This window comes from Chryseobacterium luteum (genome assembly GCF_000737785.1).
GTDB lineage: Bacteria > Bacteroidota > Bacteroidia > Flavobacteriales > Weeksellaceae > Chryseobacterium > Chryseobacterium luteum.
Map to the genome: position 1 here is coordinate 1 of NZ_JPRO01000025.1, position 44,296 is coordinate 44,296.

The 44,296-nt window shown below is 38.1% G+C and carries 43 protein-coding genes and 1 pseudogene; 23 read left to right on the forward strand and 21 right to left on the reverse strand.

The window, feature by feature from the left end; all coding sequences use genetic code 11:
• Positions 1-373: hypothetical protein (locus IX38_RS23275; RefSeq protein ID WP_034707631.1), on the forward strand; the 373-nt coding region annotated here is incomplete at its 5' end.
• A gap of 295 nt (positions 374-668) precedes the next feature.
• On the opposite strand, the pseudogene IX38_RS19475 reads toward IX38_RS23275, so the two are convergent.
• The 3 genes and pseudogenes from IX38_RS19475 to IX38_RS19485 form a co-directional block, all read right to left on the reverse strand.
• Positions 669-1,061 (reverse strand): annotated as a pseudogene (locus IX38_RS19475) (DUF6705 family protein); the annotation flags it as partial.
• Positions 1,062-1,200: 139 nt separating this feature from the next.
• A complete protein-coding gene (locus tag IX38_RS19480; protein WP_131368724.1) occupies positions 1,201-1,506 on the reverse strand; it encodes a hypothetical protein in 306 nt (101 codons plus the stop codon).
• Positions 1,506-2,555 (reverse strand): hypothetical protein, encoded by a 1,050-nt coding sequence (locus tag IX38_RS19485; RefSeq protein WP_034707634.1) that lies wholly within the window; start codon positions 2,553-2,555, stop codon positions 1,506-1,508. Before IX38_RS19485 ends, IX38_RS19480 begins: the two co-directional genes overlap by 1 nt.
• Before the next feature lie 164 nt (positions 2,556-2,719).
• On the opposite strand from IX38_RS19485, the gene IX38_RS19490 reads away from it, so the two are divergent.
• Both IX38_RS19490 and IX38_RS19495 read left to right on the forward strand, forming a co-directional pair.
• Entirely contained in the window at positions 2,720-3,100 is a 381-nt protein-coding gene (locus IX38_RS19490; RefSeq protein WP_034707635.1) for a helix-turn-helix domain-containing protein, read from the forward strand.
• A 161-nt stretch (positions 3,101-3,261) separates the two neighbouring features.
• Entirely contained in the window at positions 3,262-4,002 is a 741-nt protein-coding gene (locus tag IX38_RS19495; RefSeq protein ID WP_034707636.1) for a DUF6261 family protein, read from the forward strand.
• 196 nt (positions 4,003-4,198) lie between these two features.
• On the opposite strand, the gene IX38_RS19500 is transcribed toward IX38_RS19495, so the two are convergent.
• Positions 4,199-5,812, reverse strand: a complete 1,614-nt coding sequence (locus IX38_RS19500) for a pyruvate dehydrogenase complex dihydrolipoamide acetyltransferase (RefSeq protein ID WP_034707637.1) — start codon at positions 5,810-5,812, stop codon at positions 4,199-4,201.
• Positions 5,813-5,902: 90 nt separating this feature from the next.
• Complete coding sequence (pdhA, locus tag IX38_RS19505; protein ID WP_034707638.1) at positions 5,903-6,904, reverse strand: pyruvate dehydrogenase (acetyl-transferring) E1 component subunit alpha; 1,002 nt, start codon at positions 6,902-6,904, stop codon at positions 5,903-5,905.
• Positions 6,905-7,028: 124 nt separating this feature from the next.
• On the opposite strand from pdhA, the gene IX38_RS19510 reads away from it, so the two are divergent.
• Genes IX38_RS19510 through IX38_RS19520 form a run of 3 tightly spaced genes read left to right on the forward strand, consistent with a single transcriptional unit; the run spans position 7,029 to position 9,937 of the window.
• Positions 7,029-7,631: a phosphatase PAP2 family protein gene (locus tag IX38_RS19510; protein ID WP_034707639.1), complete on the forward strand. Its 603-nt coding sequence runs from the start codon at positions 7,029-7,031 to the stop codon at positions 7,629-7,631.
• Between the two features lie 8 nt (positions 7,632-7,639).
• Positions 7,640-8,125: a BlaI/MecI/CopY family transcriptional regulator gene (locus IX38_RS19515; RefSeq protein ID WP_034707640.1), complete on the forward strand. Its 486-nt coding sequence runs from the start codon at positions 7,640-7,642 to the stop codon at positions 8,123-8,125.
• A gap of 18 nt (positions 8,126-8,143) precedes the next feature.
• On the forward strand, positions 8,144-9,937 hold the full coding sequence (locus IX38_RS19520) for a DUF4153 domain-containing protein (protein WP_051884930.1): 1,794 nt from the start codon (positions 8,144-8,146) through the stop codon (positions 9,935-9,937).
• 282 nt (positions 9,938-10,219) lie between these two features.
• Here the strand turns inward: IX38_RS19520 and IX38_RS19525 are convergent, their stop codons facing one another.
• Positions 10,220-10,594: an RNA recognition motif domain-containing protein gene (locus IX38_RS19525; RefSeq protein ID WP_034707641.1), complete on the reverse strand. Its 375-nt coding sequence runs from the start codon at positions 10,592-10,594 to the stop codon at positions 10,220-10,222.
• Between the two features lie 313 nt (positions 10,595-10,907).
• On the opposite strand from IX38_RS19525, the gene IX38_RS19530 reads away from it, so the two are divergent.
• The 6 genes from IX38_RS19530 (at position 10,908) to IX38_RS19555 (ending at position 16,610) form a co-directional block, all read left to right on the forward strand.
• Positions 10,908-11,111: a helix-turn-helix domain-containing protein gene (locus IX38_RS19530; RefSeq protein WP_034707642.1), complete on the forward strand. Its 204-nt coding sequence runs from the start codon at positions 10,908-10,910 to the stop codon at positions 11,109-11,111.
• 63 nt (positions 11,112-11,174) lie between these two features.
• The gene (locus tag IX38_RS19535) at positions 11,175-11,585 is read left to right on the forward strand and encodes a DUF6157 family protein (protein ID WP_034707643.1); all 411 of its coding nucleotides are present in this window, start codon (positions 11,175-11,177) and stop codon (positions 11,583-11,585) included.
• Between the two features lie 95 nt (positions 11,586-11,680).
• Positions 11,681-12,073 carry an acyl-CoA thioesterase gene (locus IX38_RS19540; protein WP_034707644.1) on the forward strand — a complete coding sequence of 131 codons (393 nt, stop codon included), beginning with the start codon at positions 11,681-11,683 and terminating at the stop codon, positions 12,071-12,073.
• Positions 12,070-12,630 carry a helix-turn-helix domain-containing protein gene (locus IX38_RS19545; protein WP_034707645.1) on the forward strand — a complete coding sequence of 187 codons (561 nt, stop codon included), beginning with the start codon at positions 12,070-12,072 and terminating at the stop codon, positions 12,628-12,630. Before IX38_RS19540 ends, IX38_RS19545 begins: the two co-directional genes overlap by 4 nt.
• 354 nt (positions 12,631-12,984) lie before the next feature.
• Positions 12,985-15,843: a heavy metal translocating P-type ATPase gene (locus IX38_RS19550; protein WP_034707646.1), complete on the forward strand. Its 2,859-nt coding sequence runs from the start codon at positions 12,985-12,987 to the stop codon at positions 15,841-15,843.
• A 5-nt stretch (positions 15,844-15,848) separates the two neighbouring features.
• Positions 15,849-16,610, forward strand: coding sequence for a DUF72 domain-containing protein (locus tag IX38_RS19555; RefSeq protein ID WP_034707647.1), 762 nt, complete (start codon positions 15,849-15,851; stop codon positions 16,608-16,610).
• Here the strand turns inward: IX38_RS19555 and IX38_RS19560 are convergent.
• Positions 16,582-17,406 carry a carboxypeptidase-like regulatory domain-containing protein gene (locus IX38_RS19560; RefSeq protein ID WP_131368725.1) on the reverse strand — a complete coding sequence of 275 codons (825 nt, stop codon included), beginning with the start codon at positions 17,404-17,406 and terminating at the stop codon, positions 16,582-16,584. The two genes, IX38_RS19555 and IX38_RS19560, sit on opposite strands and share 29 nt — an antisense overlap.
• A gap of 266 nt (positions 17,407-17,672) precedes the next feature.
• Here IX38_RS19560 and IX38_RS19565 point away from each other — a divergent pair, with 266 nt between their 5' ends.
• From IX38_RS19565 to IX38_RS19580, 4 genes are all read left to right on the forward strand, one after another.
• Positions 17,673-18,539, forward strand: coding sequence for a polysaccharide deacetylase family protein (locus tag IX38_RS19565; protein ID WP_034707648.1), 867 nt, complete (start codon positions 17,673-17,675; stop codon positions 18,537-18,539).
• Between the two features lie 149 nt (positions 18,540-18,688).
• Positions 18,689-19,348 (forward strand): YggS family pyridoxal phosphate-dependent enzyme, encoded by a 660-nt coding sequence (locus tag IX38_RS19570; RefSeq protein WP_034707649.1) that lies wholly within the window; start codon positions 18,689-18,691, stop codon positions 19,346-19,348.
• Positions 19,349-19,404: 56 nt separating this feature from the next.
• Positions 19,405-20,589: a sigma-54-dependent transcriptional regulator gene (locus IX38_RS19575; protein WP_034707650.1), complete on the forward strand. Its 1,185-nt coding sequence runs from the start codon at positions 19,405-19,407 to the stop codon at positions 20,587-20,589.
• 95 nt (positions 20,590-20,684) lie between these two features.
• A complete protein-coding gene (locus IX38_RS19580) occupies positions 20,685-22,055 on the forward strand; it encodes an MATE family efflux transporter (RefSeq protein ID WP_034707651.1) in 1,371 nt (456 codons plus the stop codon).
• A 265-nt stretch (positions 22,056-22,320) separates the two neighbouring features.
• On the opposite strand, the gene IX38_RS19585 is transcribed toward IX38_RS19580, so the two are convergent.
• The 3 genes from IX38_RS19585 to IX38_RS19595 form a co-directional block, all read right to left on the reverse strand.
• The gene (locus IX38_RS19585; protein ID WP_034707674.1) at positions 22,321-22,824 is read right to left on the reverse strand and encodes a GNAT family N-acetyltransferase; all 504 of its coding nucleotides are present in this window, start codon (positions 22,822-22,824) and stop codon (positions 22,321-22,323) included.
• 272 nt (positions 22,825-23,096) lie between these two features.
• Positions 23,097-23,822 (reverse strand): hypothetical protein, encoded by a 726-nt coding sequence (locus tag IX38_RS19590; RefSeq protein WP_034707652.1) that lies wholly within the window; start codon positions 23,820-23,822, stop codon positions 23,097-23,099.
• A gap of 62 nt (positions 23,823-23,884) precedes the next feature.
• Positions 23,885-26,287, reverse strand: coding sequence for a S9 family peptidase (locus tag IX38_RS19595; RefSeq protein ID WP_034707653.1), 2,403 nt, complete (start codon positions 26,285-26,287; stop codon positions 23,885-23,887).
• Positions 26,288-26,417: 130 nt separating this feature from the next.
• Here IX38_RS19595 and IX38_RS23065 point away from each other — a divergent pair, with 130 nt between their 5' ends.
• Positions 26,418-26,579 carry a bacteriocin-like protein gene (locus IX38_RS23065; RefSeq protein WP_165570753.1) on the forward strand — a complete coding sequence of 54 codons (162 nt, stop codon included), beginning with the start codon at positions 26,418-26,420 and terminating at the stop codon, positions 26,577-26,579.
• 55 nt (positions 26,580-26,634) lie between these two features.
• On the opposite strand, the gene IX38_RS19600 is transcribed toward IX38_RS23065, so the two are convergent.
• Together IX38_RS19600 and era are read right to left on the reverse strand one after the other, a co-directional pair.
• A complete protein-coding gene (locus tag IX38_RS19600) occupies positions 26,635-27,063 on the reverse strand; it encodes a DoxX family protein (RefSeq protein ID WP_034707654.1) in 429 nt (142 codons plus the stop codon).
• Positions 27,064-27,130: 67 nt separating this feature from the next.
• Positions 27,131-28,006 carry a GTPase Era gene (gene era / locus IX38_RS19605; protein ID WP_034707655.1) on the reverse strand — a complete coding sequence of 292 codons (876 nt, stop codon included), beginning with the start codon at positions 28,004-28,006 and terminating at the stop codon, positions 27,131-27,133.
• 375 nt (positions 28,007-28,381) lie between these two features.
• Between era and IX38_RS19610 the strand changes: the two genes are divergently transcribed.
• Both IX38_RS19610 and IX38_RS19615 read left to right on the forward strand, forming a co-directional pair.
• Positions 28,382-28,945, forward strand: a complete 564-nt coding sequence (locus IX38_RS19610; RefSeq protein WP_034707656.1) for a Crp/Fnr family transcriptional regulator — start codon at positions 28,382-28,384, stop codon at positions 28,943-28,945.
• Positions 28,946-29,177: 232 nt separating this feature from the next.
• Positions 29,178-29,504, forward strand: a complete 327-nt coding sequence (locus IX38_RS19615) for a DMT family transporter (protein ID WP_034707657.1) — start codon at positions 29,178-29,180, stop codon at positions 29,502-29,504.
• Between the two features lie 66 nt (positions 29,505-29,570).
• On the opposite strand, the gene IX38_RS19620 is transcribed toward IX38_RS19615, so the two are convergent.
• The 5 genes from IX38_RS19620 to gpmI all read right to left on the reverse strand — a co-directional run bounded on the left by IX38_RS19620 (position 29,571) and on the right by gpmI (position 34,436).
• Positions 29,571-30,338: a class I SAM-dependent methyltransferase gene (locus tag IX38_RS19620; RefSeq protein WP_034707658.1), complete on the reverse strand. Its 768-nt coding sequence runs from the start codon at positions 30,336-30,338 to the stop codon at positions 29,571-29,573.
• The gene (gene map / locus IX38_RS19625) at positions 30,338-31,147 is read right to left on the reverse strand and encodes a type I methionyl aminopeptidase (RefSeq protein WP_034707659.1); all 810 of its coding nucleotides are present in this window, start codon (positions 31,145-31,147) and stop codon (positions 30,338-30,340) included. Before map ends, IX38_RS19620 begins: the two co-directional genes overlap by 1 nt.
• Before the next feature lie 89 nt (positions 31,148-31,236).
• Positions 31,237-31,668, reverse strand: coding sequence for a BT0820 family HAD-type phosphatase (locus IX38_RS19630; RefSeq protein ID WP_034707660.1), 432 nt, complete (start codon positions 31,666-31,668; stop codon positions 31,237-31,239).
• Between the two features lie 93 nt (positions 31,669-31,761).
• The gene (locus tag IX38_RS19635) at positions 31,762-32,742 is read right to left on the reverse strand and encodes an acyl-ACP desaturase (protein ID WP_034707661.1); all 981 of its coding nucleotides are present in this window, start codon (positions 32,740-32,742) and stop codon (positions 31,762-31,764) included.
• Positions 32,743-32,894: 152 nt separating this feature from the next.
• Positions 32,895-34,436 (reverse strand): 2,3-bisphosphoglycerate-independent phosphoglycerate mutase, encoded by a 1,542-nt coding sequence (gene gpmI, locus IX38_RS19640; RefSeq protein WP_034707662.1) that lies wholly within the window; start codon positions 34,434-34,436, stop codon positions 32,895-32,897.
• A 348-nt stretch (positions 34,437-34,784) separates the two neighbouring features.
• On the opposite strand from gpmI, the gene IX38_RS19645 reads away from it, so the two are divergent.
• Positions 34,785-35,108 (forward strand): translation initiation factor, encoded by a 324-nt coding sequence (locus IX38_RS19645; RefSeq protein WP_034707663.1) that lies wholly within the window; start codon positions 34,785-34,787, stop codon positions 35,106-35,108.
• Positions 35,109-35,110: 2 nt separating this feature from the next.
• On the opposite strand, the gene IX38_RS19650 is transcribed toward IX38_RS19645, so the two are convergent.
• From IX38_RS19650 to IX38_RS19660, 3 genes are all read right to left on the reverse strand, one after another.
• Positions 35,111-36,010, reverse strand: a complete 900-nt coding sequence (locus IX38_RS19650) for a leucine-rich repeat domain-containing protein (protein WP_034707664.1) — start codon at positions 36,008-36,010, stop codon at positions 35,111-35,113.
• Between the two features lie 54 nt (positions 36,011-36,064).
• Entirely contained in the window at positions 36,065-38,218 is a 2,154-nt protein-coding gene (locus IX38_RS19655) for an alkaline phosphatase PhoX (RefSeq protein ID WP_034707665.1), read from the reverse strand.
• 383 nt (positions 38,219-38,601) lie between these two features.
• Complete coding sequence (locus IX38_RS19660) at positions 38,602-40,431, reverse strand: cytochrome-c peroxidase (protein WP_034707666.1); 1,830 nt, start codon at positions 40,429-40,431, stop codon at positions 38,602-38,604.
• A 226-nt stretch (positions 40,432-40,657) separates the two neighbouring features.
• On the opposite strand from IX38_RS19660, the gene IX38_RS19665 reads away from it, so the two are divergent.
• The 3 genes from IX38_RS19665 to IX38_RS19675 all read left to right on the forward strand — a co-directional run bounded on the left by IX38_RS19665 (position 40,658) and on the right by IX38_RS19675 (position 43,735).
• Complete coding sequence (locus tag IX38_RS19665) at positions 40,658-41,113, forward strand: hypothetical protein (protein WP_034707667.1); 456 nt, start codon at positions 40,658-40,660, stop codon at positions 41,111-41,113.
• A gap of 15 nt (positions 41,114-41,128) precedes the next feature.
• Positions 41,129-41,983, forward strand: coding sequence for a nucleoside phosphorylase (locus IX38_RS19670; protein WP_034707668.1), 855 nt, complete (start codon positions 41,129-41,131; stop codon positions 41,981-41,983).
• Positions 41,984-42,157: 174 nt separating this feature from the next.
• Positions 42,158-43,735 carry a Na+/H+ antiporter gene (locus IX38_RS19675; protein ID WP_034707669.1) on the forward strand — a complete coding sequence of 526 codons (1,578 nt, stop codon included), beginning with the start codon at positions 42,158-42,160 and terminating at the stop codon, positions 43,733-43,735.
• 22 nt (positions 43,736-43,757) lie between these two features.
• Here IX38_RS19675 and IX38_RS23070 read toward each other — a convergent pair.
• Positions 43,758-44,296: Rossmann-fold NAD(P)-binding domain-containing protein (locus tag IX38_RS23070; RefSeq protein ID WP_034707670.1), on the reverse strand; the 539-nt coding region annotated here is incomplete at its 5' end.

Genomic DNA, 44,296 nt, shown 5'->3' on the forward strand with positions numbered 1-44,296 from the left:
TCTTTCACAGCAGGATATAGGATCCACCGTTCACTATTGTTCTTCATCATCAGTTCCTGAGAGCGGATGCCGAATTCTATATATTCTGGTGAGACAGCTTTCCCTGCCTTTCTGCTTTTTATCAGGGCTTTCTTTGTATGTATGCTGCTGTAGAGGCTGTCATATTTTTCAAGCAGGTTTCTGTATCCCTGAGGATAATTTACTGGTCCACCATTTTGGATGTAAAGGTTTGAAACAAAGACGGAGTTTCTACAGGAGTCTGGATCAGCTCGTCTTCCGTCCTACAGGAGTGCAGGAGTGCAGGGAAAAGGTTGCGGCGGCCAGAAAGGCCAGCCGGAAGATAGAATTTTTCTTCATGCATTTTGTGTTTTAAAGTTGTTAAATATAGTAATTTTTTATAATCCCAAAGATGTGAAAAAAAATAAACCATTAATACCTTATTTTTAAGAACACTCTATAACAGCAGAGACTGTCTCACATTTGACAGTCTCTTATTGTTTAATTTTATAATTCTCTTAGTGGTGTTTCTTGCCACTTCAAATTGTTATCTTTGTTGCATACAAGATTTGCCGTATAAAAATTAATTAGCACTTAAAATTAATAGTAAAGATATTTCTTACGTTTTCATTGGTCATACTTGCATAAAAGTATCTTTCGAGGGCCTTCTCTTATTGTTTCGTTAATATAATATCTTGTGGTATATCTATAGACCAATCTGTTGGTTCTTGCCCAGGAAAGATAAATCTTGCTCCTTCTTGATTTTTCACCTCTGTTATCTTTATGTGTGTAGCATCTACATAAGTTATTTTCATTCTTATTCCCTTATTTTTATGACTCATAAATAAAACCAATAAATTAGTATCATCATTATCAGTATTTCCTACAGAAGATTGTTTTTCATCAATAAAACCAGTATTATTAAAAGGAGTTGAGTCTTCCATAATTTGTCCATTTTTATAAATTTTATGGAATCCTATTAAGGAATCTAAAAGAGTATGAGTATCATTTTTAAAAGGTTGTGTATTAATTTCTTTTTTCAGTATCAATATAAAACCATTATCAGTATTTCCCCACTTTCATGTACCTACAAATTTATCTATATAGGGATCCGAAATATGTGTTTGAGCTCTACAGTTATTCATACCAACAAACATTGATAAAAATAATATTAAATTAACTATATTTTTCATTTTATATTTTTTAATTACATGGTTTAGGGATTATATTTCCATCTTTTAATCCAAGTTCTTCCCAATTGTTTGATTTATTTGAACCTTTTAATATTTTTAATCCGGATTTTTGATCAGAAAGAAATTTTACAAAGCCTACTTCATTGTTTGCAGATAAGCCATTTTCTTTAATGTTATAGATTTTATAATTTGTATTCCCGTAAAGATCAGTATATTTTTGATCAATCTGTCCATTACTAAGAAAATGCTCTGTAAAAGCAGCAAATTTTATTGGATCATCTATCACCATCATATACTGTGTTCCAGAGGCTGTCACTAGTCCATAATAAATGTATTAATATCTTTTATCTTTCCTTTAGCGTAAATTACAGAAAGTGACGCCAGGTCTGCAGGTGAAAATATAGATAATAACCCGGAATAATGAGAATGAATAACACCATCAATTTGCTCTGAGATACTAAAATCTATTCCACCAGTACCGGATTCTCCTTCTACCGATGTACTATTAATCTGACCTCCTGATTCTTTAAGTATTTGTCCAAATTCTTTGGTAGAATTAACCTTTGTTTTCAATCCTTCAAAAAGATCTTTAGTCTTATCATTTTTACCAATTTTTTTGCTCTTTTCACATGGGTCAGCATCATTAGAGTTATTAGGGTTTTCCCCACTACCTCCGTCTCCACAGTTTCCATACACCCCGCAATCTCCACCTATTACTCCGGGGTCTGAACCACCACCACCTTGCCCTGGAAGATAAAGATTAGGATCACCTTTCGGACCATTGGGATGGGGAACGTGGATAATCACTTCACCGGTATCACATGGCTCTTCTCCTATAAATCCGCAGTTACCTCCTTTACTCATAGCCTGATCACTCAGTATCTTTTTGCTGTATGCCAGGCGGAATAGATCAATTATTTCTTTATAATAGGCACCCTGAGTATCCATTCTCCAAAATTCCAATTCGGATTCCTTATTTTTAAGGATACCCGCTTCTATTCCGATAACCTCTTTGCCTTTAGCTACCGGGTAAAGAATCCACCGTTCATTCCCATCTTTCATCATCAGCTCCTGAGAACGGATGGTAAGTTCTACATATTCTTCCGATACCGATTTTCCCAGGATATTGTTTTTCAGAAAGGCTTTCTTTGTGTAGGCACTACTATATATACTGTCGTATCTTTCCAGCAGAATTTTATATCCCCGGGGATAGTTTACAGGTTCCCCATTCCGGGAAGTAAAGACCTGAAACCTGTTCACCGTCTCCTGAGGAGTTTGAATCAGCTCGTCTTCCGTCCTACAGGAGTGCAGGGAAAAGGTTGCGGCGGCCAGAAGGACCAGCCGGAAGATAGAATTTTTCTTCATGCATTTTGTTTTTTAAAGTTGTTAAATATAATTATTTTTTATAACTCTACAAATATGTGAAATAGTCTACAATGCACAAAATCTGTTTTCGCATAATTTTACCCGAAATTCGGGTAAGTTTTTATGAGGAAATTATTTTTATATTTGTGTAAAATAAAAAAGACATGACCAACAACGTGGCAGAAAAAATAAAGAGACTACGAAAGTCTAAAGGATTTTCTCAGGAAGATATGGCTGAAAAACTACATATTTCCCAATCTGCTTATGCAAGGATAGAAACAGGAGAAAGCCATTCTTGGGCTGCACATATAGAAAAGCTAAGTGAAATTTTTGAAGTAAAACCTGAAAATTTTCTTACCGATGAAACTAATAATCTGGAACAAGAAAATACAGATCAAAAAGGCGGAATGGCTTTTCAGTTTGTAGGAACTATAAATACCATCAATTCCCTTTCAGAAAAGATAACAGAATTATACGATGAGCGCATCAAAGAACTGAAAGACCAGATAGAATACTGGAAAAGCCAGGCGCAGGACAAAAACTAATCCTCCATCTTCCCGGAAAGCCTGCGGTACCCCCGCAACAGATTTTCTGGGAACCGGGAAACCGTCTTTCAGCCCTGCAAAGAACTTTCCGGAAAGCGGGAAGCCCTCCCGCACCTTCTCAGCACAATTTCCTCAAATAAAACACAATAAACATTTTAAATATGAATGCAATTGAATTAAAATTACTTCGTAATGCAGAATACCTGCAATACATAAAAGATTTTGCCGGAATCATTAACCTGAACCATCCTGAATTGCTAGGGATTGAAAGTAAGTTATCTGTATTTACAACCAAAACCGGGGAACTGGAAGCCCTTTACAAAAAAGCGCTGGCCAGCGAAAAGACACGGGAACTGCTTGTGCTGGACGAAAAAAGAGATAATGCCATCAATGGGATCTTCTATTTCCTCCTCTCCCACAGCTACCATTATGAAAGCATCCAACAGCAGAATGCACAGATCCTGCTTGACAATATGGCTCTCTACGGAAGCGGGATTGCCCGTATGAACTACCAGGCAGAAACAGCCACTCTCAACAATCTCCTGCGCGACTGGGAAAGCAAGCCGGAACTGGCCAACGCCGTGAATGCCTTCGGCCTCTCTGCATGGGTAGATGAGCTGAGAAATACCAACACGGAATTCAGCTCGAAATACCTCTCCCGTACCCAGGAATACGGCGATGCCACCCCGGAAACCATTAAAACTAAAAGAGAGGAAACCAATACGGCTTACTATGCCCTGAGAGACAGGATAGATGCCCTCCACCTGCTGGTAGAAACTCCTCCTTCACCATACACAACCGTAATTAATCAGCTGAATGCCCTCACGGACCAGTATAATGTGCTGCTTGTGAACAGAAAGGAAACACCGGATAACGGAACGGGACAGGATCCTGTTGTTTAACAGATCAAAAGTTGGGTGTTTTTTTAACGCAAAGTTTTTATAAAAAGCCTTTTAGTTTTAAGGGAAGCAAAGGGTTAGTGGTTTCACCACTGATTAAGCGGATGATAATATGTATTCGCTTAATTGAACCGACTCACTTATAATACAAAAAAACCTCTCAAAGCGAGAGGTTTTTATTATTTTACAATCCGGGCTGTTACAGTAACAGGGTTAAAGGACTTTCCAGATATGTTTTTAAAGTCTGTAAGAATTGGGCTCCCGTAGCACCGTCTACCACTCTGTGGTCGCATGCCAGTGAAAGCTTCATAATGTTTCCTACCACGATTTGACCGTCTTTTACGATCGGTTTTTCAACGATCGCTCCTACTGAAAGGATGGCAGAGTTCGGCTGGTTGATGATACTTGTAAATGTTTCGATTCCGAACATACCCAGGTTTGAGACTGAGAATGTAGAACCTTCCATTTCATTAGCTTTAAGACCTTTGCTCTTAGCTCTTGAAGCCATATCTTTTACCGCTGCAGAGATCTGAGTGTAGTTCATCTGGTCTGTATTTTTAAGTACAGGAACCACTAACCCGTCAGGAATAGCTACTGCCACACCCACATTAATATTTCCTCTGTGGATGATCTTATCACCTGCCCAGCTTGAATTCACCTGAGGATGTTTTCTTAAAGCAACAGCAGTCGCCTTAATGATCATATCATTGAACGATATTTTAGTATCCGGCAGAGAATTGATTTCTTTTCTGGCCTCAATCGCTTTATCCATATTAATCTCCACCATCAGATAATAATGAGGGGCAGAGAATTTACTTTCAGCAAGACGTTTTGCAATAATATTTCTTACCTGAGAGTTTGGCGTTTCGGTATCTTCACCCTGAACAAAGCTCAATGCAACCTGAGCTGCTGCCGGAGCAGAAGAAGCCGATTGGGCCTGTGCTTTGGAAGGCTGATAGTTTTCGATATCTTTTTTAACAATTCTTCCGTTTTCTCCTGAACCGTTAACGCTGTTGATGTCAACACCTTTGTCCTGAGCCATTTTCTTAGCTAACGGGGAGATGGCTACCCTGTCGGAAGATGAAGAATTTGCTGCCGGAGCTGCTTTTTCTTCTGCTTTGGCTTCAGGTTTCTGTTCAGCAGGTTTCTCAGAGGGCTGTGTAGCTGCTTTTGGAGCACCTACAGCGGAAACATCTGTTCCTTCCGGACCGATGATCGCCAATACTGAATCTACCGGAGCGGCACTGCCTTCTTCTACACCCTGCTTCAATAATACCCCGTTGAATTCAGATTCAAAATCCTGAACTGCTTTGTCTGTTTCGATCTCAGCAAGAAGATCTCCTTCTTTTACCGTATCGCCTACATTTTTATGCCATTTTGCCACCTTACCTTCCGTCATAGTATCGGAAAGTCTCGGCATTGTAATCATTTCTACACCTGCAGGAACTTCCGCAGTGGTCTGCTCAATACTTGTAGCGTTATTTTCTGTTTTTGATTCTTCCTCAGTCTTTTTCTCTTCAGAAGTACCTGCGGCAGGAGCAGCGGCTCCGCCAGTCAGTCCTGAAATATCCTCTCCTTCATTCCCGATAATCGCCAAAACAGAATCTACAGCAGCAGCAGCGCCTTCTTCTACACCGATATATAAAAGAGTACCTTCCATCTCAGATTCGAAATCCTGAACAGCTTTATCTGTTTCAATTTCGGCTAAAATATCTCCTTCTTTTACTTTATCTCCTACTTTTTTATGCCATTTTGCCACCTTCCCTTCCGTCATAGTATCCGAAAGGCGGGGCATCGTAATTACTTCTGCCATAATTTATTGTATTGTTTTTTTTAATATGATGATGTCATGATAGAAAGAGTGAATTTTTCACATCATCTACCACCAGACCAGCAAATTATTTTAGTTTTCTAATTGATCTAAGAATGGATAGTTTTCCTGAGCATAAACATATTCGTAAACTTTGTCCGGATCCGGATATGGAGAGTTTTCCATAAATTCGATGCACTCTTCTACAAAATCTCTTGACTTACTGTCAACGGCTTCCAATTCTGCTTCAGTAGCCCATCCGTTCTGCAAAATTCTTTGCTTTACAAGCTCCATCGGGTCATCATTCTTGTGAATGGCTACCTCTTCTTTGCTTCTGTAAGGCTCGGCATCGGACATAGAGTGTCCTCTGTATCGGTATGTTCTGGCTTCAATGAAGGTAGGCCCGTCTCCTCTTCTTGCTCTTTCGATCGCTTCGTACGCTGCTTCGGCTACTTTTTCAGGATCCATTGCATCTACGGCAAGGCAAGGCATCTCGTATCCTAAACCTAATTTGTAGATATCTTCATGGTTGGCTGTTCTTTTTACAGAAGTTCCCATCGCGTACTGGTTGTTTTCCACTACAAATACTACAGGAAGTTTCCAGTTCATCGCCATATTGAATGTTTCGTGAAGCGATCCCTGTCTTGCCGCCCCGTCTCCGAAGAAGCAGATATTTACAGCTTTTCTGTCAAAATATTTATCTGCAAAAGCAATTCCGGCTCCCAAAGGAATCTGTCCGCCCACGATACCGTGACCGCCATAGAAACGGTGCTCTTTACTGAAAATGTGCATAGAACCACCCATACCTCCGGATGTTCCGGTAGCTTTACCGCAAAGCTCAGCCATGATTCTCTTCGGATCTACTCCCATCGCCATTGGATGGATGTGGCATCTGTAAGCAGTAATCATACTGTCCTTCGTTAAATCCATTGCATGCGTGAAGCCGGCAGGAATAGCCTCCTGACCGTTATACAAATGTAAAAAACCTCTGATCTTTTGTTTTAGATAAAGAGAACGGCATTTGTCTTCAAACCTTCTCCACATAGTCATATCTTCATACCACTTCAGGTATACCTCTTTAGAAAATTCTTTCATGTGCTAGCTCTTGCTTTTTTATGATGAATATTTGAGCAAAATTATAAAAAAAACTTTGTTTTTATCGTATACATAGCAATTGTTTTTTTGCTTATAGTGTTATATTTGAATTTTAAACTTAAACATGGAAGAAAAACAGCCTGTGGCAGTACGTAAAATTTCAAAAATCATCTCGGATTTTTTCAATCCGCTGGTCTCTTTATTTATCTTCTTCATTTATATGAGTGTAAAGAAGTATTCACTGGAAGAGTCTCTGCTTTATTTTGTTCCTTTATTATTAATGATCATTGTACCGGTAGTGATCTGGCTGGTATGGAATGTAAGAACGGGAAGATATACGAATATGGATGTTTCCGACCGTATTCAACGGAAAACGCTCTATATTTTCATTGCGGCCTGTGTGGTCACGTATCTTATTTTCAACTATTTCAGAAACGGATATATTGATCTTATGATGCTGTTTATCCTGATTTTAATTTTCACTATGCAGATCAGTAATTTCTATATTAAAAGTTCGATGCATACGGCTTTTAATGTATTTGTTGCGGCGTTATTTTTCACACTGGACTGGAAAGCGGGAATGGTATGGCTGGGGATAGCCGCTTTGGTGGGAACGACACGGGTTATTTTAAAAAGACATACGGTAAAAGAAGTATTTATGGGTGCCGGAATAGCATTTGTGGTATCTTTTATTTATCTTTATTGCAATATACAATTTCAACATTAAGACATTCTATGAAAATAAATCATCTTACCGGTGCTGAGGAGAATTTTATGAAGCTGTTTTGGAAGCTTGAATCTTTTTATCTTAAAGACATCATGGAGCAGCATCCTGAACCGAAGCCGCACCAGAACACCGTTTCTACCTACTTGAAAATACTGGTGGAAAAAGGTTATATCACTACGCAGAAAGAAGGAAGGATCTTCAAATACACAGTTGTGGTTCCTATGGAAGAATACCGGAAATTCCTGCTGAAAGAGCTTGCTCATAATTTCTTCAATGATTCGGGAAAGGAAATGATGGAGTTTTTATTCGTTGAAAAATTAATATCCCAGGACGATCTGAAGAATTATTTTGACCTTAAAATTGAACTTGTTCCTGCAAAAATGGAAGAACCTAAATTTGAATATGCAGAAGAGGTCTTAAATCCTAAAAAAGTTAAAAAGGACAAAACAAAAGACAAGGATAAGGACAAAAAGAAAAAGAAGAAAAAAGACTAAGCACAAAATACACGAATCATGAAAACGAAATTCCGGGAAATAACAGGAAAAGCACAGGATGTTATACTGCGCTATCCTATGGTTTTAGTAATGGGACTGCTCTCCTCCATCGGAGCCATCTTTATACTGGACAGTAAGTATGACAAGGAAATTCTGTTTACTTATTCTAAATTTACCATCTGCTGCTGTCTTGGGATTTCCTTGATGTTTGCCCTAAAGATTCTTTCACAAAGGATCGGAAAAAGACTGTTGCTGGAGCTATTGGGAACAGCTTTCCTGATAGGCTTCTTTTTCATTCTGCCACAAAAAGAGGGAGATTTCAACGAGGTCCATGGCTTCATCATTGCCATTACTCTTCTGTTGTCCCATCTACTGGTTTCTTTCGGGGCATTCCTGGGAAAGAACGGGGCGCTCAATTTCTGGCAGTACAATAAGAATCTTTTCGTTAATATTTTCCTGACAGCCGTATTCACCGGAGTATTGACAGGCGGTGTAGAGCTGGCGATCCTTGCGGTTGATAAATTGTTCGATTTTAATTTCAACGATAATCTTTATGCTGACACGTTCTATGTATTGGCTATTTTCGGAAGCTGTTTTATTTTCCTTCTGTTCAACGAGACTGGTCTTAATTATCTTGAAAAATACGGGACCTATCCTGTTATTTTAAAATTTTTCACCCAGTTTGTACTGATTCCGCTGCTCTTTATCTATTTAATGATTCTTTATCTTTATTCATTTAAAATCATCATAAATTGGGAGCTTCCGAGGGGATGGGTTTCTTACCTGATCTTAGCTTACAGTATGGTCGGCATCCTTGCTTTGCTGCTGGTATATCCGCTGAAAGAAGAAAAAGCAAAATCGTGGGTTAAAGTATTTTCCCAGCTTTTCTATTATACCATCATTCCTTTACTTGTTCTTTTATTTACAGCCATATTTACCAGGATCCTGGAATACGGCTATACAGAACCCCGATATTTTGTATTCTTGCTGGCACTATGGCTGCTGAGCGTGGTTGCTTATTTTGTCTTCAATAAAAAAGCAAGTATCAAATTCATCCCGATAAGCCTGTTTGCATTCGGTGCTTTCTCGCTGATCTTTCCTTATTTGAATGCATTCAGTGTTGCAAAAAGAAGCCAGAAAAACGAACTGATAACACTTCTGGATAAGAATAAGCTTTTGGTGAACAGTAAAATAGATTTTCAACAGAAAATATCGGATACAATTGTTGATGAAATTGCCAATAAATTTGAATTTCTAGCCAAAAGAAAAGAGAAAGATTTTTTACTGGACCTTGTTGATCCAAAAACACAGAAAAGTCTGGCAGATGATTTTAAAAAGCCTTATTATAATATATTGCTGAATAACAGTCTCAGAAATGCATTTACGAATATGTATAAGACTTCAGCCGATTCAAAAACCGAACGGCTTGTCCTGGATTCTGAAACCAAAATAATAGACATCCGGGGTTATCAGTATTTAATTAATTTTAACAGCTATAGCCAGGAGTCTAAAAATATTAACGGAGATATATTTCAGATAGATACCCAGTCGGAGGTTAATAATGAAAAGGCCATAAAAATAGTCCTTAATTCCAAGGAAACAGTGGATTTTAGCCCGGCAATGAATAAATTATTCGAAAGCAATACCGGTAACACCGAAACTGTAAAACTGAAAGAAATCTCTATGGAAAGCGATCTTGGAAAATACCACATCAAAATTGTTTTCCCGAATATTTCAAGGGATAAAACTCCGTACAATAAGCAAAAAAACACATTCTACGACAATGCTGCATTGCTGATTAAAGAAAAATAGACACAAGGCTGTTTCATTACTTATGAAACGGCTTTTGTATACTTCTGCTTTTCAACTTTGCTATATTTTTTTCACGCAAGAATTAATTCGATAACTTATATAAAGGATCCAAAGAAGGAATCAATCCTTTATTGATTTGATTGAGTAAGCGCGTAGACATATTAGTTAGTTTAAGTAATCCGCAAAAAATGTCCCTTTCTAAAATAGGCTGAATAAACAACGTATTTTAAAAAGGGACAAATAATACATAAAAAAAGCGGCTAAAAAAGCCGCCTTATATTTTTACCAACGGTTTCCGCCGCCGTTACCACCACGGTTGTTTCCACCACCGCCGTAGCCGCCGCCTCCATTACCACGGTTGTTTCCACCGCCATAACCTCCGCCTCTGTTGTTGTCAAAGCTTCTTCTTGGTTTTTCTTCTCTTGGTTTAGCTTCTGATACGTTCAACTCTTTTCCGTTAAATTCTTTCTGGTTAAGAGCCTCGATAGCCTGCTTTCCTTCTTCATCACCCATTTCTACAAAACCGAAACCTCTTGAACGGCCAGTTTCTCTGTCTGTAACAATTTTAGCTGATGATACATCACCAAATTCTGCGAATAGATCGTGCAACTCATACTCTTTAGTTGCGTAATTGATGTTTGAAACAAAAATGTTCATTTTGAATAAAAATTAAAAATTAATAAAAATTTGGTATATAAAAGAAAAACAACATAAATTAATGAACAAATATTGATTCCAAATATAAACGTATGCAAGATACAATTAAAAATTTTAAATCAAAGCTTTTTTTTAAGCCTAGGCTATACTTCAAAGGATTTCAAGTCATTTTTTATTGATTATCAATAAAAAAAAATTCTTATTTAATAAAATTTTATTGATATTTGCTGAAAGTTAAAATTAGTTAACATAATAAAAAAACGGCTGAATAAGTATAAAAATGACCAGCAATTGTAATGATAAATATAACCCTATGTCTATTATAATAAACCTTGATGTGATGATGGCCAAAAGAAAAATGTCATTGAACGAGCTCTCGGAAAGAATAAATCTTACCTTATCCAATATCTCCAATCTGAAAACAGGGAAAGCGAAGGCCATACGTTTCAGTACACTCGATGCCATATGCAAAGCACTGGACTGCCAGCCCGGTGACATTCTTGAGTTCAGGGAGTAATCCGGATTTGAAGCTTAGGTTTCTGCTACTGCTTAATTTACATTAATCTAATCACAATATGTTATGAAACATACTACAAATTACACCAACACCTTTATTGAAGTTGCCGAAGACTGTCCTGTCTCCCAGGCTGAGACACCATCTGAAAAGAAAATAAAGACATTGGCACAGCTTCAGTACGAACAGGTCATAAAAAAACCCTATCGGTATACTTCTGATGATATTGTTTTTGAATGTCATGCCATAAAAAATGACATTCCGGAAAACGAAAAGCAACAGGCAAGGATACAGTTTTTCTCCAAGGGACAACCCTGCCTCAGGGCTTCCCCGCTGGCCAAACGTTATGGATTCGGATTCCATCATAATGAAGAAGGAAAAGTAGCAGCCGTCCCTGTTGAAAGCAAAGAATATCAAAAATTTTTAGATGATGACTCTATAAAAAAGGTAAAAGCCATGCGCTCCAAGAAAATATGATTGAGAAAATGAATCGTTTTCTTCAGATCAGTAAATACAGTTTTCTTGATAAACCCGGTTTTTAACACTAAATTTGTGAAGCAAATTATTAAAGCATGAACTATCATACCAGAAAATGGGTGAAGCCCGAAGATCTTAATCCCAATCATTCACTTTTCGGAGGGAGACTTTTACAGTGGATCGATGAAGAGGCAGCACTTTACGCCATCATTCAGCTGGAAAACACAAAAGTGGTTACCAAATTCATTTCAGAGATCAATTTTGTAAGCTCTGCAAAACAGGGAGATATTATAGAAATCGGGATTGAAGCCTCACATTTCGGATCTTCATCCGTCACCTTAAAATGTGATGTAAGAAACAAAATGACTCACCAGACCATTATTACGGTAGACAAAATTGTAATGGTGAATCTGGACAGTGAAGGAAATCCTGCGCCACATGGAAAAACACAGATTGAATTTGTAAAAGACAGACTAGGCAGGCTATGAAAATTTTCATCAAAAATATGGTGTGCAACCGCTGTATTTCCGCGGTGGAAAAAATATTCAGTGAAGCTGATATAACTATAAGTTCCGTTACGCTGGGAGAAGTCGAGACCGTAACTGATATTTCCGCTGAAAAAATGCCGGCTATAGAAAAAAGTCTTCTGGATACAGGCTTTGAGAGGATCAAAGATTCTGTCCAGCAGCTTGTCGATAAGATTAAAAACAATATCATTATTAAGATCAGCGAGCTCGATATTGATGAAAACTTTCTTCTCTCTGAGTTTTTAAGTTCAAAAATCCATAAAGACTACAGCTCCCTTTCCAAAGCTTTTTCGCAGAACGAAAATATCACGCTTGAACAGTTTTTCATCCTTCACAAAATTGAAAAGGTAAAAGAACTCCTTCTCTATAATGAATTTACCCTTACAGAAATTGCCGGAAAGCTCGGCTATAAAAGTGTCCAGCACCTTTCTTCCCAATTCAGAACCATCACAGGATTTACGCCTACGGAATTCAAGAAACTGAAAGATCATCAGAGGAAAACCTTGGATAGTTTTTGAGTTTGAGAGTAAGAGTGTGGGAGAGTTTGAGAGTGAGAGTGTTTTAGAGTTTGAGAGTTTAGAGTATTTAACTGCGAAATTAGGGATCAGAATTCAGCATTATAAATCCAAATGTAGCAATGAGCAAGCCTTTAAAAACACCCACATCTCTGTAACATCAATACATACATTCAAGCCTCTCTCCGAACTCTCCTACCCTAAAACACTCTCACCCTCAAACTCTAAAACCCTCCCACTCTCCAACCCCAAAACCCTCCCACTCAGAACACATTCCAAATTCTATAACTATTATCCTTAAATGTATAACAGCCTTACCGATTCATTTTGGAAATTTGTACTATAAATTCAAGGATCATGAACAGACAATATACTATACTCGGGATGACGTGCTCCGGCTGTCAGAAAAAAATTTCTGAAAAGCTTAACAGTCTTGAGGGAGTTACCGCCGATGTCAATCTGGAAACCAACATAGCAACCATCACTTCCGATAAAGAAATTGAACTTTCAGTTTTAAATAAAGCTTTAGAAGAAACAGGAAAATACAGGCTGGAAGACCCAAAAAAGCCTCAAACAACATTTGTAAAACCCCAGGACAGGGTTTCTCCGTCTTCAGTCTATTACTGCCCGATGGAATGTGAAGGGGAAAAAGTTTATTTTAAGCAAGGTGAAAGATGCCCGGTTTGTAATATGTATCTTGTTCCCATCGAGGAAAAGCATGCCAAAGATCCCAATCATAAGCCAGCCTATTCGTCTACCAATCTGCCGGAAAATTTCATAGACAGCATCGGAAGATACTACTGCCCGATGTTCTGTGAAGGAGATAAGATCTATGATGAAAAAGGCAATTGCCCGGTCTGTCATATGCATCTTGAAGAAATCACGGAAGATCTTGCCAAAAATGCAGCTTCTCAGAGCCATCAGCATACTCATCATCACGATCACAGCCATCACCATGAAACTCCGAAAGTGACGGATGATATGGCCGGAAAATATTACTGTCCGATGTATTGCGAAGGCGACAAAACCTATGACTCCAATGTAGGATGCCCTGTCTGCGGAATGGATCTGGTAAAATATCCTGAAAAGAAAACAGCAAAATATACCTGCCCCATGCACCCGGAAATCATCCATGATGAGCCTGGAGACTGCCCGATCTGTGGAATGGACCTGGTAAAAGTGCCCGACAGTGGAGATGATGATGAAGATGAAACATACAATATTCTGAAAAGGAAATTCTTGGTTTCCCTTGCCTTCACCATTCCGGTTTTTATTCTTTCTATGGGCAGAATGTTCATCAATTTCCCTTTTTCCCATGAGATACAGGGGTTTATTGAGCTTGCCCTGACGCTTCCGGTGATGTTTTATTCCGGGTGGTTTCTGCTGAAAAGAGGCTGGGTTTCATTCAAAACATGGAATTTAAACATGTTCAGCCTCATTGCTTTAGGTGTTGCAGCAGCATTTATCTTCAGCATTGCTGCTTTGGCTTTTCCTGATATAATTCCTCATGAAATCAGAGGTCACAATCATGAAATTCCACTATATTTTGAGGCAGTCTGTGTGATTTTAACGCTTGTAATTGTAGGACAGCTGATGGAAGCCGCCGCTCATAAAAAAACGGGAAATGCCATCAAAGAACTGATGAATCTTTCTCCTGATGAAGCTCATCTTATCTTAAACGGAGAAGAAAAAAGAGTATTGCTTTCCCAGGTGAAAATCGGAGATCTTTTAAAAGTGAAACCTGGTGAAAAAATTCCCGTTGACGGAAAGATCACGGAAGGAAATTCTTTGGTTGATGAAAGTATGATCACCGGGGAACCTGTACCCGTAGAAAAAACTGTTGATGATAAGGTTACTTCAGGAACGATCAACGGAAACAGGGTATTCATCATGAAAGCTGAAAAAGTAGGTGACGAAACCCTTCTTTCAAAGATTATTAAAATGGTGAATGAAGCCAGCCGAAGCAGGGCCCCGATACAGAAACTGACGGACAAGGTTTCCAAAGTTTTTGTTCCCGTTGTCATCCTGACTGCTGCTCTTACCTTTGTTTTATGGCAGTTTTTCGGACCGGAAGGCAAAAGAAGTTTATTTGCATTTGTAAATGCGGTTGCAGTTCTCATTGTCGCCTGTCCGTGTGCCCTTGGACTGGCAACTCCAATGTCCCTGATGGTAGGAATCGGGAAAGGAGCCCAAAGCGGTATCCTGATCAAAAATGCAGAAGCATTGGAACAGATGAACAAAGTCAATGTTCTGATTACCGACAAAACAGGAACTTTAACAGAAGGAAAACCGTCTGTTGAACATATTGAAACGTCAGGAAACGGAGGCATAAACGAAATTTTAAAACTGGCGCTTTCCCTTAACCAAAACTCGGAACATCCGCTATCCAATGCGGTTATCAAAAGAGCAAAAGAAGAAAATCTGACCGCTGAAAAGGTAGATCAGTTTGAAAATATCTCAGGAAAAGGAGTCCGCGGAAACATCAATGGAAAAAAGGTTTATTTAGGGAATGAAAATCTTCTGGCCTCCAGCAGCCTGTCTATTCCCCAGGAATTAAAGCAGAAAGCTGTGGAAGTGCAGTCGAAGGCACATACCATTTCTTACGTTGCACAGGATAAAACAGTATTAGGTTTTATCAGCTTTACGGATAAAATTAAAGAGACTTCCAAAAAAGCGGTTCAACGCCTGATGAATGAGGGAATTGATGTGATCATGATGACCGGAGACAACGAACATACAGCTAAAGCGGTTGCTGATGAACTGGGGATCAGACATTATAAAGCAGGCTGCCTTCCGGAAGACAAACTGAATGAAGTAAAAAAACTGCAGCAGCAGGGTAAAATTGTAGCCATGACCGGAGACGGGATCAACGACTCCCCTGCTCTGGCACAGTCTGATGTAGGAATAGCCATGGGAACCGGAACGGATGTGGCTATGGAAAGTGCAGAGATCACCTTATTGAAAGGCGATATTTTAGGAGTAGCAAAAGCTAAGCTGCTAAGTGAAAAGCTTCTTAAGAATATTAAAGAAAATCTGTTTTTTGCATTTATTTATAATGTGCTGGGAATTCCTGTAGCGGCAGGATTATTGTATCCTTTTTTTGGAATATTATTATCTCCTATGATTGCAGCAGCAGCAATGAGCGTCAGTTCACTCTCCGTTATTCTGAATTCATTGCGTCTGAACTCTGTAGATCTGGATGCTGATACAAAATAAAACTCATGAAAAAAGAAAGTCTTTACATTGGATGCTCGGGATTTTATAACAACGACTGGAAAGGATCGCTGTATCCTGAAAATGCACAGAGTAAAGATTTTCTTACTTTATATTCCAAAGCTTTCAATTCAGTAGAGATCAATTCTACCTTTTACAGAAAACCGACGGCAAAAACACTTTTAAAATGGCACGATGAAACTCCTGAAGATTTTAAATTCTTCATCAAAATTCCAAAAGCCATTTCCCATGAAAAGCGGATGAAAGATTCCAGAGAAGATATTTCAGAATTCTGTACCCATATTCAGGCTCACTTAAAAGAAAAGCTTTCCGGATTTCTGTATCAGTTTCCGCCTTCGTTTAAAAATTCACAGGAAAATATAGACCTGATCCTGGCCAGCCTGGACTTTAAGTATGTTAATGTTATTGAGTTTCGCCACGAATCATGGTGGACAGAGGAAATTTTCATTCTTTTAAAAGAAAATAATATTGTGTTTTCAGGAGTGAGCTTTCCGGGAAATCTTCCTGAGGATATGATCATCAATCATCCGGAAATTCTATATTACAGACTCCACGGAAAACCTGTGCTTTATAAATCAGAGTACAGCTCAGAGTTTATAGACACTCTTGCGGAAAAAATCAAGCATTCGGAAAGAAAAGCATTTATATTTTTCAATAATACCTGGGGAACTGCTGCGATTAAAAATGCGCTGTATCTCAAGAAAATTTTAGAGAAATCATTTATTTTTCTATTAAAACATCCACATTAATGGAAGGCTCTCCTGCTGAGAACTTTTTCCACTCTCCGAAATAATTTCGGTAATAGGTATTTTTAGAAAACGCGAAAATATTTCCTCCCAAAAAAAGTTTCCCTTTAAAATCTTCAGAAGTCCTTACGGAAACAAAGAAATCTGCATTCAGCCATATACTTTTATCATTCAGATCTAAAGAAACGGTATTGTCCAGGATATCTTCTTTGGTTATCCTGAGCTTCAGTGTTTCATTTATCATCGATTCTCCCGGAAAATCACCTGCAGAGTTTTGAATATCAAAGATCAGAGTAATAGGTTGCTCAATGTCAAAAGAAGAGAGATTGAGGTTGATCTTTTTTACCTTTAGTTTTCTTTGGTTTTTAATCTTTATCGCATATTCCCTGAATATTTTTTTCAGATCCTGAGAATCATACCCGCAATATGCTCTTTTGGAATTTCTGGTTCCAAAGTTCTTCTCAGTATATTTCTTTGGAATAATGTTCACATTTTCAATTTCAACCGCTTTTTTACTGAGTGAAATATCATATTCCGGTAAAGCTTCAAAATCTGAAATCTTCATGTGAAAAGGCTCATATCCGTTGACATAAACTTTCAGTATCCTGTTTTTATCGATCCCTGTAAGATCAACAACATATTTTCCTTCCTCATTCGTAATACTTCCGGTATCTTCATTTTCAATTCCTATTCTAGCATCTGCAACAGGATGATGTTTTTCAGAAAAAACAGTTCCGGAAATCTTCTGAGCCGATAAGTTGGCTGTAGCCAGAAAAATAAATAGATATTTAAAATTCATCAAATAAAATAATCCCCGAATATAAGAAGAATAGGAAAATTTCAATACAAATAAGAAAAGCAAAAAGATTCCGCATGAATAAATGTTAAAATTTAAGAATAAAAAAGACATATTTACCCCTTATTATCCTATCCGGAAAACACCTTGAAACAGAGTTCTTAAAATAAAATTAAAAAGCATGGTTTTAACAAATACTGGCATATAATTTGTTAACATTTCAACGGTTATTTTAACAATTTTTAACGATCTAAATCTCCATTATCTTTATGAAAAAATTTTTTGGGGAAAAGTCAAAAAACAGGGCTTTTCTTGGGATGACTGCATTGGTGAGTGCAGCTTCAATTGTATTCAACGGCTGTAATGGCAAAACTGAAGTGAAAGAATTTGAAAAAACAGTCTCACTGAAACATCCCACCGTACAAACGGTCCCCAAAATAGATGATGAGAACGTAGAATCTGATAAAAGAATCATCTACCTTACTTTTGATGACGGCCCTAACCAGGGAACGGAAAACCTTCTTAAAATCCTGAATAAAAGAAATGTGTGTGCTACGGCTTTTCTGGTAGGAAAGCACGCCTATGGAAGCAAGAGACAGAAAGATGACCTGAAACTTTTAAAAAGCGATCCTCTGATTGAACTGGCCAATCACAGCTTCAGCCACGCTCATAATAAATATACCGAATTTTACAGGAATCCTGAGGCAGTGGTTCATGATTTTGATATTGCAAGAGACAGTCTTAGGCTTTACGATAAGATAGCAAGAACTCCGGGAAGAAATATCTGGAGACTGAACAATATTAACGTTACCGACATTAAAAGCTCCACCGATGCTGCCAACGGCCTTAAAAAAGCAGGCTATAAAGTAATCGGCTGGGACCTTGAATGGAAACCTTCTCAAAAAATGACCTTAAAGGGAAGCCATAAAGCGATGATCAAAAAGGTGGACAGTATTTTCCTGAATGACCTGGAAAAAACATCAAGACATCTGGTTTTTCTTACCCATGACCAGTACCTCAGGGATACAGATTCCATCAATGAACTGGATCTGTTTATTGAAGAGCTTCAGAAGAGCAACAAATTTGTGTTCAGAAAGATCTCTCAGTATCCGAAGATCAATGACATTCTTAATTAATGTAACAATGTATCAGTTTAACAATGCAACAATTTAGGGCTGCGTAGGGTAAATTGTATTCAACTGACCATAGCCAATCGGCAATCAAGCCGGCAACAATTTTACAGATTCATTAGTTTTTTGCTTTTAAAATTCAGAAATTTGCATTTATGGATATTAAAGAAAATTATACAGCAATAAAAAATCAGCTTCCGGCGGGAGTTCAGCTTGTAGCCGTTTCAAAAACACATCCGGCTGAAGCAGTTCAGGAAGTTTATGATCTGGGGCAAAAAGTCTTTGGTGAAAACAAGGTCCAGGAACTTATGGAGAAATACCCTCTCCTTCCAAAAGATATCCAATGGCACCTGATCGGGCATCTGCAGACGAATAAAGTAAAATACATCGCTCCCTTCATCGATACCATTCAGAGTGTGGATTCTGAAAAGCTTCTTGCAGAGATAAGTAAGGAAGCCGGAAAGAGCAGCAGAACGATCAAAGTGCTGCTTCAGGTAAAGATCGCTGAAGAGGAAACCAAATTCGGACTTGAAACTGCTGAAGCAAAATCATTATTTCAGGAGTACATTGACGGAAAATTCCCCCATGCTGAAATTACAGGCCTGATGGGAATGGCTACGTTTACTGATGATAAAGAACAGGTGAAAAGAGAATTTTTACTATTGAAAGGACTTTTTGATGAATTAAATCAATTGAAAACCCTCGAAACTTTATCTATGGGAATGAGTGACGATTTCCCTGCTGCCATTGAATGCGGTGCCAATTCTGTAAGGGTCGGATCGGCTATTTTCGGGAGAAGAGATTACTCAAAATAGTATATTTAGGTATGGTTTTTGCTAATAATTGAATCAAAAAATCTAAATTTGCAACTATGCAAAAAATCCTTATTGTAGAAGACGAAAAAGCAATCTCGGGAGTATTACACAGTATCCTTTCTGATGAACTTACCGATTACGAATTTGTTATCGCTGAAGATGGCCTTGAAGGCTACAAACAGATAGAAAAAGAAGATTTCGCATTGGTGATCTCGGATATCAAGATGCCTAAACTTTCAGGAACAGAACTTTTAAAACAAAGCCTGATCCTAAAGCCTGAAAGCACGTTCATTATGATCTCCGGCCATGCGGACATTGATTCTGCTGTTTCCTGTCTGAGGGAAGGTGCATACGACTTTATTTCCAAACCTATCGACATTAACAGGCTGATCACGAGTGTGAAAAATGCTTTGACCAAAGAAATTCTTAAAAAGGAAAATAAAAATCTTCAAACTGAAAATAAGACCTTAAAGAAAAAGGTCAACAAAAAATACCAGATGATCGGCGATTCACCTGCTCTGAAGAAGATCCAGGATATGATCGAAAAGGTAGCTGCTTCTGATGCCCGTGTTTTGATCACAGGACCCAACGGTGCAGGAAAAGAATTGGTAGCCCATGCGATCCACAACCAAAGTGAACGCGCAAGAGGACCGATGATTGAAGTAAACTGTGCTGCAATTCCTTCAGAACTTATTGAATCCGAGCTTTTTGGACACGTAAAAGGTTCTTTTACCGGGGCTATTAAAGACAAACAGGGAAAATTTGAGCAGGCAAACGGAGGGACCATCTTTTTGGATGAAATCGGAGATATGAGCCTTATTGCCCAGGCTAAGGTTTTGAGAGCATTGCAGGAAAGTAAAGTTTCTCCTGTGGGAAGCGATAAGGAAATAAAAGTTGATGTAAGGGTAATTGCAGCAACCAACAAGAACATGCAGAAGGAAATTGAAGAAGGAAAATTCAGGGAAGACCTTTACCACAGGCTTTCTGTAATTGAAATCTACGTTCCGCCATTGGATGACAGAAAAGAGGATATCCAATTATTAGTAGATCATTTTTCCGGTCTGATTGCCGATGAACATGGTACTGCCGTGAAAAAATTTGATGATAAAGCGATTAACGCGCTTAAAGTTCTTTCATGGACAGGAAATATCAGAGAGCTGAGAAACGTTGTGGAAAGATTAATTATTCTTGGTGGAAATACTGTTTCCGAAGAGGATGTTGCAAGTTTTGTAAGGAAATAATTTAATTGAACATTAAATATACTATAACAATTTGCAGTAGCCTTACTGCAAATTTTTTTTTGGACTATTTTAAACTGTATGAATCATAAAATAAGATGAACTTTTTAAATAAAAACTATACGAAAGAATGCCTGATCCTGGCACTTCCTGTAATGCTTACCCAGGTGGGGCAGGTTTCGGTGAATCTGTTTGACAATATTATTGTCGGAAGACTTTTAGGTGCAGATGCACTGGCTTCTGTTTCATTGGGAAATGCCGTGTTTTTCTCTGTGTTTGTACTGGCGCTGGGGTTTTCATTTGCCATACCCCCGTTGGTTTCTGAAGCACATTCCAAACAGGATCACGGAACCATTAATTCTGTATTCAGTCATGGATTTGTTATCAATATGTCTGTAGGGATTATTTTAATGGCGCTTCTGCTTTTAGGGATGCCGCTGCTCTATCATTCAGGACAGCCGGAGAAGATTATTCCTGATACTGTGGATTTTCTGGGTATTATGGCCATCAGTATGATCCCGTTTATGGCTTTTCAGACGCTTCGTGAAGTTTCTGAAGGGTTATCCTACACCATAGGCGTTACGAAGGCTACGATCATTGCCAATATCATCAATATTGCCCTGAACTATGTTTTCATCAAAGGACTCTGGATCTTCCCTGAAATGGGTGTGAAGGGCTCAGCTTTAGCAACACTGATCTCCAGAGTATTCATGGTGGTCTTCCTTTATTTTGTACTGGTGAAAGAGAAAAAAACAAGACGTTATATTAAAGATTTCTCTTTAAAAATCCAGGTTTTTTCCAGGAATATGTTTGACAGGATGGTGAAACTGGGCCTGCCTACCGCTTTACAGATGTTCTTTGAAGTGACAGCCTTCGCAGGTGCAGCATTTATTTGCGGGCTGATATCAGCGCATGATATTGCTTCGCATCAGATCGCATTGAGCATGGCTTCATTTACCTTCAACCTTTGTGTGGGATTCAGTGTGGCTTCAACGGTTATGATCGGAAGAAAGCTGGGTGAGCAGAACTTTGTTGAATTAAGAAAAGTTGGGATCAACAACCTGAAAATAGCGTTTATTTTCATGTGCATCTGTGGACTGGTCTTCATTATGGGAAGAAATATACTGCCGACTTTCTTTACTAAAAAAGAGGAAGTTGAAGTGATTATGCTTGCTTCAAAATTAATGATTATTGCTGCTTTATTCCAGCTTTCGGACGGTGTCCAGGTAACGGCTTTAGGGATGCTGAGAGGACTTCAGGATGTAAAGATCCCATCAATATATACTTTTATCGCTTACTGGGTGATTACGATTCCTTTAGGATATTTTCTGTGTGTCACTTTAAAAATGGGAGCTTTCGGAATGTGGATCGCTTTAGGGCTGGGCCTCACGGTTTCTGCGGTTTTCCTTGTTAAGCGGTTTTTAAATATGTCTGCCAAGAGAATTAAGCAGAATTCTTTAAATAAATAATAAAAATTGCATAAAAAAGTTTCGCGAAGTCTCCGACTTCGCGAAACTTTTTTTATATATCAATTCTTACAATAGCAAAAACCAGGTGAATTGTAATATTTTTTTTCGTGCTATAATTAGAAGCTGTTTAAATTTTTAAAATCTCGCTGATTTGGCAGATTATGCAGATTTTTATAACTGAAATAAACCTGCTGCGAGATGAATATGTCTCTTTAGTAAGTATTTCTGCATCATCATTTTTATTGAATAAAATTTAAACAGGCTTTTATCCTATTCTTTTTCCTAAAATCGTCAGACTTCTTTCTATCCCATCCAAAATAGCCACATCAGGCAGCATTCCCCAGCCCTCAAACCCGAAATGTCTGAAGAGTTTTAAACTGGCTTCATTATGGGAAAAGATAAATCCAAGAAGTGTTTTTATTCCTAAGGCCGGAGCCTTATCAATACAATATTTCATTACTTTTTTTCCAAAGCCTTTTCCTCTGCAGGACTCATCCAGGTAAATACTCATTTCAACGGTTCCGTTGTAAGCGGGCCTTCCATAGAATGAAGAAAAACTTACCCATCCTATTGTTTCATGGTTATTATTTTCGATGATCCAAAGGGGTCTGGTTTCAGGATTATGTTCTTCAAACCATTTTTTTCTGCTTTCTACAGAAACATTCTCTGTATCGGCGGTCACCATTCTTGAAGGAATGGTAGAATTGTATATCTCAACTATTTTCTCTAAATCTTTCAGGTCAGCATTCCTGAATTGTAGCTCTTCCATTTTATAGATTCCGGTTTTATTTCCCTGCAAAAATAAGAAGCAGAAATTTTTCACCAGTATAAATTCATCAGTAATTGTAATTTATTGTTTTGAAATTTTACTCCTCAAAATTATTTAAACTAAAATGAGGAATCTTTCTCTGTATGATTATGGTTTGAAAAGTTTATGCCATGTATTTTTTCAGCTCAGATTTCTCATCCTGTAACGTGGAATCATGAACAACAGCATAAACACCATTTGCAATCTGAAAATTTTGCTGAAAATGGATTGACTCATTTACTGCAAAACTCCATATACTTTCTGATCATTTCAGAATTATATTTTTTCTCGAAGTAAGCCAGTTTATTATAATATTCAAGATGCTTCTTTTCTGTGTAATAATAAGATTCGGCAATAAATTCAACCAAGCTTTGTGAAGAAGACGGATCATCAAGAATAAGATTATCAAATTGAATTAAAAGGGAATCTATTTCTTTTTCCGTCCATTTTGAATTCTCGGTGTCAAATAGTGCAATACAATTTAAAAGCTCCTGATCAGGATTATTAAGACCTTTAATACTGTCTTTATACTTCATGGTCATTGCGTTTTTTCTTATATTTTCCTTTTCCCAAAAGATGTTTTGATAAAGTTCATCAGCCAAATGTGAATGTGATACCATACACCCTTGCATAGTAATAACAGCTTCATTATTGTTCAGATAATAAGTAAACAGTTTATCCATGATGTTAAGCTTTCTTCTGAAGGCCATTTTCGATCCATACACTTTACCTACAGGATTTCCATTAAAGGCAATATATTCCACTTCTTTATCGGAGGCTTTTTTATCGATCTCTGTAAACAATTGATAGACTTCGCTTTCGGACCCTGCGTACCCAATGGCAGCAGATTCAACACGCTCGCTTTTTGATAATCCGTTATACAGTGTATTGATTTCAGGAGATAATTGCCCAAAGCTTAAAACAGGAATCAAAAATAAAATACAGGTTATTTTTATCATGGTTATTATACAAAAAATTAAAAGCCCGTTCTAATAATGAACGGGCTTTCTTTCTAATTATTTTATTTCTTCAGACACTTCTCAAGGAACTGGTCCTGTTCCCATAAAAGGTGTAAGATATTTTCTTTAGCCACATACCCGTGGGCTTCTTTCGGAAGCAGAACCATTTTTACAGGTGCTCCTAAATTTTTCAGAGCCTGGAAATATCTTTCGGTCTGTAGAGTGAAAGTTCCCGGATTATTATCGGCATCACCATGAACCAAAAGCATCGGTGTTTTCATTTTGTCTGCATTCATAAATGGAGACATCGTGTTATAGATCTCCGGAACATCCCAGTAATTTCTCTGTTCGCTCTGGAATCCGAATGGAGTTAACGTCCTGTTATAAGCCCCACTTCTGGCAATACCACAGGCAAAAAGTTTAGAATGGGTTAAAAGGTTGGCTGTCATAAAAGCACCATAAGAATGTCCTCCGACAGCTACTTTTTTCTTATCAATATATCCTAACTGATCCACGGCATTGATCGCGGCTTCAGCATTGGCTACCAGCTGTGGAATGAAGGTGTCATTAGGTTCTGTTTTTCCTTCTCCGATGATCGGGAAAGCAGCATCATCCAGTATGGCATATCCTTTTGTAGTCCAGTATACGAAAGATCCGTAGTATGGAAATGTAAAGTCATTTGGATTCTGGGTATTCTGACCTGCTGTATTTTTATCTTTATATTCCGTAGGATAAGCCCAGATGAGTAAAGGAAGCTTTTCTTTCTTGGCTTTTCTGTCGTAATTGGCAGGCAGATAAAGAGTTCCTGTTAAAGTAACTCCGTCATTTCTTTTATAGGTAATTACCTCTTTATAAACGTCTTTAATACTTTCAAAAGGATTCGCAAATTGGGTTACTGCTTCTGCTTTATTGGATTTAATATTCTTTTTAAAATAGTTTGGGTACATGCTTGGCGACTGCTGGGTCGTCAAAATCTCACCCTTGGAAGGATTAAGGATATCAATAATCTCCTCCTTACCATTCTTAACGTTGGAAGTGTAAAGTCTTTTCTTTTTAAGTGACTTTACATCCATTTCATCGATAAAAGGATGCTGTCCGTCCTTTGTAAATCCGTCTCCGATCAGGTAGGCTTTTCCTCCCTTCATATCAATTACAGATCTTCCGTACTGGTTTTTCGCCATGTTAAAATTTCCCGGATCACTGTATACATCCTGATAATTTCTGTCATCAATGATTTTTGATTCACCATTATTAAGATCAACCAAATAAGATTTGGTATTCCTCGTATCATACCAGCCTTCAGAAACTACGGCGTAATGGTCATTCGTCCAGCTTACCCCATCATATCTTTGTTTTGTCTTAAAGAATGATTTTGGAGCAGCAGTAAAGGGTGCTTCCCAAGTAAAAATCTCATCCCTGTATTCTGCAGGTTTAGACTGGTCACCTCCGTCCAGTGCTTCAGCAAACAATAATGTTGCCGGGGCATCACTTCTCCAAACCATGTTTCGTTTTCCTGTTCTTACGGATGAAAATCCTTTCGGCATTATTTCATTCAAAGGAACTTCGTTTACTACTTTTACTTCATTCCCTTTCATGTCATACACGGTAGCTGTCAGCGGAAATCTGTTTAATGGAACAATGTATGAGAACGGTTTTTTGATCACAGTCGCCATTAAATAATTCCCATCCGGAGAAAAGCTTAAACCGGAATACATATTCTGATCTTTTACTTTTTTAAGGTTTCCGGTAAGATCTGCATTGTAAATTTCAGAAGCGGTAAGAACCTCAAAGTTCTTTTCATCCTGAGGATTCTTTAAAAGATCCTGATACGTCCTGTTCTGAGAAACTTTACCATCTGCTGTTGAAACAATAGGTCCTGTCGGAAGATCTTTACCAGAGTCGATAAGAGCAGGTCTGTTCTGCGGAAGTGTTCTGATCAGAAGACTTTGTGAATCGTTGTACCATATGTACGGTGATCCTAAATTCGCATTCAGATTATCAGCTGTGATTTTTTTCGCTGAAGCCGTTTCCATGTCTACAACCCAAAGCTCCACTCCTTTTGCCGTGGTATTGGTAAATGCCAATTTCTTTTCGTCCGGCGAAAATGATATATAAGTGATTTTAGCATTGTCAGGCAGATTTTTCACCTGAACCTCATTTTTATCATTGAGTTTTCTGATCTTCAGATTATTGGAATAAGTAATGCTGCTTGAAATATTAGTAACCGGATTGATTCTTAACCCTGCAAGTTTCATTTCCTGCTGATTCAGATCTTCCAGTGTTTTATATGTAGGACGGTACGTGAAAACCACCCAGTCTTTTTTGCTGTTCATCAGAACACTTGGAGGTCTTTCATAATCGGCAAGTTTTAGGATCTCCGCAGATGGTTTTTGATAAGTGATATTCTCCTGTGCATCATAGAAATTGAGAAATGCCAGAAGGCAAATGGTCAGTTTTATCTTCATATAAATTCGTTTCCTACGAATGTAGTGATTTTTAGTATAAAAGTAAAGCTGTTAGTTTTTTTAACACACAGACTTGTGATATAACTAAATACTTTTATATTAGCAGTATCAAACAATTAAAATATTTATCATGAAAAATTTAAAAAAATTATCAAAAAGAGATTTAAAAACCATCATCGGAGGACAGGCGCCGTCATGCCCTTCCGGATACAAGCCATGCGTAGCCGGAGAAGATGAAAACGGAACAATTGTATGGACCTGTGTATGGTCTTCTCTACCTTGCAAGCCATAATAAAAACAAAAAGAGCATTAGTTTCCTAATGCTCTCTATTTATTTTCAAACCTGTTTACCAGTCCGAAGCTCTTTTTCTTTTTTCTATCATATGATCTACCGATACTTTTCCTGCGCCAAATGCCATCAGGAGAAGATAGACAGACAGATAGATAAGGCTCATTTCTCTTTTTTCAAAAGGATCTGCTCCGTGAACGACAAAAGCAGCAATGAACATTGTAAAAATCAGAAAACCTAAAGAAATCCTGGTAAAAAGACCAAGTATTAGGAATATTGAACAGACAAATTCAGCAATTACAGTAAGAACAAGGGTCACTAACGGACCTAATCCTATAAAGTCGAAAAATTCAATTTTACCGCCTTCCAAAAGCATCTGAAGCTTCGGGAAACCATGAGAAAGCATAGCAAAACCTACAAATATTCTCACTACCAATAAAATAATATCTTTAGGTACTGAGCTGGAATTTGACTTGAAATAGTTCATTTACTAAAAATTTAAACTAAAGATAATAAAAATCTTTTAATAGAACGGAATCACAAGCGTTTTTAGTTTATCTGTACCCGAAATTTTTCAAATCCCTGTCGTTTTTACGCCAGTCTTTTTTCACTTTTACAAACAGGTTCAAATGAATTTTTTTGGAAAAGAATTTTTCCAGATCCAGCCTGGCTTCTGTTCCCACTTTCTTGATGGCATCTCCTTTGTGTCCGATGATAATTCCTTTCTGGGTATCTCTTTCAACATAGATAATAGAATCGATGAAAATAATGCCTTCTTTTTCTTTAAACTGCTCGGTAACCACTTCTACAGAATAAGGAATTTCTTTCTCATAGTTTAAAAGGATTTTTTCACGGATTGCCTCGTTTACGAAGAACCTTTCCGGCTTATCGGTATACTGTTCCTTATCATAATAAGCGGGGCTTTCCGGCAGCAGGGATCTTAATTTCGGCAGAATGATATCTGTATTGAAGGCATTCAGAGCAGATATGGGAAGGATCTCAGCTTTCGGGATCCTGTTGTGCCATTCTTCTACCAGTTTTTCAAGCCCTTCCTGATTAGTCTGGTCTACTTTATTCAATAAAAGCAATACCGGAACCGGGATCTTATTAAGTTTATCTATTAAAAATTCCGAAGGTTCAGTTTTATCGGTGACGTCTACGATGAATAAAAATACATCGGCATCCTGTAAAGAATCCTTTACAAAATCCATCATTTTCTCCTGAAGTCCATATTTTGCGTCTAAAACTCCAGGGGTATCGGAAAATACGATCTGTAAGTCTTCTTCATTATAAATTCCAAAAATTCTGTGGCGTGTAGTCTGCGCCTTTTGTGTTACGATAGCCAATTTCTCCCCCATTAATTGGTTTAATAAGGTAGATTTTCCAGCATTAGGCTTTCCGACTATATTTACGAATCCTGCTTTGTGCATATATTATTTTTTAGGCTCAATATTGAACCGGGCTGCAAAGTTAGTGAAAACAAAATTTAATTGGGTTTTGTTTCCGTGAAAAGTAAGTGCAGCCTTTCAAAAAGTAATATATTTATGACAAAATTGATCTATGACAGGAGCAGAAAAGCATTTTGTTGAATTATAGGCAGAAATCCAGGAAGCTCAGCAGGGAAAAATGTTTGGTGCTATTTTCCTGAAAGCTCCCAATGGCAAAGCATTATTATTGAAAATGAAAATATTGCAATAAAGCTTAGTGGATCACTCTTAGAAGAAGCTTAAATAGCTTCCTCGTATTATTTTCAATACATTGAATGAATATTATATAGCTTAATCTGACCATATTAGAATTCACCTATGGATATAGACAAGATCCTCGACCGCATTTATGTACTGCCCGAAGCTTCTAAAAATGCTTTGAAACAGTATATCACGGAAGTATCGCATCCTAAATATTTCTGCCTTATGAAAGCGGATAAGATCATTCCGTATATTTATTTTATCAGGAAAGGTATTGTGCGCGCTTATGCTTCTACTGCTGAGAATGATATCACCTTTTGGTTCGGAAGTGAAGGCGAAACAGTAGTTTCCATGAAAAGCTATGTGGAAGACAAGCCGGGTTATGAAAGCATTGAGCTTCTGGAAGACTGCGATCTCTACATTCTGAAAACAGAAAGCCTGAGAAAACTTTTTAACGAAGACATTCACATTGCCAACTGGGGAAGGAAATTTGCGGAAAAAGAGCTTGTGAAAACGGAGGAACTCATCATTTCAAGGCAGTTTAAAACGTCTCTGGAACGCTATAAAGACCTGATGATCAACAAGCCTGATCTTTTAAAAAGAGTTCAACTGGGACATATTGCGTCTTATCTTGGAATTACACAGGTAAGCTTGAGCAGGATCCGTGCAGAAATAAAATAAGAAAGCTGAAAGCTGGAAGAGGGAGGCCGGAAGTTACTACTGGTTATTCATTTTTAATAGTTTCCCTAAAAATGAATAAATTGTGTGCTATAGTTGTGCTTTAGGGTATCAATAATTTCCCTCTTCCAGCATCAAACTTCCTGACTCAGATTAAAATAAATTTATTTTTTAACAATTGTAAAATTTTGTTTCCTTTCAAATCCTGAAATTTGCAGAAGAGAAAATAAAAAAAATGAATTGGATTATTTTAATCATCGCGGGATTATTTGAGGTTGCTTTTGCCTCCTGTCTGGGAAAAGCCAAAGAAACATCAGGGTCCGAGATGTATTGCTGGTATGCCGGTTTCCTGGTGACCATGACGATCAGTATGGTACTATTAATCAAGGTTACGCAAACTCTTCCAATTGGGACGGCTTATGCGGTATGGACAGGGATAGGAGCAGTAGGAACAGCGCTTATGGGAATTTTCTTTTTTAAAGATCCTGTAAGTTTTTGGAGGGTATTTTTTATCGTAACCTTAATTGGTTCAGTAGTAGGACTGAAATCTGTATCCCACTAAAATCAAAAAATAATTTCTATCTATATTAAATAAACCCGTCCTCATATAGAAGACGGGTTTATTGTTTTATTTTTTGAAAACTACGGGTAAGATCTCGTTTTCTCTTAATCCGTATTTTTTGATTTCTTCTTCTGAAAAATTCCGGGAATAGAAATTGGGTTCTGTTTCAAAACCTGCTTTTCTCAGGCGGTCGAAATAATCCATTCCGTACCAACGGACGTGGTCATACTGGCCAAAATGCTTCTGACGTTCTTTCGGATCCGTGATCGAAAAATCTTCATAGGTTTTTTCCATAGAGTTTCTCATCGGGACCTGAAAAATCCCCCAGCCTCCCGGTTTCATCACTCTGTACAATTCACTGATAGCCTTAGCATCATCTTCGATATGTTCCAGAACATGATTACAGAAAACAATATCAAAACTTTCATTCTCAAAGGGTAAATCCAGAATATCCGCTTTTACATCCACAATAGGAGAAAAAAGGTCTGCAGAAATATAATTCAGGTTTTTCATCATCTTGAATTTCCTCAGAAATTCCTGTTCAGGAGCGATATGCAGAATTTTAGCGTTTTTAATGAAAAAATCAGTCTCATTCTGAAGATAAAGCCACATCTGGCGGTGTCTTTCCAGGCTTAAGGTTCCGGGAGAAAGTGCATTTTCCCTTTGCTTTCCATAGCCGTAAGGAAGGAATTTCCGGTAAGATCTTCCGTCGATAGGATCATAGAATTCATTTCCTTTGAAAAACTGATAAATAAGCGGTCTCGCCCAGATGCTCATTTTAATAAGCATTGGGCGAGGTATTTTATTGAGTAAAAGTTTAGTTACTTTTTTCATTAAAAATCCAATTGGAATGGCTTTTCTTCATCACTTACGATACCCAGAGCCTCATAAACATATCTGAATGTTGAAAGCAGTACCGGTTTTCCGTTGATCACCGCTACATCGTGCTCAAAATGGGCAGAAGGCAGGTTGTCCAAAGTAGTTACCGTCCAGCCGTCATTATGGAATTTCACTTTTTCCGTTCCTAGATTCACCATCGGTTCGATAGCAATGGTAAGACCGTCTTTGATTACTTTTCCGCTTCCCTGTCTTCCGTAATTCGGAACCTGCGGGTCTTCGTGCATTTTTCTTCCAAGGCCGTGGCCTACAAGCTCTTTCACTACACCGTATCCTGCTTTTTCACAATGTGCCTGGATCGCATGGGAAATATCCCCTATCCTTTTTCCTCTTACACATTGCTCAATCCCTTTGTAAAGGGACTCTTTGGTTACCTGCAACAGTTTTTTGACCTCAGGCTTCACTTCCCCGATCTCAAACGTATAGGCATGGTCTCCTACAAAACCGTTAAGAATAACGCCACAGTCTACAGAAAGAACATCTCCTTCCTGTATAATATCATTATTGGGAAAACCGTGAACAACCTGGTCATTCGGAGAAATACATAAAGAATTCGGGAACCCTCCATATCCTAAGAAAGCAGGTTCAGCTCCGTGATCTTTAATGAAATCGTAGGCCAGCTTATCAAGATATAAGGTATTGATTCCAGGTTTTATTTCTTTTGCAAGCATTCCCAGTGTTTTTGAAACCAGTTGTGCGCTCTCCTTCATCAGACGGAGTTCCTCTATTGTTTTTAATTGAATCATTGTATTAATTTACCAATGTATCAGTGTTACAATATCATCAACAGATCATTGTTACACTGTTATACTATTAAATTGTTATATTATATGTTTTACCAGAAAAGTCCTTTTTTCTTTTCTTTTTTTAATTTTGAATAAGCCAGAACTTCTTTTCCTTCCACGCGGAATTCTATTCTTTCCTGGATAATATTGTAAATTTCTCCCCATCCCGGAAACCCTCCAAGATTTCTGTCATCGATGAACCAGTCTGCATCCAGTTTTCTGGACTGATTTTCAGAATCGAAGACTTCTCCTTCAAAGCTGGAATTTACGGCATAAAATTCAACACCGTTCTTTTTGCAGAATTCTACGGCTTCGTCTAATGTTTTACCATGTCTGTATGTCCAGAGAATTAATCTGTATCCTTCTGCCTGAAGTTTCTTTAATGTTTCGAAAGCAAAAATTTTCGCTTTTCCAATTGCCGGATATGCATCATCAACAATAGTTCCGTCGAAATCCACAGCAATTTTTTTATTATTTAACATTTTGTCCTTTTTTAGCTTTGCAAAGATAAGAAATAAAAAGAGTGCCGAAAACGATGGCACTCTTAAGTTTTTATAATTTAATGGTAAGCGGAATTAGCTTTTCACCCATTTGAACTGAAACTGTAAATCCGGAGTTGAAATTCTGTCTGTAATTTTCTGAAGTCTTGCAGGAAGTTTCATTAAGTATTCCTGGGCTTTTTCAGCTTTTTCGTTAAGACCTTTTACGTGCTCAATCTTCCATTCATCTAATAGATCTTTCATAATGTTGATATAATCCTGACCTGTATATACCATACATCTCTGTGCCGCATCTGAGAAATGTCCCCAAAGTTCACCTGCTTTCTGACCAGACTGTCTCATCATGTGGGCAGGCATTACGATCTTTTTACGCATCATATCTTCAAATGCCAGGATCATTTCTGAAGGATCTATTTCTAAAATTCTGGTAACGAAATGTTTGTACGCTTTTGCATGTCTTGCCTCATCTGCTGCAATTACACCGCACATTTTGGCCAGTTTCCCGTTTCCTGACTGTTTTGCCAATGTCCCCACTCTTCTGTGAGAGATATTGGTAGCAGTTTCCTGAAAACTTGTATAAACGAAGTTTCTGTAAGGATCCATGCTTGTCCCTAAATCGAAACCGTCATTAATTAAATATTGAGTGGTAACTTCCAATTCTCTCATGTTCACTCTTCCGCACAAATAAAGATATTTGCTCAGAAGATCTCCATGTCTGTTTTCTTCACCAGTCCATGCTCTTATCCAGTTTGCCCAGCCGATTTCGCTCTTCTCCTGATCAATTCCGTCTACTCCCATCAACCATGATTCGTAAGAAGGCAGTGCTTCTTCTGTAATACAGTCTCCGATAAGCGTTACAAAAAGATCGTAAGGCATTTCACGGGCAAAAGTCTGAATTTCTTCAAGGTCATATTTAAAATCAGAGCTTGAAGGATCCGGAAGATAATCGGAAGGCTGCCAGATTTTTTCAATTGGCGTTAAAAATTTATCGAGAAAAGAACCAACCTCCTTTTCCAATATTCCCATTACTTCTTTTCTGACGAGCTTTTGATACATCTTACTAAATAGATTTTAATTTGCAAAGATATGATTTATTTATTATTTATGGCATAATAACATATGTAACCCATACAATGACTGACATAAATCATGCAAAAATGCCGCCATCTATATAATAACGGCATTTTGCGGACAATATTATTAAAATTTTAACTAATTAAAATATCTCCTGTCATTACTTCCGGAATTTCCACTCCCATTACTTTTAAAATAGTCGGCGCTACATCACCCAGTTTTCCGGGCTTGAGATTCCATGTATGATCTTTATCCATTACTATAAATGGTACAAGGTTTGTGGAATGCTGTGTATTGGGTGTACCATCGGGATTGATCATTACATCTGAATTTCCATGGTCGGCCAGGATAAATACGGCGTATCCATGTTCGTAAGCGGTTGTGGCTACTTTTTCAATGCATTTATCTACTGTTTCTGCGGCTTTCACAGCAGCTTCAAAAACTCCGGTATGTCCTACCATATCCGTATTGGCGAAATTCAGGCAGATAAAATCAGCAGTTTCGTTTTCCAGTTCAGGAATAATGGCATTTGTAATATCGTAAGCAGACATTTCCGGTTTCAGATCATAGGTAGGAACGTCTTTGGGACTCGGGCAGAGAAGTCTTCTTTCGCCGTTGAACACTTCCTCGCGTCCTCCGGAGAAGAAGAATGTTACGTGAGGATATTTTTCTGTTTCAGCAATTCTGATCTGCGTTTTACCGTTTCTTTCAAGAATTTCGCCCATGGTTTCTTTCAATACTTCTTCATCAAACACAACCTGCACATTCTGAAAAGTCTTATCATAGTTGGTTAAGGTGATATAATGAAGGTTCAGTTTACGCATAAAGAATTCCGGAAGATCTTTCTGGGAAAGCACTTCTGTTATTTCACGTCCTCTGTCTGTACGGAAGTTGAAGCAGATCACTACATCATTGTCTATCATTTTCGCTACAGGAACTACGTTTCCTATTTCTGTAGTTTTAACCATGATAATCGGTTTCAGGAACTCATCGGTCACATTATTATCATAGGAATTTTTGATAGCAGCCAAAGCATCTGTCGTCTGCAGCCCTACTCCTTCTACCATTGCATCGTATGCCAGTTTTACACGTTCCCATCTTTTGTCACGGTCCATAGCGTAATATCTTCCTATCACGGTTGCCAGCTTACCTACGGTAGCCGCCATATGATCCTGAAGCTCTTCTATAAATCCAAGCCCTGAGTGCGGATCACAGTCTCTTCCGTCTGTAAAGGCATGAACAAAAACATTTTCATGCAGTCCAAATTCATGTGCAGCGGTAAGAAGCCCTTTCAAGTGGTTGATATGTGAGTGTACTCCTCCATTGGAAACCAATCCTATGAAGTGAAGTTTTTTATTTTCTCTTTTAGCGTATTCAAAGGCATCCTGAATGATCTTCTGCTGTCCTAGTGTTCCGTTTTCAACAGCCATATTCAGCTTTACAAGATTCTGGTATACCACTCTTCCTGCTCCCAGGTTCATGTGTCCTACTTCAGAATTCCCCATCTGTCCTACAGGAAGTCCTACCGCCAGACCGCTGGCTTCAAGTGTTGTATGTGGAAATTTTTGGTAACAGCTGTCTATAAATGGAGTGTTTGCTTTGTCTAAGGCAGAAACCTCAGGATTCGTTCCGAGCCCCCATCCGTCAAGGATTGCTAATATTGCTTTTTTTGACATTTTGTATAACTTTTTGTTACACAAATTTACCTAATTTCGGATGAATGAAAGAATTTGAGGGGTTTATTTTGAAAATATCCGGGGAAAATTCACATGCTTTATATAATGATGTGCTTGTTTTTTTATGTTGCACAGATTTCGCTGATGACACGGATCTTTATTTAAATTGTTGTTTTAATTATTTATAAATAAGCTATTCCCTGACTTTGGCTAGGCTCAATCACCAATCGTCTTTTTTCTGTACTTTAATTTTTTCGGGTCTCCTTTGATCTCTCTCTCTGTATTTTTCGCTTCAAAATTATCTGTTGATCTGACATTCTTTTATAAATTATTATTTAATTTTGCTTTATGGATTTACGAGATCAGTTAAAGAACCTTTTTCCTGAACATGAGGAAAAGGATTTTGAAATGCCTAAAGAAGAATTTAAGCAGCAGGAACCTTTGGTGTGCAAATTTGAAAAGAAAGGCAGAAACGGTAAGCCTGTAACGGTTGTTGAAGGCTGGGAAGGCAGCGAGGAAGATTTAAAGAAAATCTCAAAGAAAATAAAAACCACCCTGGGAATAGGCGGTTCAGAGAAAGACGGAACGATCATTATTCAGGGCGATAATCGTGATAAAATAATGAATATCCTTAAAGAAATGGGATATAAAACCAAAAGAGTCGGCGGATAGTTCTAGAAATAGATCTGGGTTTCCGGCATCAGGCTTTTTAATCGTTCAATCTTCGTTTTTTCTATTGGGTTTCCTGTAAGAATGAGGGTTTTCAGTTTTTTCAGCTGTGCTATTTCTACAGGAAGATCTTTTAAATCATTATTGGCCAGATTCATACTGACTATATTTTTCAGTCCTTTTATTCTTTTTGACAGTTCTGTGATATGATTGCTGCTTGCATTCAAAAATTCAAGATTCCGGGCTTTGAAAAGGTTTTCCGGAAGTTTTACAATGGCATTTTGCTGGAGTTCCAGATATTTCAAGTTTTTAGGAAAAGCAAGATTTCCAAGGTCATTAATCTGGTTTTCAGAAAGATTCAGGAATTTTAAGTTTTTGATCTTGTTCAGACGGTCAGCAATCACACTGATCTGGTTTCCCTGAAGGTTAATTTCTTCTAAAGCAGGAATTTCCATCAGTGCTTCGGGAAAAACATTCAGGTTATTGGCATCAAGGTGTACAGCTTTTAAGTTTTGAAGTTTTGCAATATTGGGATTGATGCTGGTGAGACCGTTGAGATTCATTGAGAAAGTATTCAGCTTTTTCAGGTTTCCTATTTCATCAGGAATGTACTTTATGCTGTTTTCATTTACGTTTAAAATCTCCAGTTCAGTTAAAGCAAAGATCTCCTGATCCATTTTCTCAAGCTTATTTCCCATAATATTCAGGAAAAAAAGGGAATTCAGCTTCACAATCTGTGGAGGAAGGTTAAACAATCCTTTTTCCCGGAAACTTATGCTGTAAACGGTCTTTTTACTGTTTAAAGCCTCATCGATACTGGTAAATGTAGGGTATTTTACAGGATCTATCTGTGCCTTAGCATGACCGAGAGAAAGAATAGAAATAAATACAACAAGCTTTTTCATAGAGTAAAAGTTTCGGCGGCGGCTTTGCCGCCGCCGAAACTGGGTATTAATAATTTATTTTTTTAATAATTTCACAGTCTTCTGGAAACCGCCTTCTGCTTCAATATTCAGAACCAGGATACGAGATGTTTCAAGCTGATGGGTAAAATCAAGGTCCAGTGATCTGTTCAGTCCGCTGAATTTCTTTGTGTAAACGATCTTTCCATCCATGCTGTATGCAGTTACCAAAATATCTTTCAATCCTTTTGGTGAATTGATCTTAACAAGTCCTGAAGTAGGATTCGGAGCTACTTCAACTGTATTTTCTGCACTGTGGTTTTCAATAGTTCCCAATGCTCCGGCTGTTCCTAGGTTTTGTTTTAAAGCAATAACGATAGTAGCCGATTTTCCTCTGTAATCAATTGTATTTCCTGTAGCATCTATATCTGTAGAAATTGTAGAATCAGGATGCTGGATCGAGAAGAAACCGAATTTATGGTCAGGTGTAAATGTCAGTCCTGTAGGTTCTGATCCTGCCGGCATAGAAGCGAAAAGTCTCACTTTAGGATTTGCCTGCGTATGATCGGGAGCAATTACCCAAATATAATTTTTCCCTCCATCCTGAAGTACCCAAAGGTTTCCAAGCTCATCAAAAGTAAGGTTGTCGTTTCCGTCTCCCCATGCTTCAGACTTCATTCCCTGTGCCGTATCGAATGAATAAGATGTAGAAGCACCTCCTGCAAAGGTTTCTACCTGAGAAGCAGTTGTTCCGTTATCCTGAAGACGGTATATTTTATCCAGCCCTTTTGCGGTAAAGTAGATCTTTCCATCCAAAGGACTGATGTCTACATCTTCTACTCCATTAAATCTTGTTCCTCCCAGTGACTGTGCAAGAGCTGTGGTGTTATTCTGGTCTGCTTTCACTTTATTCGGAACCTGGATCCATGTGGCTGTAGTTCCTATAGGATCTCCGGAAGAACTTAATCCCTGATCAAGTTTTAATACATAAAGATTTCCTGAAGCAAGATTATTGGGAGTATCCATAACATATTTATAGACCATATGGGTTCCTCCATCCTCTCCGTAATAAGCTGTGGTTCCTGCATTATTAACCACAACATTTTCGTGGTTCATAATACCCATCTGCCATAGTTTTCCTTTGGATCCGTCCGTGTTTTGAGAAACAACCTGCGCTGTGGCCGGATCAATTTCCACCAGCCATCCGTAATCTTTATAACCGTCACTGTTCACATCATTGGAAGTAACAGATTCTTCGGCCGTAACAACGGTTCCCCAGGGAGTAACTCCACCTGAACAGTTTCTGATCGTCTGAACTAAGCTGGGATCTGAAAAACTTACTGCTCTGGATCTTGTCAGCTGCCAAAGTTTTGTAGCTGTATTATAGTTAACCTCAGCCATTGTAACGCCTCCCGGATTTGTTTCGTGGTTTACAGAAAGATATCCGTTGGTACTGCTTGATGATTTCGCAACGTAGGCTGTAAAATCATTCTGGCCTCCTACCATTCCACCTCCTTCAGTGTAATTGTCGCCTTCTTTTAAGATAAGCTGGTATTTATGTTCAGTAGGAATAATCAGTTTATTGGTTTGTACGGTAGGAACAATTGAAGTAAAACAGCTGATGTGTGTTCCTGTGCATGCTGTAGGAGGGGTAACGGTAGCTGTTGTTTTTAAATAAGCGTCAATTCTCAGATCTGAGCTTGCCCCCGTTCTGTTATGTAATTCTACGGAAATCCTGTTGTTTCCATTTACAAATTTGGATTTCGGAATAGAGAAAATGTTATAAACACTCTCCGCTGCACCATCTATTGTCGTGCTTGAAGGCGTGCTGAAAGTAACAGTACCTGCCGGCATATTGTCTCTTGCAACTTCAACGCCGTTAAGGTAAACCACAATTCCGTCATCTCTCATCACTCCCAATTCCATATTGTCTGAAAGAGCAGTCAGATCTACGGTGAAGTCTTTCGCAAAATAAGCTGCCGTAAGACCTGAACTGATGGTAGTCGTTACAGGATCTCCATATCCAAGAGGTCCGTTTCCTGTTGTCCATGCTGAGATGTCAAATGTCTGGTTTTTCCAGGAATCCGCCAGAGCCTGGTTATTGTCCTTGTAGCTCCAGGAAGAGTTTTTGCTGAATAAAAAGGTCTGTGCCTGTGTGCTAAAGCCAGCGACCATTGCCAACGCCGCAATTGTAAGTAATTTTTTCTTCATTTTTGATTGATTTATTAGACCCTGCAAAACTATTTTTTTAGCACAACACCTCTGTTAATAGGACTTTAAATATAAAGCTTGAAATATTAATTAATTTACAACCCAATGTTAAGGGAATTAAATAATTGTTAAATCATAGATTTGTGTTGGAGGGTACTTTGAGTTTTAGAGTTTTAGAGTTTTAGAGTTTTAGAGTTTTAGAGTTTTAGAGTTTGAAATTATTAAGCCGAGGATAAAGCTTTAAAAAATTTAACATAATAATTTAGTATTGATATTTAAAATACATCCCCTGTATACTGCTTTTATGACTACCATTCTTCTACGGTCCAAAACTTTCCGACTCTCTAACACTCGCACTCTCCGACCCCCAAACCCTCAAACTCCTACTTCGCCTTACTGATATCCGTCAATGAATTCAGGAAAGCAATAATCTGACTGATTTCTGTTTTGGTAAGTTCCAGCTTATCCGGCGAAAGTGTCTGGTTTTTCATCTTTAAACCAAGCCCTTCTCCTCCGCCTTCGTTGTAGAAATCCATTACTTCTTCCAGTGTATTGAAAGCACCGTTATGGAAGTAGGGTTTGGTAAGAGCAATATTCCTGACGGTAACCGTTTTGAAGGAGTAATCATAGATCCATGATTTTTCTTTTTTTACCGGGCTGTTTCCTCTTCCCATATCGGAATCCTGCACAATGGGAAGCTGATTGACAGGTTTTACTGTAATTCCCAAAACCTCTGATTCATTCTCATTAAAAAATGGAGGCACCAAGCCTGAAAAATGAGGTGCAAAGTGGCATGTAGCGCAATTGGCCTTTCCCATAAACAGGTTGTAGCCCTTTTTCACATCATCGGAAACGTCTTTTTCATTTCGCATAAAACGGTCGAAATCACTGTCGAAAGAATACAGGGAAGCTACATAAGAGCTTAAAGCTTTGGAAAAATTCTCCTTGCTTATTTTACCGTCTTTAAAAGCTGTGCGGAAAGCCTTCTTATATTCAGGTTTTGTTTTTAATTTTTTGATGATATCTTCATAACTGGTATTGAACTCATTATTGTTGTAAATCACATGTTCTGCCTGCTGTTCCAGGTAAAATGCACGGAGGTCATAGAAAAACCTTTTCGCAAAAACAGCATTGTACAGAGATGGAGAATTTCTCAGAACAGTTTTTCCTTCTACATTGCTTGGAGATTTTGCTTTAAGATCTGTAAAAGCATTTTCCTGAAGATGGCAGACCGCACAGCTCATTTTACCGGTTTGGCTTAAATTCCGGTCATAGAAAATAGATTTTCCGAGATTTCTGAGATCTGCATTATCTTCGGAGGACTGAAGCAAAGTGTAGAAATACGGATCCAGGAAATCACTGCTGAAAAAAGTTTTGCTCTTTACATTCCAACCGGAAAATTCTTTAAGATCATCTGCTCTTCCGTCCCAATTTCCGAATTCTTCATATAGAGGCTGAATATATTTTTTATAAAATTCAATTCTGTCAAAGGTTTCAAAATCTTTGTTCGCTGAAAGGTAACTGATTCCTTCGGCAAGAATCTGATTGGCTTTCTGAACATTATAATTTTTAAAATAAGCATCGTCGTTGATGTATTTTTTTATTCCGGTAAGCGCGTGGTCTGCTTCTTCAGAAATATTCAGGGAACCCGGTGTATCAAAACCTGTAACGCCGAGTGTATAAATTCGTATCAGCTCTATCCTTAAAGGCAAAGTTTTATTGTTTCCACGGCTTAAGCCATTCTTCACCGTACTCAAATAGAAGCTTGAATAGGAGTTGTACAGGAAATCTGTAATGGTTTTGATCTTTTCTTTTTCATCTCCGGCTTCATCGGAAAAGATCAGTTCGTCCAGAACCTGGAGCCCTTCCGGCGGCAATGTGTAGGCGGAAGTTCCGGCCGCCTCTATATGAAACAGCGGAGCGGCATTAAGATGGGTTTTTGTAAATTCCGGATAATGATAGGCAACGTAAAATTCAATTTCCTTAAATGAATTCCTGGTACTGCTTAAAGAATTTCTGAGTTCTTCAACAGTGATCTGGTCTTCTGAAAATTTATATACGTCTGATTTCAGCTGATCCAGCCTGTTTTTGAAATCGGACAATCCTTTATTGACAAAGGTATTTTCACTTTCTTTTCCTTTATCAACCGGGTTAAAAGACATGACAGCCAAACCTATCAGTACAATCGCAGCGAGCAGCGGATACAATCTCATGAATTTTTAGCGGCAAAAGTACCGTTCCGATGTTATCTTAAGTTTAATTACAGATTAAAAAATGATTATATTTCAGATAAAATATTTTTATTAATTTTAAACCCCGAAATCAAATTCATTATACTTAAGGACAGCTGATTTCTGTAAGCCGGTTTAAAAATGATGACGAAAGGTATTGGGAGAGGGTTTTTAACATCATTTTCAGCAAATTAAAAACAAAATATTTATGAGAACAAAAGTATTATTTGCTTTTGCTGCGGGTTTTCTTTCACTGTATGGGTTTTCACAGAAAAAGAAAGAAATGGCCGTTTACGCAGAGAAAAAAGGAAGCGATTACTACCTGATACGCCTGGAAGAAAATAAACAGGTTCCCAATGTTTATGTATATTCAAATGGGATTACAAAACCTTACAAGAACTACACAGATCTTAAAGATATTGTTATTGATTTTCCGGGAATGATCAGCTCCAATAATTCCACTAAGGAAGAAATGGTTTCTGTTCTAAAAAAAGGAGATAAGTTTTACGAAATCACCACACAGAGAAAAGATCCGAAAAACTTTGAAAAGACGATTGTTACGGTTTATGAAGTTTACCAGGGACAGAAGAGAATCATAGAGGAATATGATACCATCTATGATCTTGCCGGGTCTCCTTACAAAGATGCTATTTTTATCAATTAACAAAAAAATATAATTATGCTAAATAAACTTGCTGCCTCAGAGCTGATACTGAATGAAGACGGAAGTGTATACCACTTAAATCTTTTACCTGAAGATATTGCTGATAAGATCATCCTTGTGGGAGATCCGGACAGAGTGGCAAAAGTTTCAAAATATTTTGATACAGTAGAGATCAAAAAAAACAAAAGAGAATTCTATACCCATACGGGAACCCTGCGCGGAGAAAGAATTACCGTAATGTCTACCGGCATCGGAACAGAGAACATCGACATCGTGATGAACGAGCTTGATGCTTTGGTGAATATTGATCTTAAAAACAAAGAGTTCAAAACGGAACATACATCTCTTGAACTCTTCCGTATGGGAACCTGCGGAAGTGTGAACCCGGATGTACAGGTAGATAATATGCTGGTAACCCAGAATGTTGTAGGTCTGGACGGATTGATGCATTTCTACCAGGATTACAGCTTCGAGAACGATTTTTCCAAAAGCTTCATGGAGAAATTCCCGTATGAGAAGATCAGGCCTATGCTTTATTTCTCAGACTGGGCAGAGGAAATGGGAGCTTATTATAAAGATGCCAAATACCACGGAAATACAGCCACTTTCCCGGGATTCTATGCTCCACAGGGAAGGCAGCTGCGTTTAAAAGCGGTTGATGATAAATTCCTGGAAACATTGAATGATCTTGGCGTAACCAATTTTGAAATGGAAACCTCAGCGATCTATGCCCTTTCAAAATTATTGGGTCATAAAGCGATTACGGTAAATAACGTTATTGCGAACAGAAGACGTGGAGAGTTCTCTGCAGATCACCACGCTTCTGAAAAGAACCTTATTGATTGGGTGCTTGAGAGAATTATTAAATAAAAATACTTCAGATCTTAATTGTTCAAAGTTCAAACCTTATAGGTTTTAAAAACCTATAAGGTTTAATTTAAAAAACTTTTTTAATAAAAATCATCTTAGAGCCTGTTTAAATTTTAAACAGGCTCTAAATGTTTCTAAAAATTTGATATATATTTATATACCTAAAATTTATATATGCTAGAAAATTTCGAATTTTATCTTTTTTTGGTTCTCCTCATTACGATGCTCATTATGCTGGCGAAAAAAATTCAGGTTGCATATCCTGTTTTACTAGTATTGGCGGGACTTTTAATAAGTTTTATTCCCGGAGTACCACCCATTAAAATAGAACCCGAATTAATTTTCATCATTTTTTTACCCCCATTGCTGTATGAAGCAGCCTGGTCAACCTCATGGAAAGAACTTTGGCGATGGCGCAGGATTATTTTCAGTTTTGCTTTCGTTGTCGTATTTTTCACCGCATTATCGGTTGCTGTTTTCGCTAATTATTTTATTCCCGGTTTTTCTTTAGCCTTAGGTTTTTTATTGGGCGGAATTGTTTCTCCACCCGATGCAGTAAGTGCCGGAGCGATTTTAAAATTTGTAAAAGTGCCGAAAAGACTGGCTTCCATTCTCGAAGGCGAAAGTTTGCTGAATGACGCTTCTTCTTTAATTATTTTCCGGTTTGCAATGATTGCTGCAGCAACCGGACAGTTTGTATGGCATGAAGCAGCGGGAAGTTTTGTGTGGATGTGCATTGGCGGTGTAGGAATCGGACTTGTAATCGCGTATATTTTTATGAAAATGCACAAAATTTTGCCTACTGATTCAAACACGGATATTTTACTGACTTTTATTGCGCCCTTCTCGATGTATCTGGCAGCAGAACAACTTCACGCTTCCGGAGTTTTGGCGGTGGTAAGTGGTGGGTTATTTCTTTCTTACCGCAGTCACGATTTTTTGAGCAGTGCATCCAGGATACGTACCGTAACGGTTTGGGAAAGTTTTTGTTTTTTGCTCAATGGAATTGTTTTCATGCTTATCGGGTTGGATCTGCCCGAAATTGTTTCCGGCTTGGGTGACACTGATATTTATACAGCAATCGGGTATGGAATTGCAGTTACCGCAGTTCTGATTGTTGTAAGAATTTTTGCAGGCTATGCAGCGGTGATTACGACTTTAATTATGAGAAATTTTATCACGGTTGCGGATGCACAGGCTCCCGGCTGGCAGACTCCCATGATCATTGGCTGGACCGGAATGAGAGGCGTGGTTTCTTTGGCGGCAGCACTTTCAATTCCCTTGACTTTAGATGACGGAACTCCTTTTCCACAAAGAAATCTGATCCTTTTCATCACATTTGTTGTGATTCTTTTAACATTGCTTGTTCAGGGGCTTACGCTTCCTTTTTTATTAAAGAAATTCCCACCGATAGACCGGGATTTTATGAGAAGCGAAAAGGAAATAGATTACGAAATCCAGAACAGCCTCGCGCAAGTGGCGGTTGATAAAATTCGCAGCAATTATGCTGATAAAATAGAAAGTTTCCCGGCGTTGAAAGATCAATTACAGAAATATGAAAACCAACTGAGCAGCTCTGAAATCATAATTAATTACGCTGAATACCGAAATATTTATATTGACATTCTCGAAACTCAAAGAAGCTGGCTTATCCATAAAAACCGCGAAGAACTTTTGCTGGATGAAGAAATCATCAGAAAGCATCTCCGTTTACTTGATCTTCAGGAGGAAAGATTGAATATGAAAAGTTAGGAATTTCATGCTTACATTACTGCTAACAGAATTCTTTAGGATCAGGGTATTTAAATACAAAATCTAGTTCAGAAATCATTTTTGAAGATAAGATTATTTTTCCTTCACTTATTATATCTTCAGCAGGCGGGAGATTTTTCTGGGCATTGATCACCTGAGATTTTGAAGGATGCTGAGGTGCAGCCACATTGTAGAGTTTTCCTTCGGAACCTTTTTCGATCATTCTTTCAATCACTCCGGAAATATCCTCATAATGAATATGATTTACCGGAGCGCTCAGGTTGGAAACATTATAATTTTTAAGAAGCCTGTTGTCTCCCATTAATCCCGACAACCTCAAAATATTAACCTGCGGATATGTATTTCTGATCATTCTCTCTCCCGGAACCTTATCGGAAGAAAGGCTTTCTTCTGTATATTCTCCCACAGCATCCGGATATACGCCGGTAGAATTCATAACAAACATCTGACCTTTAAAATCACCGATAAACGATAATAAATGCTGTACCCTGTTGTACAATGAGCTGGCACAACAGCTTTTCCCGGAAAGAGGAATGGTAA

Excerpts from the sequence above, each read along its gene's own strand:
- IX38_RS19485 (WP_034707634.1), bottom strand. The coding sequence starts at position 2,555 with ATGAAGAAAAATTCTATCTTCCGGCTGGTCCTTCTGGCCGCCGCAACC.
- IX38_RS19490 (WP_034707635.1), top strand. The coding sequence starts at position 2,720 with ATGACCAACAACGTGGCAGAAAAAATAAAGAGACTACGAAAGTCTAAA.
- IX38_RS19495 (WP_034707636.1), top strand. The coding sequence starts at position 3,262 with ATGAATGCAATTGAATTAAAATTACTTCGTAATGCAGAATACCTGCAA.
- IX38_RS19500 (WP_034707637.1), bottom strand. The coding sequence starts at position 5,812 with ATGGCAGAAGTAATTACGATGCCCCGCCTTTCGGATACTATGACGGAA.
- pdhA (WP_034707638.1), bottom strand. The coding sequence starts at position 6,904 with ATGAAAGAATTTTCTAAAGAGGTATACCTGAAGTGGTATGAAGATATG.
- IX38_RS19510 (WP_034707639.1), top strand. The coding sequence starts at position 7,029 with ATGGAAGAAAAACAGCCTGTGGCAGTACGTAAAATTTCAAAAATCATC.
- IX38_RS19515 (WP_034707640.1), top strand. The coding sequence starts at position 7,640 with ATGAAAATAAATCATCTTACCGGTGCTGAGGAGAATTTTATGAAGCTG.
- IX38_RS19520 (WP_051884930.1), top strand. The coding sequence starts at position 8,144 with ATGAAAACGAAATTCCGGGAAATAACAGGAAAAGCACAGGATGTTATA.
- IX38_RS19525 (WP_034707641.1), bottom strand. The coding sequence starts at position 10,594 with ATGAACATTTTTGTTTCAAACATCAATTACGCAACTAAAGAGTATGAG.
- IX38_RS19530 (WP_034707642.1), top strand. The coding sequence starts at position 10,908 with ATGTCTATTATAATAAACCTTGATGTGATGATGGCCAAAAGAAAAATG.
- IX38_RS19535 (WP_034707643.1), top strand. The coding sequence starts at position 11,175 with ATGAAACATACTACAAATTACACCAACACCTTTATTGAAGTTGCCGAA.
- IX38_RS19540 (WP_034707644.1), top strand. The coding sequence starts at position 11,681 with ATGAACTATCATACCAGAAAATGGGTGAAGCCCGAAGATCTTAATCCC.
- IX38_RS19545 (WP_034707645.1), top strand. The coding sequence starts at position 12,070 with ATGAAAATTTTCATCAAAAATATGGTGTGCAACCGCTGTATTTCCGCG.
- IX38_RS19550 (WP_034707646.1), top strand. The coding sequence starts at position 12,985 with ATGAACAGACAATATACTATACTCGGGATGACGTGCTCCGGCTGTCAG.
- IX38_RS19555 (WP_034707647.1), top strand. The coding sequence starts at position 15,849 with ATGAAAAAAGAAAGTCTTTACATTGGATGCTCGGGATTTTATAACAAC.
- IX38_RS19560 (WP_131368725.1), bottom strand. The coding sequence starts at position 17,406 with ATGAATTTTAAATATCTATTTATTTTTCTGGCTACAGCCAACTTATCG.
- IX38_RS19565 (WP_034707648.1), top strand. The coding sequence starts at position 17,673 with ATGAAAAAATTTTTTGGGGAAAAGTCAAAAAACAGGGCTTTTCTTGGG.
- IX38_RS19570 (WP_034707649.1), top strand. The coding sequence starts at position 18,689 with ATGGATATTAAAGAAAATTATACAGCAATAAAAAATCAGCTTCCGGCG.
- IX38_RS19575 (WP_034707650.1), top strand. The coding sequence starts at position 19,405 with ATGCAAAAAATCCTTATTGTAGAAGACGAAAAAGCAATCTCGGGAGTA.
- IX38_RS19580 (WP_034707651.1), top strand. The coding sequence starts at position 20,685 with ATGAACTTTTTAAATAAAAACTATACGAAAGAATGCCTGATCCTGGCA.
- IX38_RS19585 (WP_034707674.1), bottom strand. The coding sequence starts at position 22,824 with ATGGAAGAGCTACAATTCAGGAATGCTGACCTGAAAGATTTAGAGAAA.
- IX38_RS19590 (WP_034707652.1), bottom strand. The coding sequence starts at position 23,822 with ATGATAAAAATAACCTGTATTTTATTTTTGATTCCTGTTTTAAGCTTT.
- IX38_RS19595 (WP_034707653.1), bottom strand. The coding sequence starts at position 26,287 with ATGAAGATAAAACTGACCATTTGCCTTCTGGCATTTCTCAATTTCTAT.
- IX38_RS23065 (WP_165570753.1), top strand. The coding sequence starts at position 26,418 with ATGAAAAATTTAAAAAAATTATCAAAAAGAGATTTAAAAACCATCATC.
- IX38_RS19600 (WP_034707654.1), bottom strand. The coding sequence starts at position 27,063 with ATGAACTATTTCAAGTCAAATTCCAGCTCAGTACCTAAAGATATTATT.
- era (WP_034707655.1), bottom strand. The coding sequence starts at position 28,006 with ATGCACAAAGCAGGATTCGTAAATATAGTCGGAAAGCCTAATGCTGGA.
- IX38_RS19610 (WP_034707656.1), top strand. The coding sequence starts at position 28,382 with ATGGATATAGACAAGATCCTCGACCGCATTTATGTACTGCCCGAAGCT.
- IX38_RS19615 (WP_034707657.1), top strand. The coding sequence starts at position 29,178 with ATGAATTGGATTATTTTAATCATCGCGGGATTATTTGAGGTTGCTTTT.
- IX38_RS19620 (WP_034707658.1), bottom strand. The coding sequence starts at position 30,338 with ATGAAAAAAGTAACTAAACTTTTACTCAATAAAATACCTCGCCCAATG.
- map (WP_034707659.1), bottom strand. The coding sequence starts at position 31,147 with ATGATTCAATTAAAAACAATAGAGGAACTCCGTCTGATGAAGGAGAGC.
- IX38_RS19630 (WP_034707660.1), bottom strand. The coding sequence starts at position 31,668 with ATGTTAAATAATAAAAAAATTGCTGTGGATTTCGACGGAACTATTGTT.
- IX38_RS19635 (WP_034707661.1), bottom strand. The coding sequence starts at position 32,742 with ATGTATCAAAAGCTCGTCAGAAAAGAAGTAATGGGAATATTGGAAAAG.
- gpmI (WP_034707662.1), bottom strand. The coding sequence starts at position 34,436 with ATGTCAAAAAAAGCAATATTAGCAATCCTTGACGGATGGGGGCTCGGA.
- IX38_RS19645 (WP_034707663.1), top strand. The coding sequence starts at position 34,785 with ATGGATTTACGAGATCAGTTAAAGAACCTTTTTCCTGAACATGAGGAA.
- IX38_RS19650 (WP_034707664.1), bottom strand. The coding sequence starts at position 36,010 with ATGAAAAAGCTTGTTGTATTTATTTCTATTCTTTCTCTCGGTCATGCT.
- IX38_RS19655 (WP_034707665.1), bottom strand. The coding sequence starts at position 38,218 with ATGAAGAAAAAATTACTTACAATTGCGGCGTTGGCAATGGTCGCTGGC.
- IX38_RS19660 (WP_034707666.1), bottom strand. The coding sequence starts at position 40,431 with ATGAGATTGTATCCGCTGCTCGCTGCGATTGTACTGATAGGTTTGGCT.
- IX38_RS19665 (WP_034707667.1), top strand. The coding sequence starts at position 40,658 with ATGAGAACAAAAGTATTATTTGCTTTTGCTGCGGGTTTTCTTTCACTG.
- IX38_RS19670 (WP_034707668.1), top strand. The coding sequence starts at position 41,129 with ATGCTAAATAAACTTGCTGCCTCAGAGCTGATACTGAATGAAGACGGA.
- IX38_RS19675 (WP_034707669.1), top strand. The coding sequence starts at position 42,158 with ATGCTAGAAAATTTCGAATTTTATCTTTTTTTGGTTCTCCTCATTACG.